45 protein-coding genes and 1 pseudogene (2 of these 46 only partly in view) are annotated in these 57,671 nt (G+C 64.9%); 28 read left to right on the top strand and 18 right to left on the bottom strand.

Annotation, left to right across the window (positions count from 1 at the left end):
* On the bottom strand, nucleotides 1-1,338 hold the 5' portion of the coding sequence (locus AC1DQQ_RS16335; protein WP_478045817.1) for a TonB-dependent receptor. The gene continues 1,125 nt to the left of window position 1, outside the view; only the first 1,338 of its 2,463 coding nucleotides appear in the window; its start codon is at nucleotides 1,336-1,338; its stop codon lies beyond the left edge, outside the window.
* 346 nt (nucleotides 1,339-1,684) lie between these two features.
* Here AC1DQQ_RS16335 and AC1DQQ_RS16330 point away from each other — a divergent pair, with 346 nt between their 5' ends.
* The 11 genes from AC1DQQ_RS16330 (at nucleotide 1,685) to AC1DQQ_RS16280 (ending at nucleotide 14,739) form a co-directional block, all read left to right on the top strand.
* Nucleotides 1,685-3,457 (top strand): DEAD/DEAH box helicase, encoded by a 1,773-nt coding sequence (locus tag AC1DQQ_RS16330; protein WP_478045816.1) that lies wholly within the window; start codon nucleotides 1,685-1,687, stop codon nucleotides 3,455-3,457.
* 65 nt (nucleotides 3,458-3,522) lie between these two features.
* Nucleotides 3,523-4,002 (top strand): YaiI/YqxD family protein, encoded by a 480-nt coding sequence (locus tag AC1DQQ_RS16325; protein WP_478045815.1) that lies wholly within the window; start codon nucleotides 3,523-3,525, stop codon nucleotides 4,000-4,002.
* Nucleotides 4,003-4,009: 7 nt separating this feature from the next.
* Nucleotides 4,010-4,267 (top strand): hypothetical protein, encoded by a 258-nt coding sequence (locus tag AC1DQQ_RS16320; protein WP_478043134.1) that lies wholly within the window; start codon nucleotides 4,010-4,012, stop codon nucleotides 4,265-4,267.
* 116 nt (nucleotides 4,268-4,383) lie between these two features.
* Nucleotides 4,384-5,841 (top strand): CYTH and CHAD domain-containing protein, encoded by a 1,458-nt coding sequence (locus AC1DQQ_RS16315; protein ID WP_478045813.1) that lies wholly within the window; start codon nucleotides 4,384-4,386, stop codon nucleotides 5,839-5,841.
* Nucleotides 5,842-6,072: 231 nt separating this feature from the next.
* A complete protein-coding gene (locus tag AC1DQQ_RS16310; RefSeq protein ID WP_478045811.1) occupies nucleotides 6,073-7,722 on the top strand; it encodes an NAD(P)/FAD-dependent oxidoreductase in 1,650 nt (549 codons plus the stop codon).
* Nucleotides 7,723-7,941: 219 nt separating this feature from the next.
* A complete protein-coding gene (locus tag AC1DQQ_RS16305) occupies nucleotides 7,942-8,493 on the top strand; it encodes a pseudouridine synthase (protein WP_478032572.1) in 552 nt (183 codons plus the stop codon).
* The gene (locus tag AC1DQQ_RS16300) at nucleotides 8,472-8,855 is read left to right on the top strand and encodes a reverse transcriptase-like protein (protein WP_478032571.1); all 384 of its coding nucleotides are present in this window, start codon (nucleotides 8,472-8,474) and stop codon (nucleotides 8,853-8,855) included. The genes AC1DQQ_RS16305 and AC1DQQ_RS16300 overlap by 22 nt, the downstream gene beginning before the upstream one ends.
* 163 nt (nucleotides 8,856-9,018) lie before the next feature.
* Nucleotides 9,019-9,849: a sulfite exporter TauE/SafE family protein gene (locus AC1DQQ_RS16295; RefSeq protein ID WP_478032570.1), complete on the top strand. Its 831-nt coding sequence runs from the start codon at nucleotides 9,019-9,021 to the stop codon at nucleotides 9,847-9,849.
* A gap of 52 nt (nucleotides 9,850-9,901) precedes the next feature.
* Nucleotides 9,902-11,089 (top strand): pyridoxal phosphate-dependent aminotransferase, encoded by a 1,188-nt coding sequence (locus AC1DQQ_RS16290; RefSeq protein WP_478045809.1) that lies wholly within the window; start codon nucleotides 9,902-9,904, stop codon nucleotides 11,087-11,089.
* A gap of 238 nt (nucleotides 11,090-11,327) precedes the next feature.
* Nucleotides 11,328-13,967, top strand: a complete 2,640-nt coding sequence (locus AC1DQQ_RS16285) for a TonB-dependent receptor plug domain-containing protein (RefSeq protein WP_478045808.1) — start codon at nucleotides 11,328-11,330, stop codon at nucleotides 13,965-13,967.
* 397 nt (nucleotides 13,968-14,364) lie between these two features.
* Entirely contained in the window at nucleotides 14,365-14,739 is a 375-nt protein-coding gene (locus AC1DQQ_RS16280) for a group III truncated hemoglobin (protein WP_478045806.1), read from the top strand.
* Here the strand turns inward: AC1DQQ_RS16280 and AC1DQQ_RS16275 are convergent.
* Together AC1DQQ_RS16275 and AC1DQQ_RS16270 are read right to left on the bottom strand one after the other, a co-directional pair.
* The gene (locus tag AC1DQQ_RS16275; RefSeq protein WP_478045805.1) at nucleotides 14,715-15,290 is read right to left on the bottom strand and encodes a DUF308 domain-containing protein; all 576 of its coding nucleotides are present in this window, start codon (nucleotides 15,288-15,290) and stop codon (nucleotides 14,715-14,717) included. The genes AC1DQQ_RS16280 and AC1DQQ_RS16275 overlap by 25 nt on opposite strands.
* 104 nt (nucleotides 15,291-15,394) lie before the next feature.
* On the bottom strand, nucleotides 15,395-16,261 hold the full coding sequence (locus tag AC1DQQ_RS16270) for an oxidoreductase (protein ID WP_478045803.1): 867 nt from the start codon (nucleotides 16,259-16,261) through the stop codon (nucleotides 15,395-15,397).
* Between the two features lie 50 nt (nucleotides 16,262-16,311).
* On the opposite strand from AC1DQQ_RS16270, the gene AC1DQQ_RS16265 reads away from it, so the two are divergent.
* Entirely contained in the window at nucleotides 16,312-16,938 is a 627-nt protein-coding gene (locus tag AC1DQQ_RS16265) for a TetR/AcrR family transcriptional regulator (RefSeq protein WP_478045801.1), read from the top strand.
* 128 nt (nucleotides 16,939-17,066) lie between these two features.
* Here the strand turns inward: AC1DQQ_RS16265 and AC1DQQ_RS16260 are convergent, their stop codons facing one another.
* The 4 genes and pseudogenes from AC1DQQ_RS16260 to AC1DQQ_RS16245 all read right to left on the bottom strand — a co-directional run bounded on the left by AC1DQQ_RS16260 (nucleotide 17,067) and on the right by AC1DQQ_RS16245 (nucleotide 21,827).
* Nucleotides 17,067-17,432, bottom strand: a complete 366-nt coding sequence (locus tag AC1DQQ_RS16260; RefSeq protein ID WP_478045800.1) for a nuclear transport factor 2 family protein — start codon at nucleotides 17,430-17,432, stop codon at nucleotides 17,067-17,069.
* A gap of 1,153 nt (nucleotides 17,433-18,585) precedes the next feature.
* Nucleotides 18,586-19,365 (bottom strand): annotated as a pseudogene (locus tag AC1DQQ_RS16255) (response regulator); the annotation flags it as partial.
* Between the two features lie 114 nt (nucleotides 19,366-19,479).
* The gene (locus AC1DQQ_RS16250; protein WP_478045799.1) at nucleotides 19,480-20,787 is read right to left on the bottom strand and encodes a hypothetical protein; all 1,308 of its coding nucleotides are present in this window, start codon (nucleotides 20,785-20,787) and stop codon (nucleotides 19,480-19,482) included.
* 167 nt (nucleotides 20,788-20,954) lie between these two features.
* The gene (locus AC1DQQ_RS16245) at nucleotides 20,955-21,827 is read right to left on the bottom strand and encodes a hypothetical protein (RefSeq protein WP_478045798.1); all 873 of its coding nucleotides are present in this window, start codon (nucleotides 21,825-21,827) and stop codon (nucleotides 20,955-20,957) included.
* 332 nt (nucleotides 21,828-22,159) lie between these two features.
* Between AC1DQQ_RS16245 and rplJ the strand changes: the two genes are divergently transcribed.
* Together rplJ and rplL are read left to right on the top strand one after the other, a co-directional pair.
* Nucleotides 22,160-22,675, top strand: coding sequence for a 50S ribosomal protein L10 (gene rplJ, locus AC1DQQ_RS16240; protein ID WP_066822620.1), 516 nt, complete (start codon nucleotides 22,160-22,162; stop codon nucleotides 22,673-22,675).
* A gap of 108 nt (nucleotides 22,676-22,783) precedes the next feature.
* Nucleotides 22,784-23,164, top strand: coding sequence for a 50S ribosomal protein L7/L12 (gene rplL, locus AC1DQQ_RS16235; RefSeq protein WP_478045797.1), 381 nt, complete (start codon nucleotides 22,784-22,786; stop codon nucleotides 23,162-23,164).
* A 148-nt stretch (nucleotides 23,165-23,312) separates the two neighbouring features.
* On the opposite strand, the gene AC1DQQ_RS16230 is transcribed toward rplL, so the two are convergent.
* Complete coding sequence (locus AC1DQQ_RS16230) at nucleotides 23,313-23,759, bottom strand: hypothetical protein (RefSeq protein WP_478045796.1); 447 nt, start codon at nucleotides 23,757-23,759, stop codon at nucleotides 23,313-23,315.
* 112 nt (nucleotides 23,760-23,871) lie between these two features.
* On the opposite strand from AC1DQQ_RS16230, the gene AC1DQQ_RS16225 reads away from it, so the two are divergent.
* The gene (locus AC1DQQ_RS16225) at nucleotides 23,872-24,186 is read left to right on the top strand and encodes an EthD family reductase (protein ID WP_478032272.1); all 315 of its coding nucleotides are present in this window, start codon (nucleotides 23,872-23,874) and stop codon (nucleotides 24,184-24,186) included.
* Between the two features lie 60 nt (nucleotides 24,187-24,246).
* Complete coding sequence (locus AC1DQQ_RS16220; RefSeq protein WP_478045795.1) at nucleotides 24,247-24,660, top strand: VOC family protein; 414 nt, start codon at nucleotides 24,247-24,249, stop codon at nucleotides 24,658-24,660.
* A gap of 83 nt (nucleotides 24,661-24,743) precedes the next feature.
* Here AC1DQQ_RS16220 and AC1DQQ_RS16215 read toward each other — a convergent pair whose 3' ends face one another.
* The 3 genes from AC1DQQ_RS16215 to AC1DQQ_RS16205 all read right to left on the bottom strand — a co-directional run bounded on the left by AC1DQQ_RS16215 (nucleotide 24,744) and on the right by AC1DQQ_RS16205 (nucleotide 29,902).
* Nucleotides 24,744-26,060 (bottom strand): hypothetical protein, encoded by a 1,317-nt coding sequence (locus AC1DQQ_RS16215; RefSeq protein WP_478045794.1) that lies wholly within the window; start codon nucleotides 26,058-26,060, stop codon nucleotides 24,744-24,746.
* A gap of 362 nt (nucleotides 26,061-26,422) precedes the next feature.
* Nucleotides 26,423-28,357, bottom strand: coding sequence for a CocE/NonD family hydrolase (locus AC1DQQ_RS16210; RefSeq protein ID WP_478045793.1), 1,935 nt, complete (start codon nucleotides 28,355-28,357; stop codon nucleotides 26,423-26,425).
* Nucleotides 28,358-28,540: 183 nt separating this feature from the next.
* On the bottom strand, nucleotides 28,541-29,902 hold the full coding sequence (locus AC1DQQ_RS16205; RefSeq protein WP_478045791.1) for a hypothetical protein: 1,362 nt from the start codon (nucleotides 29,900-29,902) through the stop codon (nucleotides 28,541-28,543).
* 154 nt (nucleotides 29,903-30,056) lie between these two features.
* On the opposite strand from AC1DQQ_RS16205, the gene AC1DQQ_RS16200 reads away from it, so the two are divergent.
* The 9 genes from AC1DQQ_RS16200 (at nucleotide 30,057) to AC1DQQ_RS16160 (ending at nucleotide 45,769) form a co-directional block, all read left to right on the top strand.
* Nucleotides 30,057-30,521, top strand: a complete 465-nt coding sequence (locus tag AC1DQQ_RS16200) for a hypothetical protein (protein WP_478032265.1) — start codon at nucleotides 30,057-30,059, stop codon at nucleotides 30,519-30,521.
* Between the two features lie 305 nt (nucleotides 30,522-30,826).
* On the top strand, nucleotides 30,827-34,978 hold the full coding sequence (gene rpoB, locus AC1DQQ_RS16195) for a DNA-directed RNA polymerase subunit beta (RefSeq protein ID WP_478042876.1): 4,152 nt from the start codon (nucleotides 30,827-30,829) through the stop codon (nucleotides 34,976-34,978).
* Between the two features lie 181 nt (nucleotides 34,979-35,159).
* Complete coding sequence (gene rpoC / locus AC1DQQ_RS16190; protein WP_478043510.1) at nucleotides 35,160-39,437, top strand: DNA-directed RNA polymerase subunit beta'; 4,278 nt, start codon at nucleotides 35,160-35,162, stop codon at nucleotides 39,435-39,437.
* A gap of 524 nt (nucleotides 39,438-39,961) precedes the next feature.
* Complete coding sequence (locus tag AC1DQQ_RS16185; RefSeq protein WP_478042874.1) at nucleotides 39,962-42,265, top strand: TonB-dependent receptor; 2,304 nt, start codon at nucleotides 39,962-39,964, stop codon at nucleotides 42,263-42,265.
* Between the two features lie 190 nt (nucleotides 42,266-42,455).
* A complete protein-coding gene (locus AC1DQQ_RS16180) occupies nucleotides 42,456-43,379 on the top strand; it encodes a metallophosphoesterase family protein (protein ID WP_478045789.1) in 924 nt (307 codons plus the stop codon).
* 18 nt (nucleotides 43,380-43,397) lie between these two features.
* Nucleotides 43,398-43,799, top strand: a complete 402-nt coding sequence (locus tag AC1DQQ_RS16175; protein ID WP_478042872.1) for a cupredoxin domain-containing protein — start codon at nucleotides 43,398-43,400, stop codon at nucleotides 43,797-43,799.
* A 58-nt stretch (nucleotides 43,800-43,857) separates the two neighbouring features.
* Nucleotides 43,858-44,421, top strand: a complete 564-nt coding sequence (locus AC1DQQ_RS16170) for a sigma-70 family RNA polymerase sigma factor (protein ID WP_478045787.1) — start codon at nucleotides 43,858-43,860, stop codon at nucleotides 44,419-44,421.
* The gene (locus AC1DQQ_RS16165; RefSeq protein ID WP_478045785.1) at nucleotides 44,418-45,152 is read left to right on the top strand and encodes an anti-sigma factor family protein; all 735 of its coding nucleotides are present in this window, start codon (nucleotides 44,418-44,420) and stop codon (nucleotides 45,150-45,152) included. The genes AC1DQQ_RS16170 and AC1DQQ_RS16165 overlap by 4 nt, the downstream gene beginning before the upstream one ends.
* A gap of 113 nt (nucleotides 45,153-45,265) precedes the next feature.
* Complete coding sequence (locus tag AC1DQQ_RS16160) at nucleotides 45,266-45,769, top strand: DUF1993 domain-containing protein (protein ID WP_478045783.1); 504 nt, start codon at nucleotides 45,266-45,268, stop codon at nucleotides 45,767-45,769.
* A 40-nt stretch (nucleotides 45,770-45,809) separates the two neighbouring features.
* On the opposite strand, the gene AC1DQQ_RS16155 is transcribed toward AC1DQQ_RS16160, so the two are convergent.
* The 5 genes from AC1DQQ_RS16155 to AC1DQQ_RS16135 all read right to left on the bottom strand — a co-directional run bounded on the left by AC1DQQ_RS16155 (nucleotide 45,810) and on the right by AC1DQQ_RS16135 (nucleotide 50,039).
* Nucleotides 45,810-47,567, bottom strand: coding sequence for a phospholipase D-like domain-containing protein (locus tag AC1DQQ_RS16155; RefSeq protein ID WP_478045782.1), 1,758 nt, complete (start codon nucleotides 47,565-47,567; stop codon nucleotides 45,810-45,812).
* A 62-nt stretch (nucleotides 47,568-47,629) separates the two neighbouring features.
* Nucleotides 47,630-48,241 carry an ATP-binding cassette domain-containing protein gene (locus tag AC1DQQ_RS16150; RefSeq protein ID WP_478045780.1) on the bottom strand — a complete coding sequence of 204 codons (612 nt, stop codon included), beginning with the start codon at nucleotides 48,239-48,241 and terminating at the stop codon, nucleotides 47,630-47,632.
* Nucleotides 48,231-48,905 carry a molybdate ABC transporter permease subunit gene (gene modB / locus AC1DQQ_RS16145; RefSeq protein ID WP_478045832.1) on the bottom strand — a complete coding sequence of 225 codons (675 nt, stop codon included), beginning with the start codon at nucleotides 48,903-48,905 and terminating at the stop codon, nucleotides 48,231-48,233. The genes AC1DQQ_RS16150 and modB overlap by 11 nt, the downstream gene beginning before the upstream one ends.
* Nucleotides 48,902-49,690, bottom strand: a complete 789-nt coding sequence (modA, locus tag AC1DQQ_RS16140) for a molybdate ABC transporter substrate-binding protein (protein ID WP_478045779.1) — start codon at nucleotides 49,688-49,690, stop codon at nucleotides 48,902-48,904. The genes modB and modA overlap by 4 nt, the downstream gene beginning before the upstream one ends.
* A 31-nt stretch (nucleotides 49,691-49,721) precedes the next feature.
* On the bottom strand, nucleotides 49,722-50,039 hold the full coding sequence (locus tag AC1DQQ_RS16135) for an antibiotic biosynthesis monooxygenase family protein (RefSeq protein WP_478045777.1): 318 nt from the start codon (nucleotides 50,037-50,039) through the stop codon (nucleotides 49,722-49,724).
* Nucleotides 50,040-50,147: 108 nt separating this feature from the next.
* Between AC1DQQ_RS16135 and soxR the strand changes: the two genes are divergently transcribed.
* The 3 genes from soxR to AC1DQQ_RS16120 all read left to right on the top strand — a co-directional run bounded on the left by soxR (nucleotide 50,148) and on the right by AC1DQQ_RS16120 (nucleotide 54,076).
* Nucleotides 50,148-50,591, top strand: coding sequence for a redox-sensitive transcriptional activator SoxR (gene soxR, locus AC1DQQ_RS16130; protein ID WP_478045775.1), 444 nt, complete (start codon nucleotides 50,148-50,150; stop codon nucleotides 50,589-50,591).
* A gap of 165 nt (nucleotides 50,592-50,756) precedes the next feature.
* The gene (locus AC1DQQ_RS16125) at nucleotides 50,757-53,069 is read left to right on the top strand and encodes a TonB-dependent hemoglobin/transferrin/lactoferrin family receptor (protein WP_478045773.1); all 2,313 of its coding nucleotides are present in this window, start codon (nucleotides 50,757-50,759) and stop codon (nucleotides 53,067-53,069) included.
* A gap of 17 nt (nucleotides 53,070-53,086) precedes the next feature.
* Entirely contained in the window at nucleotides 53,087-54,076 is a 990-nt protein-coding gene (locus tag AC1DQQ_RS16120; protein WP_478045771.1) for a DUF6607 family protein, read from the top strand.
* A 53-nt stretch (nucleotides 54,077-54,129) separates the two neighbouring features.
* Here AC1DQQ_RS16120 and AC1DQQ_RS16115 read toward each other — a convergent pair whose 3' ends face one another.
* Both AC1DQQ_RS16115 and AC1DQQ_RS16110 read right to left on the bottom strand, forming a co-directional pair.
* Nucleotides 54,130-57,510 carry a trifunctional glycoside hydrolase family 18/polysaccharide deacetylase/glycosyltransferase family 2 protein gene (locus AC1DQQ_RS16115; protein WP_478045769.1) on the bottom strand — a complete coding sequence of 1,127 codons (3,381 nt, stop codon included), beginning with the start codon at nucleotides 57,508-57,510 and terminating at the stop codon, nucleotides 54,130-54,132.
* Nucleotides 57,511-57,582: 72 nt separating this feature from the next.
* Nucleotides 57,583-57,671, bottom strand: partial view of a glycosyltransferase gene (locus AC1DQQ_RS16110; RefSeq protein ID WP_478045767.1) — the 3' portion only. Its footprint extends 1,081 nt past the window's final position; only the last 89 of its 1,170 coding nucleotides appear in the window; its start codon lies beyond the right edge, outside the window; the stop codon is at nucleotides 57,583-57,585.

The raw sequence follows: 57,671 nt of genomic DNA, 5'->3' as shown, positions 1-57,671 counted from the left end.
CACGTCCTGCACGGTCGAGGCCGAGTAGCGTTTGAAGGTCTCGCGGATATGCGCGTAATAGAATCCCAACGCGAAATCGTGCGTCATGCTGCCCATCTGGAAACGGTGGGCGAGATGGAGGTCATCGACGAACTCGCTCTCGTCGACCGTTACCGGGCGCGCCGCGTTGATGAACACGTCGCCATTGCCGTTCTGGTTGGCCACGTCGAACGCCTGGCCGGTATCGACATAGCGGAGCTGGACATTGGTCGCGCCAGGATAAGCCTTGAGCAGCGACGATCCATATTGAGTCAGCAACGCCGCCGCCGTGCTGATCGAGGCGGGATAGACGCCGTTGCGCACCGTGTTGCTGTCACGATAGCGCGCCTTGTTCGACAATTTCCAGCCGGGCGCGAACTCCCAATCCGCCATCGCCGAATATTGGTTGAGCCGGATGCGCGTCCCCTGGGTATTGTCGAAGAACACCGGGCCGTTGGCGCTTTTGAGCGTCAGGAACGCCGTCTCGCGGCTGGCGGTGGTGTCGTAATTGGCGTTGAACCCCGGCAGGCTGACGATATTGCCGTCGGAATCCTTGGTCAGCGGGATGCCGGTGTAAAAGATCGCGTCATCCGCCAGATGTTTGTAGCTGAGCGCGATCTGTGCGTTGCCGAAATCCTTCGACAGATCGGCGCGGATCTGGCCGCCTTTGTTGCCGGTATAGCCCGGATCGCGAACGCCGCGCTCGTTGCGGTAGAAGCCGCCCACATCGAACTTCCAGCCATCGGCCAGCGGCGTGCCGACCCAGCCGTCGAAGCGGAACAGGTCGGCGGTTGGGCCGTAAAGCATGCGCGCGCGGCCCGACAATTCGTCGCCCGGCTTGCGAGTGATGAAATTGACCACGCCGCCGGGCGCGTTCGAATAGAAAACCGAAGACGGACCGCCGCGCACCACTTCGACGCGGTCGATCGACTCATCCATGCGGAACGCCTGGTCGGCATTGAGATAGCCCAGCGCCGGATCGTGCTGCACCGGCAGGCCGTCTTCGAGCAGGTTGATCGATCCGAACCCGTCGACCGGGATGCCGCGCGCGCGGACGTTGCCCGATCCTTCGCCGCCCGATGCCTCGACCCAGAAGCCGGGGACCGACTTCAGCGTCTCGGTGACGCTCGACGCGGCGCGCGAGCGCAGCGCATCGTTGTTGAGCGTGGTGATCGCATAGCTGGTATCGAGCTTGGTGCGCTCGCCCGCGCCGGCACGGCCGGTGACGACAATGTCCTGGTCGGTCTGCGCGTCGGGCGCCGCATCGCTGTCGACAGCTACCGGTGCGCTCTGGGCAAGTGCCGAGGGGCTCGCAGTCAAGAGAAACGCTACGATTCCGCAGCGCACGGTAAGTGCTCGGTTGGCCACCCTTTTATCCCTTTTGCTGGTGCAGCGATTCTGCTGTCGCGCCGCGCCTAGGGATGGGTTTTTGCAGAGCGGTGACGCGCCGGTGTCAGCGCTGTGACGTCACCGGGTCAGTTTGATTGCAAAGAGGGTGAGCGCGCTCTTTTGTGCGCTCGCCCATAACCCAAGTCTATGCCTCCACTCCCGCTTTTGCCAAATCGCCAAAAAGCGGGTAGAGGCCCTGACCAATCCACATCCGTACCGCGTTACCTGCCCGGCGCCAGTCGCTCCGGGCCGACGCCGTTATTGCCATCGAGACAGAATGCCCTTTTCCCACCTTCCCCCGTTGCTTGCCGAGGCGCTGACCGCGCGCGGTTACGAAGCACTCACTCCCGTCCAGGCCGAAGTCAGCAAGCCTGAGTCCAATGGCCGCGACCTGCTGGTGTCCGCGCAGACCGGGTCGGGCAAGACCGTCGCGTTCGGCCTCGCCATGGCCGAGGAGCTGCTCCACAAAGGCCAGACCCCGCCCGCCGGCGCGCCGCTCGCGTTGGTGATCGCCCCGACCCGCGAGCTCGCGCTTCAGGTCGCCAAGGAATTGTCGTGGCTCTACGCCAAGACCGGTGCGCGCATCGCCACCTGCGTCGGCGGCATGGATCCCTCGCGCGAGCGCCGCGTGCTGGCGCAGGGCGTGCACGTCGTCGTCGGCACGCCGGGCCGCTTGCGCGATCACGGCGAGCGCGGTGCGCTCGATCTGTCGAGCTTGCGCGTCGCCGTGCTCGATGAGGCCGACGAGATGCTCGACATGGGCTTTCGCGAGGACCTCGAGACCTTGCTCGACGCCGCCCCCGCCGAACGCCGCACCTTGCTGTTCTCGGCGACGTTGCCGCGTCAGATCGTCGCGCTCGCCAAGAAGTATCAGCGCGATGCGCTGCGCATCTCGACCGTCGGCGAAGAGCGCGGGCATGGCGACATCTCGTACCAGGCTGTGGCGGTCGCGCCGGCGGATATCGAACATGCGGTGATCAACCTGCTCCGTTTCTACGAGGCGGAGACGGCGATGCTGTTCTGCGCGACGCGCGACAATGTCCGGCATCTCCATGCCAGCCTGGTCGAACGCGGCTTCGCGGCGGTTGCCTTGTCGGGTGAGCATTCGCAGAACGAGCGCAACCACGCGCTCCAGGCGCTGCGCGATCGCCGCGCGCGCGTCTGCGTCGCGACCGACGTCGCCGCGCGCGGCATCGATCTCCCCACGCTCAGCCTCGTCGTCCATGTCGAGATGCCGCGTGACGCCGAAGTGCTCCAGCACCGCTCGGGCCGCACCGGCCGCGCGGGCAAGAAGGGCACCGCGGTGCTGATCGTCCCCTATCCGCGCCGCCGGCGTGTCGAGATGATGCTGCGCTCGGCGCGCATCGCCGCCGAATGGGTGCCGGTGCCGACCGTCGACGACATCCGCACCAAGGATCGCGACCGCCTGATCGAGGCGCTGAGCCAGCCGGTCGAGCCCGATCCCGACGATTGGGTGATCGGCGAGGAGTTGCTCAAGAACAAATCGCCGCAGGAAATCGCCGCGGCCTTGGTCCACGCTCACCGGGCCGCGATGCCCGCGCCCGAGGAAATGATCGACCGCGTGCCCGAAGGGCCCAAGGCGCATCACCGCCAGGGCTTCGACGACACGGTGTGGTTCCGCATGAATATCGGCCGCCGCCAAAATGCCGATCCGCGCTGGATCCTGCCGTTGATCTGCCGCCGCGGCGGGATCACGAAGAACGAGGTCGGCGCGATCCGCATCCAGGCCAACGAGACCGGCTTCCAGATCCCGCGCGGCATCGCGGCGCGGTTCGCCGCCGCCGTGCTCAAGAGCGCGGGCGCCGATGGCGAGGACGATAGCGGCGTGCGGATCGAGCCGGTCGAGGGCTCAAGCCCCGCTCCCGCGCCCGCACCGGCCCGCGCGACGCTGCATCGTGCCGCACCGACCGGCGACGGCCAGGGCGGCGCCCCGCGCCGTCAGGGCCCGCCCGCCGGCCGCGGCCGTCCGCCGCATGCGCATCGCAAGGGCGGCGCTCCGAACAAGGGACCGCGCCCGCCGCGTGCTTGACGCTACCGTCCGGCGAAGCACTCTCCGCTCTCCGTTCGTGTCAAGGGAACGGGAGTTGAGACCTCATGACGTCTGACGCGACGGCTAATCCCGCAGCTACCGGCCGTCGCATCCTGGTCGATGCCGATGCCTGCCCGGTCAAGGACGAGATCTACAAGGTCGCCTGGCGGCTCGAGGTCCCCGTCTGGGTAGTCAGCAACAGCCATCTCCGCGTCCCCGCGCATCCGCTGATCACACGCGTCGTGGTGAGCGATGCGTTCGACGCCGCCGACGACTGGATCGCCGAGGCCGCAGGGCCGGGCGCGGTGGTGATCTCCGCCGACATTCTGCTCGCCGACCGCGCGCTCAAGGCGGGCGCGCAAGTACTCTCCCCCACCGGCAAGCCATTCACGACAAGTTCGATCGGCGCGGCGATCGCGACGCGAGCGATCATGGCCGATCTGCGCGCGGGGGGCGACCAGATCGGCGGGCCGGCCGCCTTCACCAAGACCGACCGCTCGCGCTTTCTGCAAGCGCTTGACGCCGCGCTGGTCCGGGCGCGTTAATCGAGCCATGGATCTCGACGATCGCCTGCGCCACTATTTCGGCACTGCCGATATGGCCACGCTGACGCCTGCTTCGTTCGAGGCGGGGACCGAGCGGATGCGGGTCGAGCTGGGCCTGGAAAAGGACCGCCCGCGGCGCTTCGCCTTGTGGACCTTGATGTATATGCTCGGCGTCGCGCCCGACCTCGATGTCGCGTTCAAGGACGAGGCGGATCGCAACGCCGCGCGCAATTTCATGGATATGGCCGACAAGGCCGAAGGCTGACCAACTATTCTCCCCTCCCGCATGCGGGAGGGATTTGGCACCTCGCGCGTGCCCGCGAGGAGCGGTCCGCAGAAAGCATCTTGATCGGCGCGCCCTTCGGGAGCCTTTTGTCGACCATGGATCAACCGCGCGAAATCGAGTTGAAGCTCGAATTCGATCCAGCCGACCGCGATCGACTGGATGCGGCGACGGCGTTCGCCGGCGCGGATGCCAACGTCGAGTATCTCGTGGCAACCTATTTCGACACGCCGGACCGCGAGGTGCGCGAGGCCGGCTATGCGCTGCGCATCCGACGCGAAGGCGGGACGCAGGTTCAGACGGTCAAGAGCGAGGGCGCCGCGGCCGGACTGTTCGTGCGCGGCGAATGGGAGCACGAGGTGCGCGGCGACCGGCCGGTACTCGATGCTCGCAGCGGCCCGTTGGCGCAAATCGTCGGGCGCGACGCGGTGGCGCGCCTCGAGCGGGTGTTCGTGACCGACGTCCGGCGCGCGACCCGTGCACTCGATGCTGGCGGCACGCGTTTCGCCTGTGCGATCGACCAAGGCGAGATCCGCGCGGGCGATCGGCGCCTGACGCTGTGCGAAGTCGAATTGGAGCTGGAGAGCGGTTCGGCGCAGGCATTGTTCGACGTCGCGCGCCGCCTGGACGAGGCGGCACCACTCCGCCTCTCCGCTTTGTCGAAGGCCGAGCGCGGCTATCTGCTGGCCGAAGGCGAAATCGACCTTCCGGCCAGGAGCGAACCGATCACGATCGACCCGAACTGCACGCCGGCTGAGGCTTTTCGGGTCATCGCCCGATCCTGCCTGAAGCAGTTCCGCTGCAACGAGGACATCGTGTTGCGAACCGGCGCGCCCGAGCCGCTGCATCAGGCGCGAGTCGGGTTGCGCCGGTTGCGTACCGCGTTCTCGCTGTTCAAGCCGCTGATCGCCGGCGACGATCGGGGCGACCTGCTGCGCGTCGAGCTGCGCTGGCTTGCCGCCGAACTCGGTGACGTGCGCAATCTCGACGCGCTGATCGAGCGCGGGAGCCATACATTGCGCGAGCGGTTGCTCGTCGCGCGCGATTCGTGTTTCGACCATGTCCGGACCGAGCTGGCGTCAGCGCGAACCCGCCTGCTGATGCTCGACCTGACCGAATGGCTGTCGTTCGGCGACTGGTGTTCGGCTCCGGCGGACGCCGCGATACTGCACGGCGATATCGAGCCGTTCGCGGCCGATCTGCTCGAGCGGCGGCGGCGACAGCTCAAGCGGCGCGGCAAGGGGCTGGCCGCACTCGATGACCAACATCGCCACAAGGCGCGGATCGCCACCAAGAAGCTGCGCTATGCGACGCAGTTCTTCGCCTCGCTCTATCGCACCGGCAAGGCGCGGCGCCGCTTCGAGCCGTTTCTCGAGGCGCTGGAGACGTTGCAGGACAAGCTCGGCGAGCTCAACGACCTGGTCGTCGCGCCCCGAATCCTGGCGTCGCTCGGGATCGACGCCAAACCGCCGGGGAGCGGCAAGCGCGAGCAGCTGCTCCGCCAGGCCGAGCAAGCCTATGACGCCCTGATTGACGCCAAACGTTTCTGGCGCTGAGCGCCGACGGTGGGCCAAAGCGGGCGAGAACGACACGATCGCCGGCAAGACGACATGCATGATCACGTGGTCTCTGGCGAAGGGCTGACCTAAGCTCCCCTCCCGCTTGCGGGAGGGGATGAGGGAGGGCATGTCGAAGGCGGCGCTAGAGAAACACGCCCTCCCCTAGCCCCTCCCGCAAGCGGGAGGGGAATCTGGCATGGCGCCCCCTACCCCGCTACAGCACCGCCGATGATCCGCCTGACCGACCTTGCACTGCCGCTCGACCATCCCGCCGAAGCGCTTCCCGCCGCGATCTGCGCGCGGCTGGGGATCAATGCGGACGAGCTACTGAGCTTCGAGATCGCCCGGCGCGGCAACGACGCGCGGCGCAAGAATGCGATCATGCTGATCTATGCGATCGACCTGACCGTGCGCGACGAAGCGGCATTGCTCGCGCGCTTCGCCGACGATCGCAATGTCCGGCCCAGCCCCGACACCACCTATCGCCCGATCGCCCGCGCCACCGGCAGGGGCCTGCGCCCCGTCGTCATCGGCACCGGCCCGTGCGGTCTGCTCGCCGCGCTCGTGCTCGCGCAAATGGGGTTCCGTCCGATCATCGTCGAACGCGGCAAGGTCGTGCGTGAGCGTACCAAGGACACCTGGGGCCTGTGGCGCAAAAGCGTGCTCAACCCCGAAAGCAACGTCCAGTTCGGCGAAGGCGGCGCGGGCACCTTTTCCGACGGCAAGCTCTACAGCCGGATCAAGGACCGCCGCCATCTCGACCGCAAGGTGCTGACCGAGTTCGTCAAGGCCGGGGCTCCGGAGGAAATCCTGACCGAGGCGCACCCGCATATCGGCACCTTCCGGCTGGTGACGATGGTCGAGAGCATCCGCGCGACGATCGAGCAGCTAGGCGGCGAATACCGCTTCGGCACTCGCGTCGACGGTGTCGATATCTCCACCGACGCGGCCGGACAGCGCCAAATCCGCGGCCTTCACCTCCATGACGGCGAATATCTCGAGGCCGACCGCGTCGTGCTGGCGATCGGTCACAGCGCGCGCGACACGTTCGCGATGCTGCAGGCGGCGGGCGTGTTCGTCGAGGCCAAACCCTTCTCGCTCGGCGTGCGCATCGAGCATCCGCAATCGTGGATCGACAAAGCGCGGTTCGGTCCCAGCGCGGGCAATCCGATCCTCGGCGCGGCCGAATATCATATCTCGCACCACGCCTCGAACGGCCGCGCGGTCTACAGTTTCTGCATGTGCCCGGGGGGGACCGTTGTGGCGGCGACATCCGAAATCGGCCGCGTCGCGACCAACGGCATGAGCCAATATTCGCGCAACGAGCGCAACGCCAATTCGGGTCTGGTCGTCGCGATCGATCCGGAGCGCGACTATCCCGGCGATCCGCTCGCGGGGATCGCGCTGCAACGCCATTGGGAAGAGCGCGCATTCGTCGCGGGCGGCTCCAACTACAAGGCACCGGCGCAGAAGCTCGGCGACTTCCTGGCCGGACGGCCGTCGCAGGAATTGGGCGAGGTCGTCCCCTCCTATCGCCCCGGCGTGCAACTGACCGACCTCAGCCAATGCCTGCCCGATTTCGCGGTGACCGCGATGCGCGAGGCGCTGCCGGTATTCGGCCGCCAGATCCCCGGATACGACCATCCCGACGTGCTGATGACCGGGGTCGAGACGCGGACATCGTCGCCGGTGCGCTTCACTCGCGGAAAGGATTTTCAGAGCCTGAACACCGCCGGCCTGTTCCCGGCGGGCGAAGGCGCGGGCTATGCCGGCGGGATTCTCTCGGCGGCAGTCGATGGCATCAAGGTCGCCGAGGCGGTGGCGCTGAGCCTGGGCGCGGAGGGGCGGGCCGAGGTCGAGGCGGTGGTATCCGCTTAGGCTCACGATTTCACTGCCAATTCGTCATGCCGGGCTCGTCCCGGCATCCACCGTGCGGCTAAGCCCGGCCCTGGCGCCTCTTGTCCCACGCTTGCGGCATGGTGGACCCCGGCATAAGGCCGGGGTGACGGTTGGGAATTGGGCGATAACTCAATTAACGCACTCAACTCGCCGCTCCTCAATATTGTAAATCGGACCGCTGTGGATCAAAGGCGCCGCATGGCGCGGCTGATCCTGTTCAACAAACCCTATGGCGTACTGTGCCAGTTCACCGACCGCGGCACCGAGGGGTCGTCTCGCCCTACCCTCTCCGCGTTCATCGACGTGGCGGGAGTCTATCCTGCCGGGCGGCTCGACCTCGACAGCGAGGGGCTGTTGCTGCTGACCGATGACGGTCGGCTGCAATCGCGGATCGCCGACCCGAAATTCAAGACGGCCAAGACCTATCTCGCCCAGCTCGAAGGCGACGTGACCGACGACGCGCTGGCGACCTTGGGGAGCGGCGTGCGGCTGAAGGACGGCATCACGCGCCCGGCGGAGGCCGAGCGCATCCCGGCCCCCGATCTATGGCTGCGCGACCCCCCGATCCGTTTCCGCAAGAACATACCCGATGGCTGGATTCGCCTGACGATCCGCGAAGGCCGCAACCGCCAGGTCCGCCGCATGACCGCGGCGGTTGGCCACCCGACGCTCCGGCTGGTGCGGTGGAGCATCGGCGACTGGTCGCTCGACGGCATCGCGCCGGGGGAATGGCGATCGCTGGACGTGTGAAGCTATTCTTCGACGGCGGCTGGCGGCCGGCGTCGGGGATGGAAACCGCGGTGGTCGTGCAGGGGCGCGACTATGTGCGACAGCGTCTCGGGCCTGGGTCGGCGATGGACGCGGAATGGCTAGCGTTGTTGCACGCGGTGGAGCTGGCCGGGGAACTTGGCTTGCACGAAGCGGTGTTCCTGGGGGATTCGCTGGCGGTCGTCGGTCAGGCCAATGGCACGGTCAGATGCCCGCGCGATCACATCCATCACCTCCAGGCCCTGGCCTCGTCGCAATCGCGGCTGGGCAAGCTGCAGATTCGTCACGTGAAGCGATCGCAGAACCTGGCCGGCGTCGCGCTTGCCCGGCTGCACGGACGGTAATCGGCGACCAATATCCCTTTATTTAAGTAAATTAGTTACGAAAAAAGCCATCGTCCTATTTTCTTGTTGCAAATGGTCGATCGCTTGCGCAGCTTACGAATCGACAGGGCGGCGACAAGCCCCGTCTCACAGGAGAGGCCTCACCTAAAAGGGAGGGTCGCTCTTGACTGCTTCACAAGGCGTTTGGCTGATTCCGTTGCTCGCGCTGTTATGCGCCGGACTGATCGCGGGTTTTGCCGCCGGCATTTTTGGTATTGGTGGGGGGTTCATCGTCGTTCCGGCGCTGATGCTGGTCCTGCCGTTATTGGGCGGCGACAAGCATCAATATGCGCACGTTGCGATCGGCACGTCAGCCGCGACGATCATTCTCACATCGCTCAGATCCTTGCGATCGCATGCCAAGCGCGGCGCAGTCGAATTCGAGATTCTGCGCGCCTGGGCGCCATGGCTGATCTTCGGCGATGCCGTCGGGGTCGTCCTTGCCAGCCATGTCGATGGGCATGTCCTGCTGATGATCTTCGCCATCGGCGTGCTGCTGATGTCGCTCAACTTTCTGGTGCCGCGCTTCAGCGATCACGTCATCTCGGATTCGATGCCTGGCCTGGCGCCGCGCGTCGCGATTGCCGGCGGGCTCGGCACCTTTTCCTCGCTGCTCGGGATTGGCGGCGGCACGATCGCGATCATGGTGATGACGCTGCATGGCCGCTCGATCCATCGCGCGATCGCGACCGCGTCGGGCATTGGCGCGCTGATCGCGATCCCCAGTGCGATCGGCTTCGCGATCATCGGCTTTCGCGAGCATGGCCTGCCCTGGGGATCGCTCGGCTATGTCAACCTGCCGGCGACGGTGGTGATCGCCTCGATGTCGGTGCTGACGGCGCCGCTTGGCGTGGCCGCGGCGCACAGCCTGCCGGCCGGACCGCTCAAGCGCGTATTCGGCCTCTATCTCATCTTCATTTCGATCGTGATGCTGAGGAACGCGATAAAATTCTGACAACGGCGACTGGTCGATGGGACCGACCAACGCGAACAGGGAGACAGACAAGATGATCGACAAAGAAACCGTCATCGACACCGTTCTGAACGAGGAATCGGCCGATGACCTGCTCAGCCGCGGTTATGCCCGCCGCGACCTCGGCCGCATCGCCGCGATCTTTGGCGTCGGTGCGCTGGCGGCGGCGAGCGGCCGGCCCGCCTGGGCATCGGCCGGCGTGCCCGATCCTGCCCCTTCCGCCAAGACGCGGATCGGCGCCAACGAATGCTGGACCGGGCCGCTCGCCCCCGGCCAGGCAGCAGCGGCGAAGATGATCGCGCAAGGCAATCGCTATTCCCCGCACGCCGAGCGCAACGATTTCATCAAGGCAGTAATGTCGGTCGAAGGCGTGCCGTTCGACCATGTCGCCCCTTGGCCCGGATCGAGCGATCCGCTGTCGCGCGCGGTGGTGACCTATTGCTCGCCGACCAAGGGTCTGGTCACCGCCGATCCGACCTTCGAGCTCGCCGGGCGCACCGCGGCGTGGCTCGGCGCACCGGTCAAGGCGGTGCCGCTGACCCCCGATTTCCGCCACGACGTGAAGGCGATGCTGGCCGCGGACCCCAATGCCGGGCTTTATTATATCTGCACGCCCAACAACCCGACCGGGACGATCACGCCGCTCGCCGATATCGAATGGCTGATCCAGAACAAGCCGGCCGGATCGATGGTGTTGATCGACGAGGCCTATACGCATTTCGCCGGCGTGCCGGTGGCGTCACCCTTCGCGGTCAAATATCCCGACGTCATCGTCATGCGGACCTTTTCGAAGATCTTCGGCATGGCCGGAATGCGGATGGGCTATATCATGACCCAGCCGGCCAATATCACCAAGATGATGCGCTATGACGGCGGCATGCAGTCGGGCGCATTGCCGCTCCCCTCTCTGGTCTGCGCGACCGCCAGCCTCACCGCCGCGCCGCTGATCGCGCAACGCCGCGCCCAGATGCAGGCGGCGCGCGCCTTCGCCGTCGATCATGTCAAGAAACGCGGGTTGAAGGTCATCCCGACCGAGGCGAACATGTTCATGATCGACTGGAAGACCAAGCCGGCCAAGGACATGCAGGCCGCGTTCAGGACGCAGAGCGTGGAGATCGGCCGATCCTGGCCGATCTGGCCCAGCGTGTCGCGCGTCACCGTCGGATCGATGGCCGAGATGGCCGCTTTCTGCACCGCGCTGGACAAGGTCTGGACCGCCTGACGATGCGGCTCACGCCGTTCCTTACACTGTTTACACGACTGGGCAGCGGCTCCCCCGCGTCCAACGCGGCCGCGCGCCCAGTCGCATTTTCCATATCCACCGCTGCCGCGCCCCGGTGGGCCAGGCGGCCAATCCGTTCGCGTCGCGGCGATCCAGGACAAGCAACGTCCGCCGGAGCTTCACGAACGGCACTGAGCGGGAGGGGTGTCTGAAGGCTTTCTGTTGAAAGGGGCCTTCAATGAAAAGATCGGTATCTATTACGGCACTGGCACTCGGCATCTTGTGGGCGGCCGGGGCACAGGCCAGAACAGCTGACACTCCGGCCGACAAGACGGCGGATGTGACGGCTGACAAGGCGGCAACCGCGCCGTCCGCGGACGCACCTGGCGATCCCCAGGCAGCCACGCTCCCCGCGGCGACAGCGGTGAGTGGCCAAGCCAGCGACGAGATCATCGTCACCGGCACCCGCGTCGTCGGCACTACGGCGGCGGAAAGCTCCGCGCCGATCAAGGTCCTGGACGCGGCGACGCTGAGCCGCGTCGGTCAGCCCAATCTCAACCAGGTGCTGACCCAGCTCGTCCCCTCGTTCAACGCCCAGGCGTTCGGCGGCGACACCGCGAATCTGACGCTGTCGGCGCGGCTTCGCGGCCTCAGCCCCAATCACACATTGGTACTGGTCAACGGCAAGCGGCGGCATGGCACCGCCAACCTCGCCGTCCTCGGCGGCCCCTATCAGGGCGCGGCGGCGGCCGATCTCGACCTCATCACCCCCGCCTCGGTCAAGCGCATCGAAGTGCTCGAACAGGGCGCCGCCGCGCAATACGGCTCGGACGCGATCGCCGGCGTCATCAACATCATCCTGAAGGACGATACCAGCGGCGGCGAAGCGATCGCCACTGGCGGTTCCTATTACGATACCGGCGGCGAGACCTGGGCCGGCAGTTTCACCATGGGCACCAAGATCGGCGAGAACGGGTTCCTCGACCTCACTTTCTTCCACCGCTTCCACGCGTTCAGCCAGGTCGGCGGCCTGGATCGCCGCGTGACCGACTCCAACGGCGTGCTGCGCACCAACCTCTCGGCGGCGCAACAGGCTCTCTACGCCGGGATTCCCGGCTTTCCCTATGTCAACCGGATCAACGGCGATGCGCGTTCGCACCTGACCAATTTGCAGTACAATGCCGGCTACGATTTCGGCGACGTCCAGGTCTACAGCTTCGGCAGCTATTCGAAGCGCATTGCGTCGGCGTATGAGAATCTGCGCGTGCCCGACCGCATCATCGCCTCGCCGGTGCTCGGCGTCGGCGGAACGCTCGGCGCGCCGGGCTCGATCGTCTACGATCCCGATGGCGACACCCCGCCCAACGGCTTCAACCCGCGCGAGGGCATTCGCGAGGACGATTATTCGGTGACCGGTGGCATCAAGGGCGACCTGAACGGCTTCCGATGGGATCTCAGCGCGACCTACGGGCAGGACAAGAACCTGATCTACACGCTCGATTCGGCCAACCGCTCGCTGTTCATCGACACGCATTTCACGCCCACCGATTTCTATGACGGGCTGTTCAAGGCGACCGAATGGACGATCAACGCGGATTTCTCGAAGGAAGTCGATCTCGGCCTCGCCCATCCGCTCAACATCGCGTTCGGCGGCGAATATCGGCGCAATATCTATGAGATCGGATCGGGCGATCCGGGTTCGATCTACAAGGAAGGCGGACAATCCTATCCCGGCTTCCGGCCGTCGGACGCGGGCAAGCATAGCCGGCACAATTGGGCCGGCTATCTCGATCTGTCGGCCGAGCCGGTCGATGGGCTGAAGCTCGATGCCGCGCTGCGCTACGAGGATTATTCGGACTTCGGCTCGACCTGGACCTGGAAAGCGACCGGCCGCTACGATTTCAGCCCGGCGGTGGCGATCCGCGGCACGGTCTCGACCGGCTTCCGCGCGCCGACTTTGGCCGAAAGCTATTATTCGGCGACCAACGTTTCGCCGACCTCGGCCTTCGTCCAGCTTCCGGCCAACTCGGCCGCGGCCAAATTGCTCGGCTTCAGCAACCTCGGTCCGGAAAAGTCGACCAACTATAGCGCCGGCTTCGTGTTCAGGCCGGCATCGCGGCTGGTGATCACGCTCGATGCCTATCAAGTGAAGATCCGCAACCGCATTCTCGGCACCGGATCGATCTTCGGCAGCGGCGGCGCGATCAACTTCCCGGTGGTGACGCAGGCGATCGTCGCCAACGGCAACGTGCTCGACCCGACGGTCAGCCAGACCGGCATCAACATCTTCACCAACGGCGCGGACACGCGGACGCGCGGCGTCGATGTCGTGCTGACCTATTTCAGCGACTTCGGCGATGCTGGCAAGGTCGATTGGACGATTTCGGGGACCTATAACGAGACCAAGGCGACACGGATCGGGCTCGCCCCGACCCAGCTCACGCCCCCCGGCGGCACGACGCCGATCGCCTTGTTCGACAAATCGGCGATCTCCAATCTGGAAACCGCATCGCCCAAGGTGAAGATCGTCGGCTCGGCCGCCTACAAGCTCGGCGCCTTCTCCTCGACCTTGCGCGGCACCCTGTTCGGCAAGAGCTCGTCCTATGCCTCGCCCGATGGCGGCACCTATTACAAACAGGACATCGGCACCGCGTTTATCGTCGATCTCGACGCCAGCTATACGATCGCCCACACGGTCACGCTGACGATCGGCGCCAACAATCTGTTCAACAAGAAGCCGCCGACGGTCGCTTTGGTCCCCGGCACGACCAACTTCACCCTGGTGAACGGCGGCAACGTCATCGACTCGCCGCTGACCTTCTCGCCCTACGGGATCAACGGCGGCTATTATTACGGCAAGATCTCTGTGAAGTTCTGACGCGAAGACGAGCCGTCCGGGGCACCGGGCGGCTCGTCGAGTTTGGCGGCGCAGCTGCCAGTCCCTCAATTGGACAGGGCAATCGCATATGGAGCGGGAAGGTATAATCGACGGCCCGAACCGTCATGCCGGCCTCGTGCCGGCATCCACCAGGCCTCTTGACGCGAAGCTTGAGCATCGAGCCCTCAGCCTGCCTCCCGGTGGACCCCGGCACAAGGCCGGGGTGACGTAGGGAAAATGGCCTGAAGCTCTTCAAGCGCGGTATTTTCTGGCCAGTTATGGCAATGGGACGAAGCGAAGACCGCTCCCCTCCTGACCAAATACCCCATATATGCGATTGCCCTGCCCAATTGGGCAACAGAGTCGCAATTCAGCCCCGCCGACCTATCTCCAGGCCATGGAGATCACCGAAGACGACATCGCCAAACTCGTTCCCGCTTTCTATGCGCGCGTCCGGGAGGATGCAGTGCTCGGCCCGATCTTCAACGGCGCGATCGAGGACTGGCCGCGTCACCTCGCCAAGCTCCAGGCGTTCTGGTCGTCGGTGCTGCTGACCAGCGGCCGCTACAAGGGCCAGCCCATGGTCGCCCATGTCCGCCATGAGCCGCATATGACCGCAGACAATTTCGCGCGCTGGCTCGCTTTGTGGCGCCAGACGAGCACCGAGGTGCTCGCGCCCGAGGCGGCCGCTGCGTTCCAGGAAAAGGCGGACCGCATCGCCGAAAGCCTGCAATTGGGCGTCCAGTTCTACCGGGACCGAAACGCCGCGTGATCGCTGCGCTTTAGGAACAGGATCGCTGCGGAAATGGCGAAGTAGAAGGCGCCGAACGCCGCGTAGGGCGCGACATCGGCGACGGTCAGGCTCGCGGTCGCATCGGTCGCTTTCTTCACGAACACTGCGCCGGCCAAGGCGGATTGCCCGCCGCTCAGGATCATCGGCCATTGTGCGCCGGAGGTGCGCCAGCGACGAACGGCAGTGGTCAATTGCAGAATACCGGCAAGCCCGGCCCAAATGCCGATGATGGCGATCACGACGTGGAAATCACGAGTAGCCGCGACCGCGAGCGCGACGATCGCGCTCACGATGACATTCAGCATCTGGGTAGGATTGGCGCGAAGGCCGCCATTGCCCTTCGCATCGACATAATTGGCGAGGCTGTCCCATGCGGGATAGGCGATGATCAGCCCGATACCGAGCGGCGGATGCGCCTTGCCAATGGTAAGCGCCAGCGCGACCCATAAGGTCGATACGAGAGCTCGGAGGGCATAATAGCCCGCGAGCCCGTTGCGGTTCGAGGTCGAGATATCGGCAGTCGTGGTCATGACAGGTTTCTTTCATGCGGATGGTGATGGAGAATGGGCACACGGCCGGCTCCGGAGCCTCACAGCTCCGATGGTTGTGTTCGGCGCCTGGCGAAGCGGGTCGCCTAGGGAATTGAAGGGCTCGAGGCGGAGGTGAAGCTGGTGGAGCGCGAGAGAGCATCCCAGGCGGCGATTTCGGCCTTCATCTGGTCGAGCTTCCGTTCGACCAGCCCCAGCGCATCTTCGCCCAGGAACAGCCGCACCGGCGGGTTCGGCGCTTCGGTCAAGGCAAGCAGCGCTTGCGCCGCCTTGGCCGGATCGCCCGGCTGATTGCCGCTCTTGGCGTGTCGTGCGGCGCGGATTGGATCCATGACGGCGTCATAGTCCGCGATGCTGCGGGGGGTGCGATCCATCGACCGTCCGGCCCAGTCGGTGCGGAATTGACCGGGAGCGAGCGCCGTCACCCGGATCCCGAAATCCGCCACTTCCTTGCCCAGCGCTTCGGAAATGCCTTCAAGCGCGAACTTGCTGCCGCAATAGAAGCTGATGCCGGGCATGGTGATGAAGCCGCCCATCGACGTGACGTTGACGATATGGCCGCGACGCCGCGCGCGCATGCCGGGCAGCACCGCCTTCATCATCGCGACCGGACCAAACACATTGGCCGCGAACTGACGCTGGAGGTCGTCCATCGAGGATTCCTCCAATACCCCTTCGTGACCATAGCCGGCATTGTTCACCAACACGTCGATCGGACCGACCGTCCGCTCGGCAAAGGTCACCGCCGCCGGAATCGCGTCCAAGCTGGTCACGTCGAGCACGAGCGGATGCGCGCGACCGGGCGCAAGCGCGGCAAAGGCTTCGGCGTCGCTGTCCCGCCGCACGGTGCCGATCACGCGATGCCCCGCGTCGAGCGCGCCCACGGCGAAGGCACGCCCGAGACCCGAGCTGACGCCGGTGATGAGGAAAGTCTTGGGCAAGGCAGCCGCCATGGTCTAACTCCGGGCTGAGTTGATAACTATATCATGATATAGATAGTGAGATGGCACGCGACAAGCCCCAACCTTCTTTGACCGCCACCAGGGGGGAGCCGCTGCGTCAGCGCGTGATCGATGCGGCGGAGCGCTTGCTGCGCGAGGGCAAGGCCGAGTTCTCGATGCGCGACCTGGCGGCCGAGGCGGGAGTCAGCTTCGCGACGCCGTTCAACCAGTTCGGGAGCAAGGCGGCGATCATGCACGCCCTGGCGGAACGGCGCATCGACACGATGGCGAAGCGCTTCGCCGAACAGCCACCGCTCCCCTACGCAGCCGACCGCGTGTTGCTCGCTATCGGCATCGCGGCAGCGGGAATGCTGGAGGAGCCGAGGATCAATCGGGCAGTGATGGGGTGGATCGGTACGGCCGGCCCCGTCCCCGGCAAGGCCCTGGCCCATTCCACGGCCTTGTGGCGGCTGGCGCTGGGCGACGGCGAGGGCTTGATCGCAAGCCGACAGGAAGAGGCGCTACGCTGTTTGCCGCGGCAACTCGCATTCGCCTTTCGCGGCGTGCTGTCCTTCTGGACGTCCGGCGAACTTGCCGACGAAGCGCTCGCCTCGGAGGCGCGACAGGTCGCGAGCGCCTTGTTGCTCGGTTTTACCGAACGGCCGCTATCGGGTGGCCACGACTCCTGAACCGCGGATCGGGCAGGTCCCAAACCACGGAGGCCGCGCCGGGCGATCGAGGCGTCCCGGTGCTCGTATAACGCTCCGGTCGGAGCGGCGCTTTCCGGCCGCTCCGGGCGTGCTGTCCGCGGAAGCGCTCAGTCCGCCGCGTCGAAGAAGAAATAATGTTCGATGACTTTCCCGTCCGCAATCCGCGCAACGTCGGCGCCGCTGACGATGACCTGATCGCCGGGACCGCCCGTCCACTGTGCGGTGGCGATGCCATGATGGCCATGGCCACCCGGCAACACCTTGAAGCTGAAGCCCGGAGGCATGTCGGCAAGGACGCCCTTCACCACGTCTGAGATTGCCTGATGGCCCGTCACCGCGCGCGCCGGCTCGAAGATCTGCGCGTCGCGATGATACAGATCCTCGATCGCCGCGAGCCTCTTCGCGTCGTCATGTTCGCTCCAGACGCGTTCGATCGTGGCATGGAGGATTTCAAGTTCAGGCGATTCCGACATGTCGATCCCCATTCGCTACCAATGCTGACGCACGCCCGCGCAGCCTCAAAGTCACTGTGAGGTACGCGACCCGCCATCGCCGCTCAAGTCGACGCGGGGCGTTACGGCGAGGGCGTGGCCGGCGCTCTGATGGCGGTTGATACGGGAGGTCCCGGCGCCGATCGAGCCCTGACCGTTCTACCGGAAGCGCAACATATACTTGCGAATCACAAACCAGCGCCGATGCCTCCTAGGGCACCAACAGTTTTACGAGTTTGCCTAGCGCGATTACGCCAGCAAATTCGGCGGGGGCCGCCAATGCTAGAATTCCCAGCGTCGGCCCTATAATTAGCAAGACCGATAGGATCGTGCCCAGCGTGCCGCCGGTCGCCTTATCGAAGGTCTTCCAGAGATTTTCGTTAATGCCCGCGAGCCGCGACTGGATAAACTTAGCATAGGCGCGCCAGATATTGCTAATCGCACGGCGCAGCCCGAACTCTGCTATGACATCGTCGCCATCCTGCGCGTTGATCCGTGCAGCCGACAGGGCAACCTTTACTTCAGGATCGACATCATGGTCGGGCTGTGTCTCAATGAGCTTCGCCAGGTCTATTAGGGCGGCGCGACCCTCGGGGTTGAGGCGACCCGCGCTTTGCGCCTCGGCAACGAAGACACGATAACTCGGAAACATCCAGGCGAGGTCGCCAGCATCGGATATGAAGCTCTCAAGGTCGGCCGCTGTCGGCTCGGCCAGTTGGTCGCGGATGGCAGACAACATCGTGCGCAGCCCCTGGATCTGGACCCCGAGCTCCAATCCGCGCGTTTCATCCATCGGCGCCGCGAGCGAACGCTCGGTCGTTTCGAGACGTACGGTGAAGGGCGTGCCGAGATTAGTGCCGTTCAACGACTGGCAAAGCCGAACCGCAGTGCCGTGGTGAAGGCGCCGCAAGGCCTCGGTGCCGGCATCGCTAGTCTTGCTTCTTGGCTTCCTGCGGCCGGCGCGACGCAATTGCGTGCCGACCAATTCAACCTCGAGAGGGGCGGCTAATGGCCGCACATCAACATCTGCCAACGCCTTGGCGGCGCGCTGCAAATCCACGGGAGCGCTAGATACTCCAGAGCTATCACGCCCAAGTGGTGCGGGTGGCGGGCTACCAGACGGCACCCCTGATTTTTCGTTGAAAAACAATGCCTGGCTTATCGCCGCCCTCACAGTCGAACGTTGGAAGGGCTTGGTAATAAGAAAAGCTGGTTCGGGGCGAGCCGCGGTGAGCAAGCGCTCGGGATACGCTGTGATGAATATAACCGGCACATCGAGAAATTTGGTGATATCGAGAACGGCGTCGACCCCAGAGGTGTCATCGGCAAGTTGGATGTCGGCCAGTATCAAGCCCGGCCTCTGCGCGCGCGCGGCTGCAACCGCTTCCCGTCGATTGATCGCAATCCCGGCGACATCATGGCCCATGGAGCGCACGATGGTTTCGATATCCATCGCGATGATCGGTTCGTCCTCGATGATCAGCACTGAAGTGCGAGTCTGCTCGTCCAGATTGGCAAGCGCGTCGGCCACCAATTTGTCTACCTCCCGGCGCGTGACGCCTAAGAGATAAGCCGCATCCTCCGCACTGAAATCCTCTAAACCGGTTAGGAGCAGTGCTGTGCGCGCGCGTCGCTCGATCACAGAAAGACGACGGTTAGCAATCACCTCAGTACTGCTTTGATCTGCACCTGAAGTTGACGCGACATCCACCCCGACGTCGTCAATCATTTTCAGGAACATGTGATAAAGGCCGAGCCGTGGATCGACGTCGCGCGGAAAACTAGCGGGCTCTGCCACGATGCGGTCGAGGGTTTGCCTGACCATCCGATCACCCGCCTCTTGCGAGCCGAGCATGGCGCGCCCGAATCTGCGCAGAAAGGGAAGATTTGGCGAGAGCTGCGAACCGAGTGACATAGGTCAGGACAACATCAATGAGTGTGGTAAAACTGTCCAGCTCTGTGGCGGCGACACAGGCAGCATGCGCGGTGATAAGCTGCCTATCAACGTCATTTGGCTTTCAGCCAATCGTCAGAGATCGTCATCCTCGATTATCATTTCAGCCAGTCCGGCTTCCTCTGCCGCGGCTATGAATGCAGCGAGCGGAATAATCTCCAGATCGCGGAGCCGCCTGAGAAGCGTTGGGAAGTAATTTTCTTCGTTTACCTGAGGATTGGCACCTGCGCCCGCGACGACCGCGATCACATGATCTGCGTTAAGGTGGTCAAGGAGCGGCATGATCAGCCGTCGACGCCTCACCCGAGCGGCGTTGTAGCTAGTAGACGCGAGATATCTGGCAATCGCAGCATCAGCAACGAACCCAGGCAGGCCGTCAGTTTGGATGAGCGTCTCAAGCTGCGTCGTATCAAGTTGCCGGAGGCGCTCTTGAAGCGGAGCATGAAGGTCCGCGATGCCAGCGAGCCCAGGAATACAGTCCTCAAGATCTTCGTAGTCGGTAGCGGCGATAAAGGCGATAATCTTGTCACGCTCAACGGCCTCGAGGTGTGCCCATGCGGCGGGCCAAGCAGCCACAAATCCGACTGCCGTGGGCAGTTGTTCGTCATTCGCCGTCCTGACGACCTTTCGTGCCTGTACCGCCGACCTGGGCTCAGCGACTCCGCGGTGCAGATCAAGCGTTGCCGTGAGGGCAGTCAGCACTTGGGGGAGCTGATGTAAATCACCATCAATCGTTACGTAGCCAAAAACGAGCAGATCAACGAAGCCCTTCACAAGTGCTTCAGTGGCATGGGTTAGGCCCGCGCCAGCGAGTTGAATTCGCGCCCTCGCCACGTCCGTTGGAAAGTAGTCAGAAACGACCAAGGCGCGGAGCGTCGCCAAGACAGCTTTACCCTGAACGGGCGGCTGGCTCAGCACGTGCGTGATCGCGTTTCTTAGGTGGAGGCGGGCTAGCTCCGCAGTCGGCTTGAACGCCTCTCCCGTCCTGTTGAAGGACGGGTGGGCGCTCCTATGTCTATCTTCACGCAGCCTCTCAAGATCAGACAGCTGAAGAGCGTCGAGGAGAGACAGATCCGTACTTACGCGTGTAAGCAAGTTGCGCTCAAACTCGAGCGCTTGCTTGGTCGCCGCTGCCGCTCCGGCGTGAATCTGCTCCTGGTAGTTCTCGAAAGTGACCATTAGCGCCGCAGCTGCGGGCTCCCCTGCGATGCCAAGTTCCCTGACTTTGTCGATGAGGTCAAACACGACCGCGATCCAACTCATTACGATTGCGGCGCGGAAGGCGCCCCCCCGGTAAGATGCCACGGCTTCGGAAACGTGCTCGCGCGCCTCGACTGTACGGCACCGAAGAATGAGCTCGTCTAGATCCGCCAACCGTTCCATTTACTATCCTCGCCAGTCGGTCTCTAAAGCGGACAGTCCGATTTCTACCAAATCGAGATTATGGTGACAGGTGCAAAAACATCAAAGTTAGGACTTAGGTCTTTATGCACCCGGCCCCGTAACTCACCACTCAAATAAGTGTACGCCAATTAGCCCTTTCGGACCTTTCATCTCCGTCGCGCGCGCAGCTGCGACGCGATAACCAGGACGAACCAAATACCTGCGCACACACAGAAAATCGTCAGCAGCTTCCAATATTGCGCCGACACAGCCGCGGCGGGATCGTCGAGCCAATGGAGGAGGGCCACGTCTTTAACCGAGGTCAGATGATAAGCCTGTTCGGCGCGTGCGATCGCTTTGCGGATATCCTCGTCCGACGATGACACGACGCGCACGCCGGCGCGAGAAGGACGGGACCAGTCGGAACGGGGCATGTCGGAATTCGGGCCGCTGGTGACCGCCCAGGCCGTGATCGGCCGATCCGATGTCCAGCCGTCTCCGACGATCGGCGCGATGCCTAGTCTGTAGAGTTCGTGGTTGATGCCCTTGGAACCGCCATAAACCGGCAGATCCCAGTCGGCCTGGGTCAATACTCGCCCGTCGGTAAAATAGAAAATAGTGGCTGCCGGATAGTCGGCCGCCTGATCCACGCGGATGCCGCGAACCGTCGAACCGAGCAGGGGTGTCTCGATGGAGGTCGCGCCAATCCCTGCGATCGCGCATAACACCAGTCCGCTGAACGCCAGAAAAAAGTTGTCCCGCAACAGCAGCAGAAAACCCAATCCGGCGATCACCGACACGATCATCGCCGGCATCCAACCGCCCGCATTTGTCAGGATGGCGCTCGTCGCGATGGTGACAGCGAACAGCGGAACCGCGATGATGACCGGGCGCAGGTTTGCGAAGCCTATTCGACTTTGATGGCTGGTCGAAGTGGAGGCGCGTGGCATGGTGCCGGATAGACTAGCAGCCCTGGCCCCGTCCGAAAGACAGCTTTCGCGTTTTACATGCCGGCCCCGAATGCCATAATCGGGATGCATGGCAGTCGCCCGACGGTGCGCCAGTCGCCGCTGCCCCGATTGACTTCCCCGCAAATCCCCGTATAGGCGCGCCCTCGCAGGCGGGCTTTGGCCCTCCCCTGCGTTACCGTCCGAGACAGCAGGTGCGGGTTTCCCGCTTAATGTCCTGCCTAGACGGGGAATGGAATTTTGCCCGCTCGCGGTTCGCCGTGTCGGGACTGCCGCTCTCCATGAAGACAGCGGCCGGCGCCATGCCCCATCGACGGAGAATTGGCCATGCGGGTCCGCCCGCAGGGTCGCTTTGAACCGGGCCGTTCGCCGTCAGGCGTGCGGTCCAAAACGTGGAGAATGGCATGGATCGTGGTCAAAAGGCCGCAGCCGTCGCCGAGCTCAAGCAGACCTTCTCCGAGGTCGGCGTGGTGGTCGTCACCCGCAACCTCGGCCTGACCGTCGCCCAGTCGACGCAGCTCAGGACGAAGATGCGTGAGGCCGGTGCCAGCTATAAGGTCTCGAAGAACAAGCTTGCCAAGATCGCGCTGGATGGCACCGACTATCTCTCGCTGGGCGATATGCTCACGGGTCCGGTCGGTCTCGCCACTTCCATCGACCCGGTCGCCGCCGCCAAGGTGGTGGTCGACTTCGCCAAGACGACCGACAAGATCGAGATCGTTGGTGGCGCGATGGGCGCGACGGCTCTCAACGTCGAAGGCGTGAAGGCTCTGGCCACATTGCCGTCGCTGGATGAACTGCGTGCGAAGATCGTCGGCCTGGTCCAGGCTCCGGCGCAAAAGCTCGCCAGCATCACCCAGGCGCCGGCCGGCCAGCTGGCTCGCGTGTTTGGCGCCTATGGGGCCAAGGAAGCCGCTTGACGACTTTGGTCGTCACCCCGGCGCAGGCCGGGGTCGCCGGCCGCAAACGTACACTTGTTGATAACGGCCCCGGCCTCCGCCGGGGCGACGTAAATTTGGAGAATATACATGGCAGACCTGAACGCGCTGGTTGACCAGCTGAGCGAACTGACCGTCCTCGAGGCCGCTGAGCTCTCGAAGCTGCTCGAAGAGAAGTGGGGCGTTTCCGCCGCCGCCGCGGTTGCGGTTGCTCCGGCCGCCGGTGGCGCCGGTGGCGGCGCTCCGGCCGAAGAGGCCAAGACCGAATTCGACGTCATCCTGACCGGCGACGGTGGCAAGAAGATCAACGTCATCAAGGAGGTCCGCGCGATCACCGGTCTCGGCCTGACCGAGGCGAAGACGCTGGTCGAGTCGGCTCCGAAGGCCGTCAAGGAAGGCGTGAGCAAGGACGAGGCCGAGAAGGTCAAGAAGCAGCTTGAAGAAGCCGGCGCGACCGTCGAGCTGAAGTAAGCCGCAGGCGGCAAGTCGGGCCATTCTGGCCCGCATGCCGCCAAGGCCGGCCGGCGTGGCTAAAAGCCACGTCCGACGTCATGGGATTTACTCCCATGACGGCCAGCAGAAAAGAAAGGGCGGTCCCAGCGATGGGGCCGCCCTTTTCTTATTGCGCGGTTCGTATCGTCAGGGGCGGCGGCGCCTTGGACGGCACGTTCTGCGCCCTTCCGAAGTCGATGAGTATCGCGGGCAGGATCGTCACCACGAACAGCCCGATCCCAACCCAAGTCGATCGTTGATCACCGCTCATTGCCGCCACCGCGGCGGTTGCGCACGTAGCGATGCACAGCAACAGCATCACGACCACAATCATCCAGGTTTGCGCGTCAAGATAGGCTGCGCCGGAACCGTACAAGCTCACGATTCCGCCGAGAATGAAGATCACCATCGCGAAGATCGCGGGGACCAGAGAAACGAGCGCGATTGCAACCATCAGCAGGCGCAACGCGATGCCGGTTTTCGGCGTACCAACCGTGTCCAACTCGTCCGTCATCCGATCGCATAATTGCGCCATCGTCAGACGCGCGGCAAGCGCGACCACGTAGCGCGCCATCGCAAGGGCTATCGAAACTGGTTGCCCGCCTTATCCGGAGATGCGCTTTATCACTCGGTGAGCTAGGACTCCACTCGGACGCTCGGAGAGGCGTTCACCCAGGAGCCCGACCATGATCAAGATGAGCGTCTATTATCCGGCCGATGGCGGCTCGAAGTTCGATCACGATTATTACCGCACTCACCACATGCCGCTGATCCAGGAACGGCTCGGCGATGCCTGCCTGCGCTACGAGATCGAAAAGGGCCTTGCCGGTGGCGAACCTGGAAGCGCGCCCAAGTTCGTCGCGGCATGCCACATCTACTCGCCGACCCTGGTGGCATTCCAGCAGGCGTTCGGTCCCCACCGCGCGGAGATCGTCGCGGACGTCGCCAATTATACGGACATCGCGCCCATCGTGCAGCTCAGCGAAGTCGTTGCCGAGTAGCGAGCTTCGGCGCGTCAGGCGCAGCCGTTGACCTTTGCCCCAGCCCGCGGAGCCACCCGGATGCCCAGCCTGCTCGTGAACATCGACGTCCCGGATATCGACCGTGGCGTGGCTTTCTATACCCAGGCGCTGGGCCTGCGCGTGGGCAGGCGGCTGGGCGCCGGATGCGTCGAATTACTCGGTGCCGAGGTGCCGGTCTACCTGCTGGAAAAGAGCGCGGGGACTCGCATCGGCCCGGCCGGCGGCGACACGCGGCGCTATGACAGGCATTGGTCGCCGGTCCATCTCGACATAGTCGTGGAGGGCCTGGAAAGCGCGATCATGCGGGCGATAGCGGCAGGCGCCGTCCAGGAAGCCGATATCATCGACGCGCCTTATGGCAGGTTGGCGATGTTCGCCGACCCCTTCGGCCACGGTTTCTGCCTGATCGAATTCAGCGCGCAGGGTTATGACGCCATCGCGGGATCCGACTAACGCATCAGAGCCCAGTTCGGATCGCCAAAGCTGGGCCCCGGCCTTCGCCGGGGAGGCGCTGATGATTACGCCCGAGCCGCCTGTCAGGCCACGCGGCGCTCAGCCACCTTCGGGTGCATGCGTGGTTCGCCGTCGAGGCGGAACGGGGCGAGCTTGGCCCCTTCCCCGCGGTTGATGCCGATCATGTGCGCTGCGGTGGCGGTGCCGGGGGCGCCGACATTCTCTCCCCAGCGATATTCGGCCTTCATCGCCAGCACCGGCACGAACCAGGGTTTGCCGTCGATCGTCATGACGTTGAGGTTGGCGCGCGGCAGCATCGCGGTGCCCGACAGCTCGACCTGGCCGCCCGCGTGGATCTCGAACGGCGCGACTACCGGCTGTTCGACCGGGCTGGTGAAGATCGTCTGCAGATCGGCGGCCTGGCGCGCGCTGGCGCTGGTCATATAGATGCCGAAGCGAACGTCGCGGGCATCGCCGCCGCCAGTATTGCGGATCACGATGCGATATTCGATCGCCGCGCTCATCGACGGATCGGTGCCGGCGCGCTGCGGGATCAGGACGATCTCGAGCTCGGGCTGCAATGCCTCGAGCGAGCGGGCGGGCGATTGCGGCGCGCGGACGGTGACCAGGCCGGCGGGGAGCGGCGGCGCGGGCGGCTGCGGCTGCGCCTGGAGCCCTTCGGCGATGCGCCGCAGCGGGACGGTGAGCAGGCCGGACGGCGCCGCGGGCGCAGGCTCCGGGATCGGCGCCGGAGCTGGGGCCGGGACCGGCGCGCGGGCAATTGGTGGACGCGGCGGCGCGACGGGCGGCGCCACAGGTGCGGCGACCTCTTCCTCGTAATACTCCTCCTCGCGGCGACGGCGGCCGAACAGGAACCAGCCACCGGCGAGCAAGGCCAGGACCGCCACGCCGATCGCGATCAGCGTGCTGGAAGACCAACCGCCTGAAGGCTGCTCGGCGGGTGCCGCGGCGGTAGCGGTCGGTACCGGGCTGGGCACCGGCTCGGGCGTCGCGGTGGCGGTGGGGGCCGGCGCTCCAGTGGCGGCGGGCGGCGTTGCGGTGGTCGGCGCGGGCGCTGGTTGCGGCGCGGCCGTGCCGGCACGCGGCGTCGTGCGCGGGGTCGGGGTGGCCGTCGGCGCCGTGCTGCTGGGCCGCGTGGTCGTGACCGGCGGCGGCGTCACGGCCGCGCTGGGCGTCGGCGCAGGCGTGGGCGCGAAGGTCGGGATCGGCGTCGGCCGGCTGAACGGCGCGACGATCGGTCCCGATGGCGGCGGCGTCGGGGTCGGCTTGGGCTTGGGCGGAAGGCTGAAGCCGCCGAGATCAGGGATGGATTGCGGCGCGCTGTCCGTCGATTGCGCAGCCGCGACCCCCGGCAGCACCGCCACCCCCGCGAGCAACATGCTCGCGCGCTTCAATAGAGCGTGACGACGTGGGTTTGCCCCGCCGTGACGGAGCGGATTTTGGCGCAGGGCGAGGAACGAGGAGGGAGCGATGCATAATGCATCGTAACCGACGAGAGACGCTGCCATGCGCCAAAATCCGCCCGCCGCTTTGCGGTTGCCCGGGCGCGCCCGCTGATCTGCGTCGCGGTCCTTGCGCGTAGCGCCGCTACGCGCTGCACACCGCTCCTTGCCAGCGAACACGCCCGGGCAATCACGACGGGGCAAACCCACGTCGTCACGCTCAAGTCCAAAACCCCTCATCGACCCCACGTACTACACAACCTAGCTGAACCTGCGCCGAACACCGGCGATCGGTCCCCCTAGCGCATCAGTTGCGGCGGGGCGAGCGGCACGACCGGCAGCCACACCGCGCTCGGCGTCTTTCCGCCACGCATGATCGTCACCGTCGCCTTCTGATAGTCCGACTTCTTCGCATAGAAGATGTTGGGGACGTATTTCTGCGGGTTGCGATCGTAGAGCGGGAACAAGGTCGATTGCACCTGGATCATGATGCGGTGGCCGGGCTGGAACACATGGTTCACGGCCGGCAGGCGGAACTTGTATTCCTGCACCTTGCCGGCCGGGATCGGCGACGGATTGGCGAAGCTGTCGCGATAGCGGCCGCGGAAAATGTCGAGGCTGATCGCCAGCTGATAGCCGCCCATCTTGGGATCGGTGGCATTCTCGGTCGGGAAGACGTCGATCACCTTGACCACGAAATCGCCGTCGGTGCCGGTCGTCTTGGCGAACAGGTCGGCCATCGGCACGCCCGACACGCGCACCGGCTGATCGAGCACCGGGCTCTCATAGCTCAGCACGTCGGGCCGGCCGTCATAGGAGCGCTGGTCCTGAACCAGCCAATCGCCCCAGCGGCCATCGTTGAAATTGACCGGGCGCGGCAGATGCGGGACCGGCTTGGCCGGATCGGAGACGTAGCTGTCGCCACCCTCCCCCGCCTTGTCGAAGCCGAGGCCGTCGTTGCCCTGCATGTAGATCGGCTTGAGCGGCGCCGGGCAGCCCTTTTCGCACGCGACCGGCCAGGCGTTGAAGCGGTCCCAATGGTTCTCCGCGGTATTGTAGATCGTCGCCGCCGGCACGCTGACCGCGGGGCCGTCCTTCAGATACTGGTTGAACAAGGGCAGGATCATGTCCTCGCGATATTGCGCGGCCGTATCGCCGTTCCACTTGAACGGGCCGAGTTCGGAACCGACGCGGTTGATCTGGCTGTGCCGCCACGGCCCCATCACGATGAAATTGTTGCCGGCCTTGCCCGCCTTCACCAGCGCCTCATAGCTGTGGATCGCGCCCCACATATCCTCCTGGTCCCACAGACCCTGTTCCCAGATGGTGGGAACGTCGGACGGGTTCTTGGTGAGCAATGTGTCGAGCGCCTGGTCCGACCAGAATTCGTCATAGGCCGGGTGCATCGACATGCGATTCCAATAGGGCAGTTGATCGTAACCCGATTTCTTTGCCCAATCGCCCGCCGAGCCGACCTCGCGGAAATTGTCGTAATCGTCGTACCCGCCGGTCGGCGGCGCCTTGCCTTCGCCGCGATAGCCGGTCTGCGCGCCGAGCCAGGCGATATTGGCGAGGCGGAACGCGCCGTAATGGAACCAGTCGTCACCCATCCAGCCGTCGACCATCGGGCTCTGCGGCGCCGCGACCTTGAGCGCGGGGTGCGGATGGAGCAGCGCCATCACCACGGTGAAGCCTTCGTAGGACGACCCGATCATCCCGACCTTGCCATTGGATTCGGGCAGGTTCGCCTTGTTCACCAGCCAGTCGATCGTGTCATAGGCGTCGGTCGTATGGTCGACCTTGGTGTCGTTGAGCGGCCCGACCACCGGGCGCGTCACGACATAGCCGCCTTCGGACCCGTATTTGCCGCGAATGTCCTGATAGACGCGGATATAGCCGTTCTTGACGAAGATCTCGTCGGCCAGCGGCAAGGTCGCCAGCATCGACGCGCTGTCGGAGCGCTTCGCCCTGCCCTTTGCGTTATACGGCGTGCGGGTCAGCACGATCGGCGCGTTGGTCGCGCCCTTGGGAATGACGATGACGGTGTAGAGCTTGGTCCCGTCGCGCATCGGCACCATGACCTCGCGCTTGATGTAATCGGCATTGGCGGCGACCGGCGGCGTGAACTTGGCCGGGACATCGTCCCCCTTGGGCGGCCATATCGGCGCCTGCTGCGCGAGCGCGGGAGTGAATGCGAGAGCGACCAGAGGCAGCAACGCCAGCTTCTTCATCATGCGACCGAGTCTCCTTGGGAGGGTTGCAGCGTCCTAGGACGCTACGGCACTGGGACGCAATCGAATCCGTCGTGAATCCATCTCCGTCATGCCGGACTTGTGTGGGGTGACGGCTTTCGGCGTAGCGCGCAAAAACGCCCGCCCCGGAGGTCCGGGGCGGGCGTCGCCGTGCCTGAGGGAGCGTCAGGCGTGTTGCGGTTCGCCGCGCAGTTCAGCGCCGACATTTTCGTGCATCGACGAGCGGCTCAGTTCGAGCGGATCGAGGCCCGAACCGCCTTCTTCGGGCGTGACGCCGATCGTGAACGACGCCGAGGTGCGGCCTTCGCTGCCGTCTTCGAGCGTGTACCGAGCGTCGGCGACGATGATCGGACGGATCGTATCGGGCAAATTCTCGCCCATGTCCGACTTGAGCAACGCCAGCGTGGCGTCGATCCGCTTACCCTCACCGGGATTGATCGTGACCGGGTCGGTCGTCGCATCCGACGGCGGGCTCAGCAACAGGCGCTCCATCTCGGTCCCGTTGGGATCGCTCGACAGCAAGAAGGTCGAGATGCGCACGTCGCGGGCAGGAACGGTGCCGGAATTGCCCACGGTCAGCTCGATTTCGACCAGCGCTTCGTCGACATTGGTACCGGCGCGCACCGGACGCATCGCGAATTCGAGCCACGGGCGCTCGGCGATCGGCGCGGTGCCGGCGGTGAGCTCGGCCACTTCGTCGACCGGGGGCGTTGACATCTCGACCGCATCCGGCGCCGCGATGACTGGTTCCATCGCGGCGGTAGCGGCCCCGATGGGCGCCCCGCGGCGCAGATATTCGGGCTCCTTGCGCGGTTCGGCCTTGGCGACCGGTACCGGCGGGATCACCGGAGCGACGGCCACCGGCTCAGGCTGTGGTTCGACATAGCTGTCTTCGACATAGGCCGGCTCATAATCGTACTCGCGACGGCGGCCGCGCATGGCGAGCGCCGCGCCGAGAATGACCGCGAGCAGCGCGATACCGCCGGCGATCCATGCCCAGAACGGCACTTCGGTGGTGGTGGTGTCCGACTGGGTCGATGTCGTGTCGGCGGCAGGCGCCGCCGGTTCATTGGCCGGCGCGGCGGCGGGCGCCGGAGCCGGGGCCGCGGCGGTTGTATCCGCCGGCGGCGTTACCAGGGCCGGCGCGGGGGSGGCAGCTTGCGGTGCCGGGGCGGGCGCCGCCTCGGGAGCCGGTGCCGGAGCTGGTCGCGCCGCCGAGGCGGTGCGGGTATGCGTCACTGTCCGCGTGGTCCGCGTCGCGCTGCGGGTCGCCGTGGCGGCGCGCGGTGCCGGTTTGGCGGCGGGTTCTTCGGCCGCCGACGCAGCCGGCGGCGTGCCGTCGGGTACCGTGCGCACCACCGGTGGGATCGGCACCGTCGCGGTCGCCGGCGGCGTGACGATCACCGGTTGCGCGGGCGCGGTCTGCGGCGTCGTATCCTGCGCGAAGACGGGGGTTGAGACGAGCGCAGTGGCGACGAGGAGGGGCGCCAGTGCGCGGGCTTTGCGGGGGGCAAATTGCTGTTTCATGACGGTGTCACAATGAGTGGAACCCGCCCGTGGTTCCTCGTTTCGTCGCCGTCCGGCCGAGCGGTTTTTCGCGATGAGGCGAGCAACCCATTGAATCATCGTTATAAAGAAAGGACAATTTTGCACTTACTTTTTTCGGGCATACAGTCCCGAAATGACTATCGGCCTCATTCTGGGCGCCATCATGGCCTCCAGCGCCCCTGCCCCGCAGACCGTGTTCACTTGTCGCGCTGGCGGCAAGCGCATTGCCGTTACCCTGCACGGCGATCGCCTGATCTATAGTTTCGGTCCGCCCGGTCGGCCGGAGATCAGTCTCACGGGCAGCCCGAATGGCGGCGTCTTCTATCACCGCACGCTGTACAATCGCGGCGAGGATCAGACGCTGCGCTTCGTCGGCGGGCAGTGGAACTACATCCTGTTCAACCGCTGGCAGGCGCCGCAGCAATTGAGCGGGGAGCGGATCGAGCCCGAATATAATGTCTCGGGCGTGTTGGTGATGAAAGATGGGAAGCTGGTGCGGCGGATCGACTGCAATAAGGGCAGCGGAAACCTGACCGAATGGCCAATCTTCAAACAGCTCAAGCTGGATGAGGAGAATGTAACCCCCAACGATGCCTGAAGACTGGGCCTGAAGATAGGGCCTGAAGATTGGGCCTGAACATTGGTCCAGAAAAAATGCGCCAGGCGTTTGACACTCTCCAACACGCTACCTATATCGCGCTCCTCACCACAGCTTTCGGGAAATGACACGGCGTCGCGCACCGGGTCGATCGAATTGGAAGCTGTCGGTTCACACGACGCTAGAAGCTGCACCGTCCACGGCCGGAAACGGAAGTAGGATGGAGCGGCTTTTTTGCGTCGCGATGCGTGCCCGCCTCGGGGATCCGGGGCACGAATATCAAGCTGACGAGGCAAAAAACCCACATGGCGACCAAAGCGATCGAAGGCACCGCAAAGCGGCGCATCCGCAAGGTTTTCGGCAACATCCACGAAGTGGTGCAGATGCCGAACCTGATCGAGGTTCAGCGCGAATCCTACGAACAGTTCCTGCGCAGCGATCCATCGATCGGCTACGTGTCCGGCCTGGAAAAGACCCTGCGCTCGGTCTTCCCGATCCGCGACTTCGCCGGCACTGCCGAGCTCGACTTCGTCAATTACGAGCTCGAGCCGCCCAAGTTCGATACCGACGAATGCCGCCAGCGCGGCATCACCTATGCGGCGCCGATGCGCGTTACATTGCGCCTGATCGTGTTCGAGGTGGATCCCGATACGGAAGCCCGCTCGGTGCTCGATATCAAGGAGCAGGACGTCTACATGGGCGACATGCCGCTCATGACCGAGAACGGCACCTTCATCGTCAATGGCACCGAGCGCGTCATCGTCAGCCAGATGCACCGGTCGCCGGGCGTGCTGTTCGACCATGACCGCGGCAAGACCCATGCCTCGGGCAAATATCTGTTCGCGGCACGCGTGATCCCGTATCGCGGCTCGTGGCTCGATTTCGAGTTCGACGCCAAGGACATCGTCAACGTCCGTATCGACCGCAAGCGCAAGCTGCCGGTCACGGCTTTGCTCTATGCGCTCGGCCTGACGTCCGAGGACATCCTCAACTATTTCTACAACCGCGTGACCTTCGTCCGCGGTCCCAACGGCTGGCAGATTCCGTTCGCGCCCGAGAATTGGCGCGGCGCCAAGCCGATGTTCGACATCGTCGACGCCAAGTCGGGTGAGATCATCTTCCCGGCCGGCCAGAAGGTTTCCCCGCGCGCTGCCAACAAGGCGCAGAAGGACGGCCTCGAGACGCTGCTGATCCCGACCGAGGAAATCTACGGTCGCTATTCGGCTTACGACCTGATCAACGAGAAGACCGGCGAGATCTATATCGAGGCGGGCGACGAGTTCGGAATCGAGAATCTCGAAAAGCTCGACGCCGCCGGCATCGACCGCGTCGAACTGCTCGACATCGACCATGTGTCGACCGGGCCGTGGATCCGCAACACGCTCAAGGCCGACAAGGCCGAAGAGCGCGAGCAGGCGCTGTCGGACATCTATCGCGTGATGCGCCCCGGCGAACCGCCGACGCTCGAGACCGCGGAGTCGCTGTTCGCCGGCCTGTTCTTCGATCCCGAGCGCTACGATCTGTCGGCCGTCGGCCGCGTCAAGCTCAACATGCGCCTCGACCTCGACGCCGAGGACACGGTCACCACGCTTCGCACCGAGGACATCCTCGCGGTGGTCAAGACGCTGGTCGACCTCAAGGACGGCAAGGGCGAGATCGACGATATCGACAATCTCGGCAACCGCCGCGTGCGGTCGGTCGGCGAGCTGCTCGAGAACCAGTATCGCGTCGGGCTGTTGCGCATGGAGCGTGCGGTCAAGGAGCGGATGAGCTCGGTCGACGTGTCGACCGTCATGCCCAACGACCTGATCAACGCCAAGCCCGCGGTTGCCGCGGTGCGCGAGTTCTTCGGCTCGTCGCAGCTGTCGCAGTTCATGGACCAGACCAACCCGCTGTCCGAAGTGACGCACAAGCGTCGCGTCTCGGCGCTCGGGCCGGGCGGCCTCACCCGCGAGCGCGCGGGCTTCGAGGTCCGCGACGTCCATCCGACGCATTATGGCCGTATCTGCCCGATCGAAACGCCGGAAGGCCCGAACATCGGTCTGATCAACAGCCTGGCGTCGTTCAGCCGCGTCAACAAATACGGCTTCATCGAAACGCCGTACCGCAAGGTCATCGACAACAAGGTGACCACCGACGTCGTCTATCTGTCGGCGATGGAAGAGGCCAAGCACACGATCGCGCAGGCCAACGCCGAAACCGATGCCGACGGCAAGCTGACCGAGGAGCTGGTCTCCGCGCGTCAGGCCGGCGAATTCCTGATGGCGCTCCCTGAGAACATCACGCTGATGGACGTGAGCCCCAAGCAGCTCGTGTCGGTCGCGGCATCGCTCATTCCGTTCCTGGAAAACGACGACGCCAACCGCGCGCTGATGGGATCGAACATGCAGCGCCAGGCGGTGCCGCTGGTCCGTGCCGAGGCGCCGTTCGTCGGCACCGGCATGGAAGAGACGGTGGCGCGGGATTCGGGTGCGGCGATCGCCGCCAAGCGTGCGGGCATCGTCGACCAGGTCGACGCCACCCGTATCGTGATCCGGGCGACCGGTGAGGTCGAAGCCGGCAAGTCGGGCGTCGACATCTACACGCTGATGAAGTTCCAGCGCTCGAACCAGAATACCTGCATCAACCAGCGTCCGCTGGTGAAGGTGGGTGACGTGGTCAACACCGGCGACGTGATCGCCGACGGCCCGTCGACCGAGTTCGGCGAGCTGGCGCTCGGCCGCAACGCGCTCGTCGCGTTCATGCCGTGGAACGGCTATAACTACGAGGATTCGATCCTCATCAGCGAGCGTATCGTCAAGGACGACGTCTTCACCTCGATCCATATCGAGGAATTCGAAGTCATGGCGCGCGACACCAAGCTCGGGCCGGAAGACATCACCCGCGACATCCCGAACGTCGGTGAGGAAGCGCTGCGCAACCTCGACGAGGCGGGCATCGTCTATATCGGCGCCGAGGTCGAGCCGGGCGACATCCTGGTCGGCAAGATCACGCCGAAGGGCGAAAGCCCGATGACGCCGGAAGAAAAGCTGCTCCGCGCGATCTTCGGCGAGAAGGCGTCGGACGTTCGTGACACCTCGCTGCGTCTGCCGCCGGGCGTCGCCGGCACGGTGGTCGAGGTCCGCGTGTTCAATCGCCACGGCATCGACAAGGACGAGCGCGCGATGGCGATCGAGCGCGAGGAGATCGAGCGCCTGAAGAAGGACTCGGACGACGAGCGCACGATCCTCAACCGCGCGACCTGGTCGCGCCTGCGGGAAATGCTGATCGGTCAGGTCGCCACGGCGACGCCGAAGGGCCTCAAGAAGGGCTCGGAGATCGATCAGGACCTGCTCGACAGCGTCGACCGCCACGAATGGTGGAAGTTCGCGGTCCAGGACGACAAGGTCCAGTCGGACCTCGAAGCGGTCAAGGGTCAGTATGATGACGCGGTGAAGCTCATCAAGGACAAGTTCGAGGACCGCCGCGAGAAGCTCGAGCGGGGCGACGAACTGCCGCCTGGCGTGCTCAAGATGGTCAAGGTCTTCGTCGCAGTGAAGCGCAAGCTGCAGCCGGGCGACAAGATGGCCGGCCGTCACGGCAACAAGGGCGTCATCAGCCGCATCCTGCCGGCCGAGGACATGCCGTTCCTAGCGGACGGTACCCCGGTCGACCTGGTGCTCAACCCGCTGGGCGTGCCGTCGCGTATGAACGTCGGGCAGATCTTCGAGACGCATCTCGGCTGGGCCGCGCGCGGCCTCGGTCAGCAGATCACCCAGGCGCTGGAGGATTGGCGCGAGGCCAATCCCGACGCCAAGGCGGGTGCGATGCCGGAAGCGGTCAAGGAGCGTCTGAAGACGATCTATGGCGAGCATTACGTGGCCGATATCGACGCTCGCAGCGGCGCCGAGATCGTCGAGCTGGCGCAGAACCTGAAGGCTGGCGTCCCGATGGGCACCCCGGTGTTCGACGGCGCGCATGAAGGTGACGTGACGGCGATGCTCGAACTGGCGGGTCTCGACCCGTCGGGTCAGTCGGACCTGTTCGACGGCCGCACCGGCGATCAGTTCGATCGCAAGGTGACGGTGGGCATCATCTACATGCTGAAGCTCCACCATCTGGTCGACGACAAGATCCATGCTCGTTCGATCGGCCCCTACTCGCTCGTCACCCAGCAGCCGCTGGGCGGTAAGGCGCAGTTCGGCGGCCAGCGCTTCGGCGAAATGGAGGTCTGGGCGCTGCAAGCGTACGGCGCCGCCTATACGCTGCAGGAGATGCTGACGGTGAAGTCGGACGACGTCGTCGGACGCACCAAGGTCTATGAGGCGATCGTCAAGGGTGACGACACGTTCGAGGCCGGCATCCCGGAGAGCTTCAACGTGCTCGTCAAGGAAATGCGCTCGCTGGGCCTCAACGTCGAACTCAAGAACGACGAGCCCGGCGTGGATTCGGACGGCGTGGTGATCGCGGCCGAGTAAACCATTGGCCCTCTCCCGCTTGCGGGAGAGGGTTGGGTGAGGGTCTTCTTTCTTCTTCTTTTCCGTCGCTTCGATCGAAGAAGGAAGAAGGCCCTCACCCTCCCACCGCCTGACGGCGGCGGGCCCCTCCCTCTCCCGCTCGCGGGAGAGGGGAAAGAATTTCAAGGAAGGGTTCATTCCCATGAACGAACTGACCAATTTCGCGAACCCGGTCGCCAAGCCGGAAACCTTCGACCAGATCCAGATCGGCATCGCGTCGCCAGACCGTATCCGTTCGTGGTCGTTCGGCGAGATCAAGAAGCCCGAGACGATCAACTATCGCACGTTCAAGCCCGAGCGTGACGGCCTGTTCTGCGCGCGCATCTTCGGTCCGATCAAGGATTACGAGTGCTTGTGCGGCAAGTACAAGCGCATGAAGTACAAGGGCATCGTCTGCGAGAAGTGCGGCGTCGAGGTTACCGTCTCGAAGGTCCGCCGCGAGCGGATGGGCCATATCGAGCTGGCCGCCCCGGTCGCGCACATCTGGTTCCTGAAGTCGCTGCCGTCGCGCATCGGCCTGCTGCTCGACATGCAGTTGAAGCAGCTCGAGCGCGTGCTGTATTTCGAAGCCTATATCGTGATCGAGCCGGGCGTGACCCCGCTCGAGCGCTTCCAGCTGCTGACCGAGGACGAACTCCTCGAAGCGCAGGACGAGTACGGTGAGGACGCCTTCACCGCCGGCATCGGCGCCGAAGCGGTCCGCATCATGCTCGAGCAGCTCGACCTGGTCGGCGAGCGCGAGCAGTTGCTGCAGGAACTGGCGACGACCAAGTCGGAGCTGAAGCCCAAGAAGATCATCAAGCGCCTGAAGGTCGTCGAGAGCTTCATCGATTCGGGCAACCGCCCCGAGTGGATGATCCTCGAGGTCGTGCCGGTCATCCCGCCCGAACTGCGCCCGCTGGTGCCGCTGGACGGCGGCCGCTTCGCGACGTCGGATCTCAACGATCTGTATCGCCGCGTGATCAACCGCAACAACCGCCTCAAGCGGCTGATGGAACTGCGCGCGCCGGACATCATCGTCCGCAACGAAAAGCGCATGCTGCAGGAAGCCGTCGACGCGCTGTTCGACAACGGCCGCCGCGGCCGCACGATCACCGGTGCCAACAAGCGTCCGCTGAAGTCGCTGTCCGACATGCTCAAGGGCAAGCAGGGCCGCTTCCGTCAGAACCTGCTCGGCAAGCGCGTCGACTATTCGGGCCGCTCGGTCATCGTGACCGGTCCGGAACTCAAGCTGCACCAGTGCGGCCTGCCCAAGAAGATGGCGCTCGAGCTGTTCAAGCCATTCATCTATGCGCGCCTCGACGCCAAGGGTCTGTCGATGACCCTGAAGCAAGCCAAGAAGTGGGTCGAGAAGGAGCGCAAGGAAGTCTGGGACATCCTGGACGAAGTGATCCGCGAGCACCCGGTTCTGCTCAACCGCGCGCCGACGCTTCACCGTCTGGGCATCCAGGCGTTCGAGCCGGTGCTGATCGAGGGCAAGGCGATCCAGCTTCACCCGCTGGTCTGCTCGGCGTTCAACGCCGACTTCGACGGCGACCAGATGGCCGTGCACGTCCCGCTGAGCCTCGAGGCCCAGCTGGAAGCGCGCGTCCTGATGATGTCGACCAACAACATCCTGTCGCCGGCCAACGGCAAGCCGATCATCGTGCCGTCGCAGGACATGGTGCTGGGTCTCTATTACCTGTCGATGCTCAAGGAAAACGAGCCCGGCGAGGGTATGTTGATGTCCGACATGGCCGAAGTGCACCAGGCGCTCGAAGCCGGTGCGGTGACCCTGCACACCAAGGTCATCAGCCGCGTCCCTCAAACCGATGAGGAAGGCAAGACGTACCTCAAGCGGTTCGAGACCACGCCGGGCCGCATGCTGCTCGGCGAGTGCCTGCCCAAGTCGCACAAGGTGCCGTTCGACACCGTCAATCGCCTGCTGACCAAGAAGGACGTCGGCGACGTGATCGACGAAGTCTATCGTCACACCGGCCAGAAGGAGACCGTGCTGTTCGCCGACGCGATCATGGCGCTGGGCTTCAAGCACGCGTTCAAGGCCGGCATTTCGTTCGGCAAGGACGACATGATCATCGCGCCGGACAAGGACAAATTGGTCGACGAGACGCGCGATCAGGTGAAGGACTTCGAGCAGCAATATCAGGACGGTCTGATCACGCAGCAGGAGAAGTACAACAAGGTGATCGACGCCTGGTCGCGTTGCGGTGACCAGGTCGCCAACTCGATGATGAACGAGATCAAGGCGGTGAAGAAGGATCCGGAGACGGGTCGTGAAATGCCGATCAACTCGATCTACATGATGGCGCACTCGGGTGCCCGCGGTTCGCAGGCACAGATCAAGCAGCTCGCCGGTATGCGCGGCCTGATGGCCAAGCCGTCGGGCGAGATCATCGAGACCCCGATCATCTCGAACTTCAAGGAAGGCCTGACCGTCCTTGAGTATTTCAACTCGACCCACGGCGCCCGCAAGGGCCTCGCGGACACCGCGTTGAAGACCGCCAATTCGGGCTACCTCACCCGCCGTCTGGTCGACGTGTCGCAAGACTGCGTCGTCATGGAGGAGGATTGCGGTACCGAGCGGGCGCTCGAGATGCGCGCGATCCTGCAGGGCGGCTCGACCATCGCGTCGCTCGGCGAGCGCATCCTGGGCCGCACCACGGCCGAGGACGTGGTCGACGCCAAGACCGGTGAAGTCGTCATCCCGTCGGGCACGTTGCTCGACGAGGCGGCGGTCGCACGGATCGAGGCCACCGGCATCCAGGGGATGAAGATCCGCTCGCCGCTGGTTTGCGAAGCCAAGATCGGCGTCTGCGGCAAGTGCTACGGGCGTGACCTCGCCCGCGGTACCCCGGTGAATATCGGCGAAGCGGTCGGCGTCATCGCGGCGCAGTCGATCGGCGAACCGGGCACCCAGCTGACCATGCGTACGTTCCACATCGGTGGCGCGGCGCAGCTCAACGAAACGTCCAACCTCGAGGCGCATGCCGACGGTACGGTCGAATTCCGCGATCTGCGTTTGATCGTCGACCAGCGTGGCCGCCGCGTGGTGCTGAGCCGCTCGGGCGAGATCGCGATCAAGGACATGGACGGCCGCGAGTTGTCGGTCGATCGCATCCCCTACGGTGCGTACGTCATGTTCGACGATGGCCACATCGTCAGCAAGGGCGACCGCATGGCCGAGTGGGATCCGTTCACCATGCCGCTGATCACCGAGACCGGCGGTACGGTGAAGTATCAGGACCTGATCGAAGGCAAGACGCTCACCGAACAGGCCGACGAAGCGACGGGCATCACCCAGCGCGTCGTTACCGAGTATCGCGCCGCCACCAAGTCGAAGGAGGATCTCCGTCCGCGCATGACGCTGACGGGCGCCGATACCAACGAAGCCGCGCGCTACATGCTGGCGCCGGGTGCGGTGCTGTCGGTCGAGGACAATGCCACCGTCCAGGCCGGTGACGTGCTTGCCCGCGTCGCTCGCGAGTCCGCCAAGACCCGCGACATCACCGGCGGTCTGCCGCGCGTCGCCGAGCTCTTCGAAGCCCGCAAGCCCAAGGAAAACGCGATCATCGCGAAGGTCTCGGGCCGCGTCGTGTTCGGCAAGGACTACAAGGCCAAGCGCAAGATCGGGATCCAGCCCGAGGACGGCGGCGAGGTCGTGGAGTATCTGATCCCGAAGTCGAAGGTGATCGACGTTCAGGAAGGCGACTATGTCAAGCGTGGCGACAATCTGATCGGCGGCTCGCCCGATCCGCACGACATTCTCGAGGTGCTCGGCATCGAGCCGCTCGCGGAATATCTCGTGTCGGAAATCCAGGAAGTCTATCGACTCCAGGGCGTGAAGATCAACGACAAGCACATCGAGGTGATCGTTCGCCAGATGCTGCAGAAGGTCGAGATCACCGACGGCGGCGACACCACCCTGCTCGCCGGCGAGCAGGTCGACCGCACCGAGATGGACGAGACCAACGAAAAGCTCGCCCCCGGCCAGCAGCCCGCCCAGGGCAAGCCGGTCCTGCTCGGCATCACCAAGGCGTCGCTGCAGACCCGCAGCTTCATCTCGGCGGCGTCGTTCCAGGAGACCACCCGCGTCCTCACCGAGGCGGCGGTCCAGGGCAAGCAGGACACGCTGATCGGCCTCAAGGAGAACGTCATCGTCGGCCGTCTCATCCCCGCCGGTACCGGTGCGGGCATGAACCGCCTGCGCGTGGCGGCCTCCAGCCGCGACGCCGCGCTCCGCGTCCAGCAGCGTGCGCTGCAGGAAGTGCTGATCGCGCCGAACTCGGCCGCCGAAGAGCGTGCCGCCGAAAAGCTGCGTGACACTGCCGACGATACCGGCAGCGATGCGCTCGCCCGGGTCACGCCGAGCGGCCACGGCACCGACGCGGATGCCGGCGAGTATCTGAACGAGAGCGAATAAGCTCCTCGCTCGGCACTCTCGGCCGAAACGAATAACCGCCGTCCGGGCAACCGGGCGGCGGTTTTTCGTTGTGGCGATTACATCGCTCGAACGCGGGAGCTGCGATGCGCCTGCGGCGGGAGGGCGTACTGTGCCGATCGGCTTCAACCGTCATGCCGGGCTTGTTCCGGCATCCACCGTTCCGCACACCCATCGGCCGTTGGCGTCGCCGCACGGTGGACCCCGGGACGAGCCCGGGGTGACGCGGGTGGGAAGGTCAACCGCAATTTCAGCCTGAGTATTTTCGGCTGATCGTGGTAGTGCGACAACCTACCGATCACTCCACCTTGGCGGGGACAATCGGAAAGTAACAACCGCCTCTGTTGCCAGTTCGCATCACCGCGCGGCTTTTCGTCGCGTCGCCCCAGTCCTTGCGATCGCTCGGCCTTTTTGACCCATGACGGTCATGTTACGACTTTGCGCAAGATCCGGGACACACGGAGTCGTCAACGGCGGGGATGCCGATCTTCGATTCAGGGGGATTCATGAACTCGTTGTCCAACCGCTCGCTGGCGCACCGTCTGCTCCTGGGCGCCTCGCCCGCCTTGCTCATCCTTGCCGCATCCCCCGCCATGGCGCGGGCCGACGAGCCCAAAGCACCGCCGGCCGCCGATGCGCCTGCCCCCCAGGACGACACGGCCAACGCCACGGACAAGGGTCTGGGCGACATCGTCGTCACCGCCACCCGCGTGTCGGAATCGTCGAAGAACGTGCCGGTCGCGGTGACCTCGATCAGCGGTGAAAAGCTCGCGGTGATCAACTCGGGCGGGCTCGACATCCGCTTCCTGTCGTCGCGTACGCCGAGCCTCCAGGCCGAATCGTCGTTCGGCCGCACTTTCCCGCGCTTCTACATACGCGGCCTCGGCAACACCGATTTCGATCCCAATGCCGCGCAGCCGGTGTCGGTGGTCTATGACGATGTCGCGCTCGAAAACGCGATGCTCAAGTCGTTCCCGGTGTTCGATCTCAAGTCGGTCGAAGTGCTGCGCGGGCCGCAAGGCACCTTGTTTGGCCGCAACACGCCCGCCGGCGTGATCAAGCTCGATTCGGCCAAGCCGACCGACGACAAGGTCGGCGGCTATGCCAGCGCGAGCTGGGGCACGTTCAATACGGTCAATGCCGAAGCCGCGCTCAACCTGCCGCTCGGCGGCGGTTTCGCCTTCCGCGCCTCGGGCCTGCTCCAGCGACGCGACAATTGGGTGACCAACACCTCGGCCACCGGCTTTGCCGACAAGAAGCTGGAGGGGTATCGCGACCTCGCCGGCCGGTTCCAGCTCGGTTATTCGAGCGGCAATTTCAACGCGCTGATCAATTTTCACATTCGCGATCTCGATGGCACGCCGCGTGTGTTCCGCGCCGGCCTGTTCAAACAGGGCAGCAACGATTTCTCGGCCGGGTTCGAACCGAACAAGGTCGCGCTCGACGGCTATACCAGCCAGAGCATGACGCAATGGGGCACCAACCTGCGGCTGGATTACCATTTCGACGGCGCTGGCACGCTCTATTCGGTCACCGCCTATGAGAAGGCCAAGGTCGAGAGCACCGGCGATATCGACGGCGGCAACAACTACGTCTTCCCTGCGCTCGGCCTGAACAACGCTTTGTTCCCGTCGAATACCGGCGGGATCACGCGGCCGGCGGAATTCAGCCAGGAACTGCGGTTCGTCAGCGACGAGTTCAACGGATTCCGCCTCCAGGGCGGCCTCTATTATTTCCACCAGACGCTCAAATATCACGAATATGACTATAAATTCCCGGCCACCGGCAGCCGCGCTGCCGATCTCGACCAGGATCTGTTCCACGACAACAAGAACGAGAATTGGGGTGCGTTCGCCTCGGTCGAATACAAGCCGGTCGATAAGCTGACGCTGCGCGCGGGCGGACGCTATTCGCACGACCACAAGGAAGACCTTATCACCGGCTATTCGCCCAATCTGTTCGGCGCCGTGCTGCCGAGCCTCGCCAAGGTGAGCGGCGGCGATTTCACCTGGGACGTCAGCGCGACCTATGCCGTGTCGCCGCAGGTCAACCTCTATGCGCGCGCCGCGACCGGCTATCTCGGCCCGGCGATCCAGGACCGCGTGACGTTCGGCAGCCGGCAGACCACTGCGGGCAAGCAGACCACCTTGTCTGGCGAAGCGGGCATCAAGGGCGAGACCGCGGATCGCACCGTCCGTTTCTCGTTCGACGGCTATTGGTGGCGCACCAACGACCTGCAGATCACCGCGGTCGGCGGCTTGTCCAACTCGGCGCATCTGCTCAACGCCAAGCGCGCGGTCGGTTATGGTGTCGAGGCCGAACTCGATATGCGCCCGATCCCGCAGCTGACGCTGACCGCGAGCGGCAGCTACAATTTCACCGAGATCCAGGACCCGAGCATCACCATCGGCGTGTGCGGATCCTTGTGCACCGTGACCGATCCGCTGGCGAGCCCGGGTCAGGCGATCATCGACGGCAATCGCCTGCCCCAGGCGCCGCGCTGGGTGGCGAACTGGACCGCGCGTTATTCGATCCCGCTCGGCGACGGCCGTGAAATCTACGCCTATACCGACTGGGCCTATCGCAGCAGCATCAACTACTTCCTCTACGAAGCGAAGGAGTTCCGCGGGCGGCCGATGCTCGAAGGCGGCCTCAAGATCGCCTATTCGACGCCGCGTTACGAAGTCAGCGCCTTCGCGCGCAACATCACCAACCAGTTCCGCGCGATCAGTGCGATCGACTTCAACAATCTGACCGGCATGATCAGCGAGCCGCGGATCATTGGCGGCGCGTTCCGGGTGAAATTCTGACGCACCCAGGATTGGATCCAATATCCAATATCCAATCGCTGATTCCGCGTGCGGGCGATCACAGCCCGCTACCGATCAGCCAAGGGATCACCGAACGCCGTCCGGAGACTTTCCGGGCGGCGTTTGTTTTTCGGGAATAACCCGCCGCATCCCTCCGTCCTGATCCTCGAACCGCAATGGAGCGAGGGACATGGGACGCGAAATCGAGCGCCGCGAGGCGCTGAAATGCATGGCCTGGGCGGGCACCGGCGCGCTCTACGCGCTGAGCGGCGGTATCGCCCGCAGCGCCATTCTGGACAGCGCCGGCGCCGGCACCGCGCCTACCGCCGGCTTCACTTTCCTCCAGCTCAGCGACAGCCATATCGGCTTCGACAAGGCGGCCAATCCCGACGCGCGGGCGACGTATCGCGAAGCCATCGCCAAGGTGAAGGCGCTGGCGGTCAAGCCGGACTTCATCATCCACACCGGTGATATCACGCAGCTGTCGCGCGATAACGAATTCGACGATGCCGACCAGATCCTGCGCGAGACGGGCATTCCCGCCTTCTTCGTCCCGGGTGAGCACGACATGATCGATGAAGGCTGCGGCAAAGCGTTTCTCGATCGCCACGGCAAGGGCAGCAAAGGCGCCGGCTGGTTCAGCTTCGACCATCAGGGCGTGCATTTCGTCGGGCTGGTCAACGTCGCCGACCTCAAACCGGGCGGCATGGGCAATCTCGGCGCCGCGCAGCTCGCCTGGCTCAAGGCCGACCTGGCGGGCCGCAGCGCGTCCACGCCGATCGTGGTGTTCGCGCATATTCCGCTGTGGACGGTCTACGAACAATGGGGCTGGGGCACCGGCGACGCGCAGGCCGCGCTGGCGCTGCTCAAGCGGTTCGGCTCGGTGACCATCCTCAACGGCCATATCCATCAGATCGTGCAGAAGGTCGAAGGCCGGATGACCTTCCACACCGCGCGCTCGACGGCCTTTCCGCAGCCTGCGCCGGGCACCGCCCCCTCGCCTGGCCCGCAAGTCGTGCCGCCGGGCCAGCTCCGCTCGATGCTCGGCATCACCGATGTGACTTTCCGTCGCGGCGACCAGCGGATCGCGCTGATCGATTCCACGCTCGCCTAGAACCTTTGGAGATTTGAGATGCACTCCCGTTTGATGATTGCCGTGCTCATTCCTGTCGCGGCGGTCATGACCTCACTTGCCTCGGGCCGCGCCCATCCCCCTGTCGCGGCATCGGCCCGGGGCAAGACCTTGTCCGCCCGCCTTGCGGCACCGGCAGCTGCCGCCGGTCCGGTTGCGGTCCATATCTCCAACTTCACTTTCGGCCCCAAAATGGTGACGGTGAAGGTCGGCCAGACCGTCACCTGGACCAATGACGACGACATCCCGCACACCGTGGTCGCGACCGACAAGAGCTTCCGGTCGAAGGTGCTCGACACCGGCCAGTCGTTCAGCTTCACCTTCACCAAGTCCGGCCAGGTCACCTATTTCTGCTCGCTCCATCCGATGATGACGGGCAAAGTGACCGTCGCGGCGCGCTGAGGCGGAGAGCGGAGAGGTGATCGGCGGGTTTCGCCCAAGACTGGTCGGCGGTCGGGACGTGAAGCCCGGCCCGGAGCTGCGCTTTCGCGAACTGATGCTGCCGCACCTCGACGCCGCCTATAATCTGGCGCGCTATTTGACCAACGACGCCAGCATCGCCGAGGACGTGGTGCAGGAGGCTTTCCTGCGCGCGTTCCGCTCGTTCGAGACCTATCGCGGCGGGCCGCCCCGCGCCTGGCTGTTCGCGATCCTTCGCAATTGCTGGCGCGATCGCGTCGGCGAGCAGATCCGGCGCGAGCGGGTCGTGGTGTCTGATGCGAGTTTGTCCGAAGCGCAATCCGAAGCGGTTGCCGCGATTCCGGCGAATAACGACACGCCCGAGGAATCGCTGGCCCGTGCGCGCGAGGCCGATACGGTGCGCGGGGTGATCGCCGCTTTGCCCGAACCGTTCCGCGAAACCCTGATCCTGCGCGAGATGGAGGACATGTCGTATCGCGAGATCGCCACGGTGACCGGCGTGCCGATCGGCACGGTGATGTCGCGGCTGGCCCGCGCCCGTGAGATGCTGGCGAAGCTGCTGCTTCCCACCCGCGCTGCCGGGCAACAGGAGCGCCAGGCATGACCTGTCCCGACCCGATGCTGCTCCATGCGTTGCTTGACGACGAGCTCGACGCCGCCAATGTCGCCGTAGTCGAGGCGCATCTGCGCACCTGCCCCGATTGCGCGGCCGAATTCGAGCAATTGAAGCATCTCCACCAGATCGTCGCCGATCCGGCGCTGCGCCATGCCGCGCCCGAAGGCCTGCGCGATCGCATCGATGCCGCGCTGCCCACCACTCAGCGCACCGCCAATCCCTGGCCCGCGCGGCTCGGCTGGGGCGCCGGCGGGGCGATCGCCGCAGGGCTGGCGCTGACGCTCGGCATTCCGCAGCAATCGACAACGAGCGGGCTCGAGCAGCAGATAGTCGCGAGCCATGTCCGCTCGCTGCTCGCTGATCATCTGGTCGACATCCCCACCTCCGACCGCCACGTCGTCAAGCCGTGGTTCAACGGCAAGATCGACTTCTCGCCGCCCACTCCGGACCTCAAGGCCGCGGGCTTCCCGCTGGTCGGCGGACGGCTCGATTATATCGGCGGCCGCGTTGTTCCGGCGATCGTCTATCGCCGCAATCTCCACACGATCAACGTCTTCGCCTGGCCCGCGGGCAAGGCGCCCTCGGGCGAGACGATGGAGAGCGATGGCTACACGCTCGTCCATTGGCGCCAGGGCGATCTCGATTTCTGGGCGGTGTCGGATGTCGCCGGCGGCGATCTCGACCAGTTTCGCACGGCGTTCATCGCCGCCACGCGCTGAATTTTTGGCGAAACGGTAAAAAACTGAGCGAGACGGGTTTTCATTCGCAACCCAAGTCTTATGTCCTGCTCGCGGGCGCCGATCGGCAGCCCGTTTCTCTAGGGGAGAATCCAGTGGCTACCGAACTTTACGCCCTCACCGCGCCTGTCTTCGTGCGCGCGCTGACCAATCTCGACAAGATCATCGACAAGGCCCGCGCCTTCGCCGCCGAGAAGGGAATCGACGAGCAGGAACTGCTCGACGCCCGGCTGATCGGGGACATGGGCAATTTCATCTCGCAGATCCAGCGCGCGAGCGATTCGGCCAAGGGCTGCATGGTGCGCCTCGGTGGGGTCGAGAATGTCGTGATGGAGGACAATGAGGCAAGCTTCGACGACGTCAAGGCACGCATCGCCAAGACGATCGACTTCGTGAAATCAGTTCCGGCCGACGCGATCAACGGCAAGGAAGACGCCGAAGTCCTGCTCAAATTCCCCAATGGCGAGTTCAAGTTCGCCGGGCGCGATTTCCTGCTCGGCTTCGTCCACCCCAATTTCTACTTCCACGTCACAACGGCCTATGGCCTGTTGCGCATGAAGGGCGTGCCGATCGGCAAGATGGACTTCCTGGGCGGCTGACCGCCGCGGGAGACGGCCGGCGCCCGCTTGGCGCCGGCCGTCAGTGGCCGAACAACAATCGGTCGCGGAGATATTGGCTATCGGCCCGGTAATAGCGTTCGAACCACGCCGGCTTGCCGCTCAGCGCGGGCGGTTTGGCGAGCGTCAACGGCGTCGCCTCGCCGGCTTTGGCGCCCTTTGGTTTGACCTTTGCGTCCTTCATTTTCGAGCGGAAATGCAGGTGGTCGAACAGGCGCACGGCCTCGATCGCATAAGCGGTGGCGACGATCGGGTCCTGGATCATCACCAGGTGATCGCCATTCCCGCCCTCGCCGCTCGGCGAGAGGTTGGACGATCCGGTGAAGACCTTGGCGGTCGGCAGGCCGAAATCGGTGACGACGAACTTGTTGTGCAGGTTGATGCCTTTACCGCCCTGCCACTCGGCCCCGAACGGCGGCGGCGCGTTCTTGGCGAGATAGCCGAAGTCGACCACGCCGATCGTGCCGTCGGGCTTGTAGACATCGAGCCTGCTCGGCTTGGCCTCTGCACCGGCCTTGGGCTCGGCGCCGGCCTTGTCGACCACGCCGTAGCTGAATATCGGCCGCGTCGCGAGACGATCGATCGCTGTCCGCACCGACCCGCTCTTGGTCTGGTTGAGAAAGGCGATCGAGAAGAAGACCGACGAGGTCGCCTGATCGATCGCCGCGCCGACCGGGGACAGCCCTATCTCCTTATCGGAATGCGGCGACAGCGCGATTTGAACGATCGGCTTACCCGGCGTCGTGAAGGCATACCATTTGCGGGCCATCTCCGATGCCGAGAATGTCTCCGGCTGATGGAACGCTGCGTCGAAATAATCGCCGAACAGTCCGGCGATAGCGGGATCGCTGAACAGCAACGCATTGTTCGCCTGGATGTAGAAGCCACGGTAGCTGAAGTTGGTCGACCCAAGCAGCACGCGTTGAGCCACCCCGTTGCGCCGCAGGGTGATCACCTTGTTGTGCTGCAGTCCCTTGAAATGCATCCGGACGATCTGGCCGCCGGTGCTCGCCAACAGCCGCGCAGATGCCTTCCCTTCGGCACCGTCGGGCTGGTTGTGATCCTTGGGGCTGTCATCGATCACCGCGCGCAGCCGGGGTCCCAGCTTCTCGAGGCGATCGACCAGCCAGCCGAGGTTGAGGTCATAGGCAAAGAAATCCACCGTCAGCGTCGTGTCCGCGACTGCCTCATCGACCAGTGATTGTACGATCGCCGCGGCCTCGAAGCCGAGCCAGGTATAGGGATTGTCGTCGCTCGCAATCGCCGGGTCGAACGGCGGCGAGAATTCGAGACCCACGGCGTTGGTCGCCGGCAGGATGTCGTCGCGATTCCCGAACTTGTCGCGATAGGCTTGCGAAGACGCGAATGCGCGAGTGAAACCGATGTCGAGGAAACCCGGATGCGTGACGGGATTGAGGTTGATGGTGGCGACGAGTTGCGTTCCGGCGACCAGCGGCCCCTCTGCCGGCATGTGCATCTTGGTCACGCGATAGGAATAGAGGCCGTCGATCGGATCGTAAGGGAAATGCACCCAGCGGAATTTCTGAAAAGGCGCCTCGGTCGAGGGGAACTGGACGTCGCCATTGACCTTGCTTCCGGCCGGATAGGAAAAGGCCAGACGATTGCGTAGCGGCGCGAACTCGGTCCCACCCGGATGGAGGACTTCGATCGCGAAGCCGACGAAATCTGGTTCCGGCGCGTCGACGTCCATGCCGATCAGACACATGCGCTCGCCGCGCCACAATTTCAGGTGAAATCCGTCCTTGCTGGCGCTGTCCATCGCGTTGCCCCTGCCCAAGTGAGATAGCTTTTATCGCATCGCACGATGACAAACCCGCGAATTCACGTCCGCATCGGATCGATCTCGACCATTGTCGTCGCCAGCCGCTCTGCCTGGCCACGATCATGCGTCACCATCAGGATCGGCAGCCGCAGCCTGTCGCGAATGTCGAGGATCGCGCGCTCGACTTCTTGCGCGCGGCCGCGATCGAGCGACGCGGTTGGTTCGTCGAGCAATAGAAAGGCGGGGCCGCTGAGCAAGGCGCGGCCGATCGCGACACGTTTCGCCTCTCCACCTGACAGCGTCCGCGGCCAGCGGTCGAGCAAATGCCCGATATCGAGCAATTGGACGACGTCGTCGATCGCCGCACTCCGCCCCGCGCCGTAGCGCAGGTTCGCCGCAACTTTCAGGTGCGGAAACAACCGCGATTCCTGGAAAACATAGCCCGCGTGCCGGCGCTCGGGCGGTACGTCGATGCCCTCGCCGAACAGTTCGGCGCCACCGACCCGGATATGGCCGCGGTCGGGCCGCAGCAGCCCCGCCACCATATGGAGCACGCTGGTCTTGCCCGCGCCGGACGGGCCGAACAGCACGGTCAGGCCTTCGCCTGCCTCCAGCCGCAGCGCGATCTCGGCATCGCCGAGCCGCTTCGAGACATGAAGATCAAACGCCATGGACCATCGCCGCGCGCATCCGCCGTGCAAGCAGTTCGGAGGCGACCAGTGCTGCCAGCGCCACCGCGACCGACAGCGCGGTTAATCTGAGCGCGATCGCATCGCCGTCGGGGCGTTGCAGCGCGGCGTAGATCGCCAGCGGCAAGGTCTGGGTCTGACCCGGCACGTTGGAGACGAAGGTGATCGTCGCGCCGAACTCGCCGAGCGACCGCGCGAAGCCGAGCACGGTGCCGGCCAGCAGGCCCGGCAGGCTCAACGGCAAGGTGATCGTCCAGAAGACGCGCCACGGCCCCGCCCCCAATGTCCGCGCCGCGCCTTCGAGCCGGCGGTCGACTGCCTCAATCGACAGTCTGATCGCGCGCACCATCAGCGGCAGCGCCATGATTCCGGCGGCGATCGCTGCACCGGTCCAGCGAAACAGCACGCCATCGCTGAAGAAACCGAGCGGCCCGCCCGGCGCGAAAGCCAGCAGCAGAACCCAGCCGGTGACCACCGGTGGCACGACCAGCGGCAGATACACAATCGCCTCGATCAGGATCTTGCCGGGGAAACGTCCGCGCGCGAGCAACCAGGCGATGGCGAAGGCGACCGGCAATGTCGCGAGGGTAGCGACGAACCCGACGCGTAGCGACAGCGCGACGATTCCCCATTCCTCGGGGGTCAGCGCGGCCTCCCCGGCGCGGTGAAACCGAACCGCGCGAAGATCGCGTGGCCGCGCGGCGAGAGCAGGAAGCGGCGGAACCCCTCGGCCTCCGGGTTGGTCGATCGCGCCAGCCGGGCGACCGGGTACAGGATCGGCGGATGGCTGGTCGGCGGAAACACGCCCGCCACGCGCACTTTGGACGACGCCTTGGCGTCGGTCAGATAGACGATCCCGAACGGCGCCGCGCCGCGCTCGACCAGCGCCAAGGCGGCGCGAACATTCTCCGCGCGCACCACCTTCGGGGCGACCGCGGTCCAGGCGCCGAGCTTCTCGAGCGCGGTCTTGCCGTATTTGCCGGCCGGCACGTTGTCGGGGTCGGCCATCGCCAGCGGCCCCGCGCTTAATATCCGCGCCAGCCGGACCCCGCCGGCCGGAATCGACGAATGCCGGCCGACAGGCTCGACCACGACCAACCGATTACCGACCAGATCAGCGCGCGTCCCCGCTGCGAGCAGCCCCTTGGCCGCGAGTGCGTCCATCCAATCCTCATCGGCCGAGACGAACACATCGCCCGGCGCGCCCGCTTCGGCCTGACGCGCCAAGGTGGACGACGCGGCGAACGAGATCACCGGCCGGGGGTGCCCCGCTTTTGCCCAGACGTCCGCCGCGGCGGTCAGCGATTCCTGCAAGCTCGCCGCGGCCAGCACGATCGGTGCCTGCGCAGACGGCGCCGCGCCGATCGACAGCGCGGCCAATCCGGCGAGGACGAGGCCCAACACCGGGCGGCGCGCGAACGACTGGATCATGCCGCCGCGCATACACCGCGCGGCGAGCGCCTCAAAGCGCGCGATACGTCGCGATGTCGGCGCGGATGCCGTGCGCGGCGAAAAAGGCGTCGCGATCGAACTGCCGCTTCGCCTGGTGGCGCGCGATGGCGGCGGCGACGATCGGAATGACCTCGTCGCTTTCCCATTCGGCGACGGTGACGAAATTATACTCGCCCGGCCCACCGACCTGTTCGAGCAGATCGTGGCGGACGAAGCCGGGCTGCGTGCGCATCACGGCATCGGTTTCGCCGACCGCATCGATGAACGCCTGGCGCGCCGCATCCGGAACGATGAACTTGTCGACGCGGTAAAAGGGGGCGGTAGCCATGGATGATGTCTCCTGATGGTCGTGAACCCGGCGCCGGACGATTGCCGGCGCCGCGAGACACGCCTATGCAACCTCAAGCTTGGTTCAGGTCAAGGAACTTTTTTTCGCATGCACGACATCCCCGCAATGCTGTCGGTCGGAGAGGTCGCGCGGCGCAGCGGCGTCGCGGTGTCGACGCTCCATTTCTATGAGGCGAAGGGTCTGATCAGCGCGGAACGGTCGGGCGGCAATCAGCGCCGGTTCCGCCGCGGCGTGCTGCGCCGGGTAGCGGTGATCAAGGTAGCGCAACGCACCGGCATCCCACTCGGCGAGATCAAGGCGGCGCTCGACATGCTCCCAGCCGATCGCCCGGTCTCGGGCGAGGATTGGCGGCGCATGTCGGCGGCATGGCGGGACGATCTCGACCATCGCATCGCGCAGCTCACCGCATTGCGCGATCAGCTCGGCAGCTGCATCGGCTGCGGCTGTCTGTCGATGGAGGATTGTCCGTTGCGCAACCCCGCGGACCGGCTCGGCAAGGATGCGAGCGGCGCGCGGCTGATCGAGGACTGATCGGAGCCTCAGCGTCCGCTCGCCAATCACGCCATGCCAAAGCACGACCGCGCTCCTTCGTGGCCGTTTAGACCCACCTTTCCACGATATTGACCTTGGGTCGGTCCGTCCCTAATCGACATGCAAACGCGAATCACTCGCATTAGCAAAGATGGGGGTTTCAGAATGCCGAGCGGGGCCGACAGATCGATTACACGCACCAGAATGCTGGCCGGCGCGGCCGCGTTGGCGATCGCGACCCTGACGGGGGTTGCGCGTGCCGACAATCGCCCCGCCCCCAACTCGACCGGCGACGATGGCCAGACGCGCGATCCGATCGTCGTCACCGGCACGCGCATTCCGACCCCGGCGAGCGAGGTGCCGGCGACCGTTACGGTGATCGATGCCGACCAGATCGCCGACACCCTATCGGCGGACATCAAGGACCTGGTCCGCTTCGAGCCTGGCGTCAGCGTACGGCGGGCGCCGACCCGGTTCGGCGCCGCGCAGGGCGCGACCGGGCGCGACGGCAATGCCGGGTTCAACATCCGCGGGCTCGAAGGTAACCGAGTACTGATCCAGGTCGACGGCGTGCGCGTGCCCGACGGCTTCGATTTCGGCGCGCAATCGGCCGGACGCGGCGATTATGTCGACTTGGGCGTGATCAAGTCGGTCGAGATCCTGCGCGGCCCCGCGTCCGCGCTCTACGGGTCGGACGGCCTGGCCGGCGCGGTCAGCTTCACCACCAGCGATCCCGCCGATTTTTTGAAGGACGGCAAGTCGATCGGCGGGCTGGGACGCGCCGCCTACGATTCGTCCAACGATCAGTTCGCCGAGACGGGAATCGTCGCGGGCCGATCGGGATCATGGTCGGCGATGGTCGCCTATACCCGTCGCGACGGGCACGAATACGAGACCGCGGGATCGAACGACGCACCCAACGCGACGCGGACCAAGGCCAATCCGCAGGACGCACGCTCGAACGCAATGCTCGGCAAGATCGTCTGGGCGCCCGACGCGGGCAACCGCGTTCGGCTGACCTATGATCATTATGACGATAACGTCTTCACCAACGTGCTGAGCGGCGTTGCCGCGCCGGCGGTACCGCCCGCCACCCTGCCCGGCAGCGCGGTAATCGGCCTGACCGCACGCGACCGCACTAAACGCGATCGCGTGGCACTCGACTGGCGCTGGCAGGGCGACGGCGTCATCGACTTCGCCCAGGTCACCGGCTGGTACCAATGGGCCAAGAACCGCCAGTTCACTGCCGAGGACCGCAACATCTCGGCCGACCGCACCCGGCTCAACACGTTCGACAACAAGGTGTGGGGATTGAGCGCGGAATTGCGCAGCGACTTTTCGATCGGCGATATCAGCAACAAACTTGCTTATGGCGGCGACTTCAGCGCGACGCGGCAAAGCGGCATCCGTGGCGGCACTATTCCCACCCCGCCCGATGTCTTCCCGACGCGCGCCTTCCCGCCGACCGACTATGTGCTTGGAGGCGCCTATCTCGCCGATACGATCGGCCTGCTCGGCGATCACCTGCGCCTCTTCCCGGCGCTGCGCTTCGACTATTACAAGCTGACCCCAAAGCCCGACGCGTTGACCCCAATCCTGCCAAGCGCGAAGCAGGACGGATCGCGGCTGTCGCCCAAGCTCGGCGCTTTGGTGAAGCTGACCGACGAGACCAATATCTTCGTCAATTACGCGCGCGGCTTCAAGGCGCCGTCGCCCACCCAGGTGAACCAGTTCTTTTCCAACCCGGCGGTCGGTTACACGTCAATTCCCAACCCCGATCTGCGCCCCGAGACGAGCGAGAGCTGGGAAGTGGGTGTGCATCTGGGCACCGGCGCGGTGCGCTTCGCGGCGACCGGCTTCACCGCCGGCTACAAGGGCTTCATCAGCCAGGAAGTCGTCAGCGGCGCCTTCACACCCGCCAATCCCGCGATATTCCAGTTCATCAACCTCAACCGGGTGCGCATCAGGGGCGCCGAGGGCAGCCTATCGCTCGCGAACGCATCGGGCCTCTCTGGCCGGCTGGCAGTCAGCTACTCGCAGGGAATCGTCACCGATGCCGAGGGCTCGAAATCGCCGCTCTCGACGATCGACCCGCTCAAGCTGGTCGCGGGCATCGGCTATGACGATCTGGGCAAGAGGTTCGGCGGGCAGTTGATCATGACGCACGCCGCCGAGAAGGAAGCGAGCGCGGCCGAAGGCGTGTGCGGCGGAGCGCCCTGCTATCTGCCGCGCGGCTTCACCATCGTCGACGCGACCGCTTATGTGAAGGTCGCCGACCTCGTCACGCTGCGCGCCGGAATCTTCAACATCTTCGACACCAAATACGCCTGGTGGAGCGATGTGCGCGGGCTGGCGATGACCGCCAACCCCGCGGCCGTGACCAATCCGGCGCTGCCCGCTTACATCAATCCCGCGGTGGCGGATGTCTATACCCAACCCGGCCGAAATGCGTCCGTCTCGCTTTCGGTGCGCTTCTGATGACGAGGATCTACCGCATGTTCCGACATTCCGCTGCCCTGCTGCTGCTCGCCGCGACGGTGCTTGCCGCCCCGCTTGCCATGCCTGCTCATGCCGATGGTCCGCTCGCAACCAAGACGTCCGCCGACGAAAAGGCCGCATTCGACGCCGACCGCGCCTCGATCCTAGCGATGGCGGGAATGTTCAAGGTGACCTTCGACATGAAGGAGACCACCGCGTGGCGCGCCGACTATACGCCGATCCCAGCCAAGATATCGGGCGGGCACGAAGTGGTGCGCGTAATCGTCGATACCGGCCGTACGATCGTGCTCCAGCATCTGTTGGTGGTGACTGACGAGAAGGGCAAGACCTTCGTCATCAAGCATTGGCGCCAGGATTGGGTGTACGAGCCCGCGACGGTGCTGATCTATGCCGGCCGGGGCACGTGGAAGCTGGAGGACGTGCCCGCCGCGATGCGTAAGAGCCGCTGGTCGCAGACCGTGTGGCAAACCGACGATTCGCCGCGTTACGGCGGATGGGGACAGTGGACCGAGGAAGGCGGCGTCCGTCGCTGGCGGTCGAACTGGACCTGGCGCCCGCTCGCGCGGCGCGACGCGGTGCGCAAGCCGCCTTATGACCGCTATCTCGGCATCAACCGCCATTCACCCTCTCCCGCTGGCTGGATCCACTGGCAGGACAATATCAAGATGGGGCTGGTCGACGGGAAGGTTGTGCCGTTCGTCCAGGAAACAGTGCTCAACAGCTATGTGAAGGACGACCAGTTCGATATCGCGGCAGCCGATGCCTATTGGGCCGCGACGAAGGATTATTGGGCCGCCGTGCGCGGGCTATGGAATGCCGCGATTGTCGCGAACAAGGGCGTCAATGTCGCCGAAGTGGCGGAAACCGGATCGGCCTCGGGTGAACGTCTTATGGGATTCGCCGACGACCTCCAGGCCGGCAAGCTCAAGACAGCCGACGCCATCGCCAAAGCCAAAACGGTGATCGCCGAGGTGACGGGCGGGTAGGTTACGGGATCAGGCATCAATTCCGCGTCATCCCGGCCCGGCGTCGCGAGGCGTCAGCCGGCCTGAACCCGTCCCGTGCGCTGCAGCTTGCCCCAGCCGACCAGCGGGCCACGCAGCGCCTGGGTGATCGCTTTCAGCACGACATAATACATCACTTGGCGGTACCCGATCCGCTGCGGGATCAGCAGCCAGAGCAACGACCATTTCTCGCGACGTTCGAGCGCGAAGGCGACGATCGCCGAAAGCAGGTCGATCGCGGTGAAGATCAGCCAATAGGCCAACATCTTCTCGATACTGTGCTGGGTCTGGTCCCAGCCATGCTGCTCGACCGCGAGCCAGGTCAGCGCGAAGCTCACGATCAGCGCGAGATCGATGATCGGGCTGATCGCGGCGAGCACGATCTGGAACACGATCGCCTGGGGCAAGCCGATCCAGGCGAGGCCACGCGGCTTGCCACGGCCGATGATCGTGCCGTGCTTCCACAGACATTGGAGCGTACCATAGGCCCAACGGAAGCGCTGTTTGGCGAGGCCTTTGAAATTCTCCGGGCTTTCGGTCCAGGCAACGGCGAATTGGTCGTAATGGACTTTCCATCCGGCACGCTGGATAGCGATGGTCAGATCCTGATCCTCGGCCAATGTATCGTCGGGATAGCCGCCGACCGAGCGGATCGCCTCGAGCCGCCACGCGCCGACCGCGCCCGGCACCACGGTCATCGCGTTGAGGCTGGCAAGCGCGCGACGCTCGAGATTCTGCGCGGTGATATATTCGAGCGCCTGCCATCTGGTGACCAGATTGACGCGGTTGCCAACCTTGGCATTGCCCGCCACCGCGCCGAGCTTCGGATCGCCGAACCAGCGCGCCAGCCGCGCGATGGTAGTCGGCTCGAACTGGGTGTCGGCGTCGAGCGCGATGACAATCTCGCCAGTCGCGAGGTCGAGGCCCCGGTTAAGCGCGCGCGCTTTGCCGCCATTTTCCAGCGTCAACAGGCGCACCCGCGGATCGTCGGCAAAAGCGTCGCGTACGATCTCGCTGGTGCGATCCTTTGACCCGTCGTCGATCACGATCACTTCGATCCTGACATCGGTCGAGGCGAGCACCGTCCGGATCGACCGCTCGATCACCGCTTCTTCGTTATAAGCGGGAATCATCACTGTCACGAAGCGGTCGGGATCGATCGCCGGGAACACCGTCCGTCCCTCGCGCCGCGCCTGGATCAGCGCGAGCGCCGACAGGATCACCGCGCGCAGGATGCCGATCGAGATCGCGAAGAGGAAGATCCAGCCGAGCGCAGTGACCACCGCGCCGATCGTGCCGAACAGGAACAAATCCGCCTGGGCCGCGGCTCGGTCGCTTGATGAAATCGGCGGCATGGCCTGGTCGCGCGACAGGCCGGCGAGTTCCGACACCGGCACCAAGGTGAAGCCCATGGCGCGCAGCTTCTCGATGATCGTCGGCAGCGCCTCGACCGTTTGCTGACGGTCGCCGCCGGCATCGTGGAGCAGGACGATATTATGGCTACACTGTAAATCGTCGCCCGACGCGCAGCCGGTGCCGCGCTTGGCGACGCCATCAACGACATTGTCGATGATCGCCTGGACGCCCGGCCGCTGCCAATCCTCGGCATCGACATGGAGTCCGACCGAAATATAGCCACGCTGCTGCGCGCGATAAACGGGCACGAGTTCGTCCGCGGTCGTAGGCTCGGCATCGCCGAAATAAGGCGCGCGGAACAGACGCAGCGAGCGCCCGGTGAAAGCCTGGAACAACCGCTGATTGGCGTTGAGTTCGATATCGGTGTCGGTCGCCGAGGCGCCGGCGAGATTGGGATGCGTATAGGTGTGGCTGCCGACCTCATGTCCCTCGCGCACGATGCGTTCGAGCAGCCCGCGTTCGGTCAGTCCGTTTTCCCCGACCATGAAGAAGGTCGCCGGCGCGTTGTAACGCTTCAGGATGTCGAGGATCTTCGGTGTCCATTGCGGATCGGGACCATCGTCGAAAGTCAGCGCGATCTTGTTGGGACTATAGCCGGTCCGCTGGATCATATACTGGCTGGGCAACGTCAGGAAATCGACCGCGGTGATGCCGCCGTCGCGCCCGGTCGTCACCTTGCGTTGTCCGGCGGCAGGCGTCGCCCCGACCTTCAGGATCTCGCCGCGGCCCTCGATGTCGACATCGGTACCGTTCGGGATCGCCTCGATCACGTTGGCCGGCGGCAGCGTGGGATGCGATCGACCGAAGATCGACCAGATGCCGGGGTCTTCAGACCCCAGCCGCCACAACGCGATCCCGCCCAGGCCGGCACGCCGCAAAAAGCCAATCTGGTTGTAGGCGGACGCCGCGTCGAGGAACCAGACGACGTGTTTCTTGCCATCCTCCTCGTACGAAAAGCCCGAATTGCCGCTCGCCGGGTCGAAGCTCGGCATGGCGTCCGAATCGCGCGCTATCTGCCACGCTTCTTCGACCGTGACGGGATCGCCGCCGCCAGGATACCAGTTGTAACCGTAACTGCCGATCGTCACGACCAGCTTCGATGCCGAGACGCCGTGCGCCGCATCGGCCACGGCGCGTGCGAACCAAGCCTGCGACGCGACCGGCCCGGGATCGCCCGAATTCTCGTGCTCATCATACGACATCAGAAAGATGCGATCGACGATCTTGGCATATGCCGGCAGGTTCCACGACCGGTCACCGACTGGCATCGCGATCGTTATCAGCCAACCGTGTCGGTCGAATCGGGTGTTTGCCTCGGCGAGAAACGCGAGATAGTCGCGTTGCGCCGATGGCGGCAGCTGCTCGAAATCGAACATCGCGCCCGCCGCGTGGTTGGCGAGCAGCCAGGGCTCGAGCTTGTCGAGGAACGCCTTGCGCAATGTCGGGTCGTGGAGCATCGCCGCCATACCGGGTCCGTCGAACTGCCCCTGGATCGCGTTCTGGATCATCGGCAGGATCAGCGGGCGATGCGCAGCGCCATTGATCACGGCACGCCCCGCGGTATCGCTGAACACGGTGATGGTGTGCTTCGGTCCGGTGACCGAAACCCAGCCAGGAATCACCCAGTCGAGATCGTTGATGTGCCGGCGCAACGATTCGGCGCTCTGCCCGTCCCACGGCACGTGGAAGGCGATCGCCAGCGGTACGTTGCCGACGGTCTTGGCTTCCTTCGACCGCGTCTCGCCGGTCAGCTTACGCCCGTACCAGTCGATCGTGCGGCCAGTGCGTTTGAGCAGGGTGTCGTGTGGTGGCGCCAGCCGGTGCAGCGGCCGCTCGGTGTTGATCGGCAGCAACGGTTGCGACGGCACGATCCCGATCGAGGCGCCGAACACCACCGCGGACAGTAGCAGCAGCACGATGAACGCCGCGACGCCGAGCGCGAAGCGCCGTCGCCGCCGGCCCGAGGGATCGTAGAAGATTGGGGCGCCAGCTGCGGTCATCGGATGCGCCTCGTGGCACCGCCCGCGTCCGCCTTCAAGTGGGTGCGTTCGATCGGCGCGATCGGCCGCGCATCAGGCCGCCGCACGCGCGACCGATCGCTCGTAGACCGCAAACAGATCGCTGAAATGCGCGTCCATCAACCGCACTTGCGGTGCCAGCG

Source organism: Sphingomonas sp. P4_G3 (assembly GCF_056401105.1).
The sequence above is the reverse complement of the archived record's forward strand: the minus strand, read 5'-3'. Positions and strand labels throughout refer to the sequence as shown.

Bases quoted from the DNA above. Each gene is read 5' to 3' on its own strand.
- AC1DQQ_RS16330 (WP_478045816.1), top strand. From the start codon at position 1,685: ATGCCCTTTTCCCACCTTCCCCCGTTGCTTGCCGAGGCGCTGACCGCG.
- AC1DQQ_RS16325 (WP_478045815.1), top strand. From the start codon at position 3,523: ATGACGTCTGACGCGACGGCTAATCCCGCAGCTACCGGCCGTCGCATC.
- AC1DQQ_RS16320 (WP_478043134.1), top strand. From the start codon at position 4,010: ATGGATCTCGACGATCGCCTGCGCCACTATTTCGGCACTGCCGATATG.
- AC1DQQ_RS16315 (WP_478045813.1), top strand. From the start codon at position 4,384: ATGGATCAACCGCGCGAAATCGAGTTGAAGCTCGAATTCGATCCAGCC.
- AC1DQQ_RS16310 (WP_478045811.1), top strand. From the start codon at position 6,073: ATGATCCGCCTGACCGACCTTGCACTGCCGCTCGACCATCCCGCCGAA.
- AC1DQQ_RS16305 (WP_478032572.1), top strand. From the start codon at position 7,942: ATGGCGCGGCTGATCCTGTTCAACAAACCCTATGGCGTACTGTGCCAG.
- AC1DQQ_RS16300 (WP_478032571.1), top strand. From the start codon at position 8,472: ATGGCGATCGCTGGACGTGTGAAGCTATTCTTCGACGGCGGCTGGCGG.
- AC1DQQ_RS16290 (WP_478045809.1), top strand. From the start codon at position 9,902: ATGATCGACAAAGAAACCGTCATCGACACCGTTCTGAACGAGGAATCG.
- AC1DQQ_RS16285 (WP_478045808.1), top strand. From the start codon at position 11,328: ATGAAAAGATCGGTATCTATTACGGCACTGGCACTCGGCATCTTGTGG.
- AC1DQQ_RS16280 (WP_478045806.1), top strand. From the start codon at position 14,365: ATGGAGATCACCGAAGACGACATCGCCAAACTCGTTCCCGCTTTCTAT.
- AC1DQQ_RS16275 (WP_478045805.1), bottom strand. From the start codon at position 15,290: ATGACCACGACTGCCGATATCTCGACCTCGAACCGCAACGGGCTCGCG.
- AC1DQQ_RS16270 (WP_478045803.1), bottom strand. From the start codon at position 16,261: ATGGCGGCTGCCTTGCCCAAGACTTTCCTCATCACCGGCGTCAGCTCG.
- AC1DQQ_RS16265 (WP_478045801.1), top strand. From the start codon at position 16,312: ATGGCACGCGACAAGCCCCAACCTTCTTTGACCGCCACCAGGGGGGAG.
- AC1DQQ_RS16260 (WP_478045800.1), bottom strand. From the start codon at position 17,432: ATGTCGGAATCGCCTGAACTTGAAATCCTCCATGCCACGATCGAACGC.
- AC1DQQ_RS16250 (WP_478045799.1), bottom strand. From the start codon at position 20,787: ATGGAACGGTTGGCGGATCTAGACGAGCTCATTCTTCGGTGCCGTACA.
- AC1DQQ_RS16245 (WP_478045798.1), bottom strand. From the start codon at position 21,827: ATGCATCCCGATTATGGCATTCGGGGCCGGCATGTAAAACGCGAAAGC.
- rplJ (WP_066822620.1), top strand. From the start codon at position 22,160: ATGGATCGTGGTCAAAAGGCCGCAGCCGTCGCCGAGCTCAAGCAGACC.
- rplL (WP_478045797.1), top strand. From the start codon at position 22,784: ATGGCAGACCTGAACGCGCTGGTTGACCAGCTGAGCGAACTGACCGTC.
- AC1DQQ_RS16230 (WP_478045796.1), bottom strand. From the start codon at position 23,759: ATGGCGCGCTACGTGGTCGCGCTTGCCGCGCGTCTGACGATGGCGCAA.
- AC1DQQ_RS16225 (WP_478032272.1), top strand. From the start codon at position 23,872: ATGATCAAGATGAGCGTCTATTATCCGGCCGATGGCGGCTCGAAGTTC.
- AC1DQQ_RS16220 (WP_478045795.1), top strand. From the start codon at position 24,247: ATGCCCAGCCTGCTCGTGAACATCGACGTCCCGGATATCGACCGTGGC.
- AC1DQQ_RS16215 (WP_478045794.1), bottom strand. From the start codon at position 26,060: ATGTTGCTCGCGGGGGTGGCGGTGCTGCCGGGGGTCGCGGCTGCGCAA.
- AC1DQQ_RS16210 (WP_478045793.1), bottom strand. From the start codon at position 28,357: ATGATGAAGAAGCTGGCGTTGCTGCCTCTGGTCGCTCTCGCATTCACT.
- AC1DQQ_RS16200 (WP_478032265.1), top strand. From the start codon at position 30,057: ATGACTATCGGCCTCATTCTGGGCGCCATCATGGCCTCCAGCGCCCCT.
- rpoB (WP_478042876.1), top strand. From the start codon at position 30,827: ATGGCGACCAAAGCGATCGAAGGCACCGCAAAGCGGCGCATCCGCAAG.
- rpoC (WP_478043510.1), top strand. From the start codon at position 35,160: ATGAACGAACTGACCAATTTCGCGAACCCGGTCGCCAAGCCGGAAACC.
- AC1DQQ_RS16185 (WP_478042874.1), top strand. From the start codon at position 39,962: ATGAACTCGTTGTCCAACCGCTCGCTGGCGCACCGTCTGCTCCTGGGC.
- AC1DQQ_RS16180 (WP_478045789.1), top strand. From the start codon at position 42,456: ATGGGACGCGAAATCGAGCGCCGCGAGGCGCTGAAATGCATGGCCTGG.
- AC1DQQ_RS16175 (WP_478042872.1), top strand. From the start codon at position 43,398: ATGCACTCCCGTTTGATGATTGCCGTGCTCATTCCTGTCGCGGCGGTC.
- AC1DQQ_RS16165 (WP_478045785.1), top strand. From the start codon at position 44,418: ATGACCTGTCCCGACCCGATGCTGCTCCATGCGTTGCTTGACGACGAG.
- AC1DQQ_RS16155 (WP_478045782.1), bottom strand. From the start codon at position 47,567: ATGGACAGCGCCAGCAAGGACGGATTTCACCTGAAATTGTGGCGCGGC.
- AC1DQQ_RS16150 (WP_478045780.1), bottom strand. From the start codon at position 48,241: ATGGCGTTTGATCTTCATGTCTCGAAGCGGCTCGGCGATGCCGAGATC.
- modA (WP_478045779.1), bottom strand. From the start codon at position 49,690: ATGATCCAGTCGTTCGCGCGCCGCCCGGTGTTGGGCCTCGTCCTCGCC.
- AC1DQQ_RS16135 (WP_478045777.1), bottom strand. From the start codon at position 50,039: ATGGCTACCGCCCCCTTTTACCGCGTCGACAAGTTCATCGTTCCGGAT.
- soxR (WP_478045775.1), top strand. From the start codon at position 50,148: ATGCACGACATCCCCGCAATGCTGTCGGTCGGAGAGGTCGCGCGGCGC.
- AC1DQQ_RS16125 (WP_478045773.1), top strand. From the start codon at position 50,757: ATGCCGAGCGGGGCCGACAGATCGATTACACGCACCAGAATGCTGGCC.
- AC1DQQ_RS16120 (WP_478045771.1), top strand. From the start codon at position 53,087: ATGTTCCGACATTCCGCTGCCCTGCTGCTGCTCGCCGCGACGGTGCTT.
- AC1DQQ_RS16115 (WP_478045769.1), bottom strand. From the start codon at position 57,510: ATGACCGCAGCTGGCGCCCCAATCTTCTACGATCCCTCGGGCCGGCGG.